General features: G+C 65.1%; 59 protein-coding genes, 1 tRNA gene and 1 pseudogene (2 of these 61 cut by a window edge). 38 read left to right on the forward strand and 23 right to left on the reverse strand.

Annotated features, from left to right (window positions below):
• Positions 1–122, forward strand: partial view of an isocitrate lyase/PEP mutase family protein gene (locus AC24YW_RS35005; protein WP_487486971.1) — the 3' portion only. 745 nt of this gene lie to the left of the window's left edge; the window shows 122 of its 867 coding nt (coding positions 746–867); the start codon falls outside the window, past its left edge; it ends in the stop codon at positions 120–122.
• Positions 119–418, forward strand: a complete 300-nt coding sequence (locus tag AC24YW_RS35010; protein ID WP_487486972.1) for an acylphosphatase — start codon at positions 119–121, stop codon at positions 416–418. The genes AC24YW_RS35005 and AC24YW_RS35010 overlap by 4 nt, the downstream gene beginning before the upstream one ends.
• Positions 419–600: 182 nt before the next feature.
• Here AC24YW_RS35010 and AC24YW_RS35015 read toward each other — a convergent pair whose 3' ends face one another.
• Complete coding sequence (locus AC24YW_RS35015; protein ID WP_487486973.1) at positions 601–2,118, reverse strand: ATP-binding protein; 1,518 nt, start codon at positions 2,116–2,118, stop codon at positions 601–603.
• A 139-nt stretch (positions 2,119–2,257) separates the two neighbouring features.
• Between AC24YW_RS35015 and AC24YW_RS35020 the strand changes: the two genes are divergently transcribed.
• From AC24YW_RS35020 to AC24YW_RS35030, 3 genes are read left to right on the forward strand one after another with little or no spacing between them, the layout of a single operon-like run.
• Complete coding sequence (locus AC24YW_RS35020) at positions 2,258–2,815, forward strand: GbsR/MarR family transcriptional regulator (RefSeq protein WP_487486974.1); 558 nt, start codon at positions 2,258–2,260, stop codon at positions 2,813–2,815.
• A 16-nt stretch (positions 2,816–2,831) separates the two neighbouring features.
• Positions 2,832–3,497 carry a DUF4166 domain-containing protein gene (locus AC24YW_RS35025; RefSeq protein WP_487486975.1) on the forward strand — a complete coding sequence of 222 codons (666 nt, stop codon included), beginning with the start codon at positions 2,832–2,834 and terminating at the stop codon, positions 3,495–3,497.
• Positions 3,494–4,930: a TIGR01777 family oxidoreductase gene (locus AC24YW_RS35030; protein WP_487486976.1), complete on the forward strand. Its 1,437-nt coding sequence runs from the start codon at positions 3,494–3,496 to the stop codon at positions 4,928–4,930. Before AC24YW_RS35025 ends, AC24YW_RS35030 begins: the two co-directional genes overlap by 4 nt.
• 38 nt (positions 4,931–4,968) lie before the next feature.
• Here the strand turns inward: AC24YW_RS35030 and AC24YW_RS35035 are convergent, their stop codons facing one another.
• The gene (locus AC24YW_RS35035; protein ID WP_487486977.1) at positions 4,969–5,820 is read right to left on the reverse strand and encodes a LysR family transcriptional regulator; all 852 of its coding nucleotides are present in this window, start codon (positions 5,818–5,820) and stop codon (positions 4,969–4,971) included.
• 111 nt (positions 5,821–5,931) lie between these two features.
• Between AC24YW_RS35035 and AC24YW_RS35040 the strand changes: the two genes are divergently transcribed.
• Complete coding sequence (locus AC24YW_RS35040) at positions 5,932–6,354, forward strand: tautomerase family protein (protein WP_487486978.1); 423 nt, start codon at positions 5,932–5,934, stop codon at positions 6,352–6,354.
• A 51-nt stretch (positions 6,355–6,405) separates the two neighbouring features.
• Here the strand turns inward: AC24YW_RS35040 and AC24YW_RS35045 are convergent.
• Together AC24YW_RS35045 and lipB are read right to left on the reverse strand one after the other, a co-directional pair.
• Positions 6,406–7,118 (reverse strand): annotated as a pseudogene (locus tag AC24YW_RS35045) (DNA helicase).
• Between the two features lie 196 nt (positions 7,119–7,314).
• The gene (lipB, locus tag AC24YW_RS35050) at positions 7,315–8,064 is read right to left on the reverse strand and encodes a lipoyl(octanoyl) transferase LipB (RefSeq protein ID WP_487486979.1); all 750 of its coding nucleotides are present in this window, start codon (positions 8,062–8,064) and stop codon (positions 7,315–7,317) included.
• 82 nt (positions 8,065–8,146) lie between these two features.
• On the opposite strand from lipB, the gene AC24YW_RS35055 reads away from it, so the two are divergent.
• A complete protein-coding gene (locus AC24YW_RS35055) occupies positions 8,147–8,389 on the forward strand; it encodes a FliM/FliN family flagellar motor switch protein (RefSeq protein ID WP_018647371.1) in 243 nt (80 codons plus the stop codon).
• Between the two features lie 175 nt (positions 8,390–8,564).
• Positions 8,565–8,649 (forward strand) — tRNA-Leu (locus AC24YW_RS35060).
• 29 nt (positions 8,650–8,678) lie between these two features.
• On the opposite strand, the gene AC24YW_RS35065 is transcribed toward AC24YW_RS35060, so the two are convergent.
• Positions 8,679–8,819, reverse strand: coding sequence for a hypothetical protein (locus AC24YW_RS35065; RefSeq protein WP_487486980.1), 141 nt, complete (start codon positions 8,817–8,819; stop codon positions 8,679–8,681).
• Positions 8,820–9,059: 240 nt separating this feature from the next.
• Here AC24YW_RS35065 and AC24YW_RS35070 point away from each other — a divergent pair, with 240 nt between their 5' ends.
• The gene (locus tag AC24YW_RS35070; protein ID WP_487486981.1) at positions 9,060–9,668 is read left to right on the forward strand and encodes a cysteine hydrolase family protein; all 609 of its coding nucleotides are present in this window, start codon (positions 9,060–9,062) and stop codon (positions 9,666–9,668) included.
• Between the two features lie 15 nt (positions 9,669–9,683).
• Here AC24YW_RS35070 and AC24YW_RS35075 read toward each other — a convergent pair whose 3' ends face one another.
• The 5 genes from AC24YW_RS35075 to AC24YW_RS35095 form a co-directional block, all read right to left on the reverse strand.
• Positions 9,684–10,838, reverse strand: a complete 1,155-nt coding sequence (locus AC24YW_RS35075) for a DUF305 domain-containing protein (protein ID WP_487486982.1) — start codon at positions 10,836–10,838, stop codon at positions 9,684–9,686.
• Entirely contained in the window at positions 10,835–11,014 is a 180-nt protein-coding gene (locus tag AC24YW_RS35080) for a CsbD family protein (protein ID WP_487486983.1), read from the reverse strand. The genes AC24YW_RS35075 and AC24YW_RS35080 overlap by 4 nt, the downstream gene beginning before the upstream one ends.
• A 165-nt stretch (positions 11,015–11,179) precedes the next feature.
• On the reverse strand, positions 11,180–12,784 hold the full coding sequence (locus tag AC24YW_RS35085) for an alpha-amylase family glycosyl hydrolase (RefSeq protein WP_487486984.1): 1,605 nt from the start codon (positions 12,782–12,784) through the stop codon (positions 11,180–11,182).
• The gene (locus tag AC24YW_RS35090) at positions 12,765–13,346 is read right to left on the reverse strand and encodes a hypothetical protein (RefSeq protein ID WP_487486985.1); all 582 of its coding nucleotides are present in this window, start codon (positions 13,344–13,346) and stop codon (positions 12,765–12,767) included. The genes AC24YW_RS35085 and AC24YW_RS35090 overlap by 20 nt, the downstream gene beginning before the upstream one ends.
• A gap of 11 nt (positions 13,347–13,357) precedes the next feature.
• Positions 13,358–14,533 carry a zinc-dependent alcohol dehydrogenase gene (locus AC24YW_RS35095; RefSeq protein ID WP_487486986.1) on the reverse strand — a complete coding sequence of 392 codons (1,176 nt, stop codon included), beginning with the start codon at positions 14,531–14,533 and terminating at the stop codon, positions 13,358–13,360.
• Positions 14,534–14,686: 153 nt separating this feature from the next.
• Here AC24YW_RS35095 and AC24YW_RS35100 point away from each other — a divergent pair, with 153 nt between their 5' ends.
• The 3 genes from AC24YW_RS35100 to AC24YW_RS35110 all read left to right on the forward strand — a co-directional run bounded on the left by AC24YW_RS35100 (position 14,687) and on the right by AC24YW_RS35110 (position 16,415).
• On the forward strand, positions 14,687–15,469 hold the full coding sequence (locus AC24YW_RS35100; protein ID WP_487486987.1) for an SDR family NAD(P)-dependent oxidoreductase: 783 nt from the start codon (positions 14,687–14,689) through the stop codon (positions 15,467–15,469).
• 25 nt (positions 15,470–15,494) lie between these two features.
• Positions 15,495–15,698, forward strand: coding sequence for a hypothetical protein (locus AC24YW_RS35105; RefSeq protein WP_487486988.1), 204 nt, complete (start codon positions 15,495–15,497; stop codon positions 15,696–15,698).
• Between the two features lie 516 nt (positions 15,699–16,214).
• Positions 16,215–16,415, forward strand: a complete 201-nt coding sequence (locus AC24YW_RS35110) for a hypothetical protein (RefSeq protein ID WP_487486989.1) — start codon at positions 16,215–16,217, stop codon at positions 16,413–16,415.
• A gap of 17 nt (positions 16,416–16,432) precedes the next feature.
• Here AC24YW_RS35110 and AC24YW_RS35115 read toward each other — a convergent pair whose 3' ends face one another.
• Positions 16,433–16,717, reverse strand: a complete 285-nt coding sequence (locus AC24YW_RS35115) for a hypothetical protein (protein ID WP_487486990.1) — start codon at positions 16,715–16,717, stop codon at positions 16,433–16,435.
• A gap of 271 nt (positions 16,718–16,988) precedes the next feature.
• Here AC24YW_RS35115 and AC24YW_RS35120 point away from each other — a divergent pair, with 271 nt between their 5' ends.
• The 5 genes from AC24YW_RS35120 (at position 16,989) to AC24YW_RS35140 (ending at position 19,677) form a co-directional block, all read left to right on the forward strand.
• Positions 16,989–17,198: a hypothetical protein gene (locus tag AC24YW_RS35120; RefSeq protein ID WP_487486991.1), complete on the forward strand. Its 210-nt coding sequence runs from the start codon at positions 16,989–16,991 to the stop codon at positions 17,196–17,198.
• Positions 17,198–17,398, forward strand: coding sequence for a hypothetical protein (locus AC24YW_RS35125; protein ID WP_487486992.1), 201 nt, complete (start codon positions 17,198–17,200; stop codon positions 17,396–17,398). Before AC24YW_RS35120 ends, AC24YW_RS35125 begins: the two co-directional genes overlap by 1 nt.
• Before the next feature lie 61 nt (positions 17,399–17,459).
• The gene (locus tag AC24YW_RS35130) at positions 17,460–18,536 is read left to right on the forward strand and encodes a flavodoxin family protein (RefSeq protein ID WP_487486993.1); all 1,077 of its coding nucleotides are present in this window, start codon (positions 17,460–17,462) and stop codon (positions 18,534–18,536) included.
• Complete coding sequence (locus tag AC24YW_RS35135) at positions 18,533–19,432, forward strand: NAD(P)/FAD-dependent oxidoreductase (RefSeq protein WP_487486994.1); 900 nt, start codon at positions 18,533–18,535, stop codon at positions 19,430–19,432. The genes AC24YW_RS35130 and AC24YW_RS35135 overlap by 4 nt, the downstream gene beginning before the upstream one ends.
• A gap of 56 nt (positions 19,433–19,488) precedes the next feature.
• On the forward strand, positions 19,489–19,677 hold the full coding sequence (locus tag AC24YW_RS35140; protein ID WP_487486995.1) for a hypothetical protein: 189 nt from the start codon (positions 19,489–19,491) through the stop codon (positions 19,675–19,677).
• A gap of 22 nt (positions 19,678–19,699) precedes the next feature.
• Here the strand turns inward: AC24YW_RS35140 and AC24YW_RS35145 are convergent, their stop codons facing one another.
• Positions 19,700–19,957: a hypothetical protein gene (locus tag AC24YW_RS35145; RefSeq protein ID WP_036013744.1), complete on the reverse strand. Its 258-nt coding sequence runs from the start codon at positions 19,955–19,957 to the stop codon at positions 19,700–19,702.
• A gap of 283 nt (positions 19,958–20,240) precedes the next feature.
• Here AC24YW_RS35145 and AC24YW_RS35150 point away from each other — a divergent pair, with 283 nt between their 5' ends.
• Positions 20,241–20,615 carry a hypothetical protein gene (locus AC24YW_RS35150; RefSeq protein WP_487486996.1) on the forward strand — a complete coding sequence of 125 codons (375 nt, stop codon included), beginning with the start codon at positions 20,241–20,243 and terminating at the stop codon, positions 20,613–20,615.
• A 103-nt stretch (positions 20,616–20,718) separates the two neighbouring features.
• Here AC24YW_RS35150 and AC24YW_RS35155 read toward each other — a convergent pair whose 3' ends face one another.
• Both AC24YW_RS35155 and AC24YW_RS35160 read right to left on the reverse strand, forming a co-directional pair.
• Positions 20,719–22,059, reverse strand: coding sequence for a polysaccharide deacetylase family protein (locus AC24YW_RS35155; protein WP_487486997.1), 1,341 nt, complete (start codon positions 22,057–22,059; stop codon positions 20,719–20,721).
• A gap of 155 nt (positions 22,060–22,214) precedes the next feature.
• Positions 22,215–23,042 (reverse strand): polysaccharide deacetylase family protein, encoded by an 828-nt coding sequence (locus tag AC24YW_RS35160; RefSeq protein ID WP_487486998.1) that lies wholly within the window; start codon positions 23,040–23,042, stop codon positions 22,215–22,217.
• Positions 23,043–23,125: 83 nt separating this feature from the next.
• Here AC24YW_RS35160 and mgtE point away from each other — a divergent pair, with 83 nt between their 5' ends.
• The 4 genes from mgtE to AC24YW_RS35180 all read left to right on the forward strand — a co-directional run bounded on the left by mgtE (position 23,126) and on the right by AC24YW_RS35180 (position 26,925).
• A complete protein-coding gene (gene mgtE, locus AC24YW_RS35165) occupies positions 23,126–24,547 on the forward strand; it encodes a magnesium transporter (RefSeq protein WP_487486999.1) in 1,422 nt (473 codons plus the stop codon).
• Positions 24,548–24,755: 208 nt separating this feature from the next.
• Entirely contained in the window at positions 24,756–25,073 is a 318-nt protein-coding gene (locus AC24YW_RS35170) for a helix-turn-helix domain-containing protein (RefSeq protein WP_487487000.1), read from the forward strand.
• Positions 25,074–25,194: 121 nt separating this feature from the next.
• Entirely contained in the window at positions 25,195–26,013 is an 819-nt protein-coding gene (locus tag AC24YW_RS35175) for an aldo/keto reductase (RefSeq protein ID WP_487487001.1), read from the forward strand.
• Positions 26,014–26,061: 48 nt separating this feature from the next.
• Complete coding sequence (locus AC24YW_RS35180; protein WP_487487002.1) at positions 26,062–26,925, forward strand: hypothetical protein; 864 nt, start codon at positions 26,062–26,064, stop codon at positions 26,923–26,925.
• Between the two features lie 1,094 nt (positions 26,926–28,019).
• Here the strand turns inward: AC24YW_RS35180 and AC24YW_RS35185 are convergent.
• Complete coding sequence (locus tag AC24YW_RS35185; RefSeq protein WP_487487003.1) at positions 28,020–28,736, reverse strand: DUF599 domain-containing protein; 717 nt, start codon at positions 28,734–28,736, stop codon at positions 28,020–28,022.
• 135 nt (positions 28,737–28,871) lie between these two features.
• Between AC24YW_RS35185 and AC24YW_RS35190 the strand changes: the two genes are divergently transcribed.
• From AC24YW_RS35190 to AC24YW_RS35205, 4 genes are all read left to right on the forward strand, one after another.
• A complete protein-coding gene (locus AC24YW_RS35190; protein WP_487487004.1) occupies positions 28,872–29,534 on the forward strand; it encodes a glutathione S-transferase family protein in 663 nt (220 codons plus the stop codon).
• Positions 29,535–29,816: 282 nt separating this feature from the next.
• Positions 29,817–30,020: a hypothetical protein gene (locus tag AC24YW_RS35195; protein ID WP_152033469.1), complete on the forward strand. Its 204-nt coding sequence runs from the start codon at positions 29,817–29,819 to the stop codon at positions 30,018–30,020.
• A gap of 156 nt (positions 30,021–30,176) precedes the next feature.
• Complete coding sequence (locus tag AC24YW_RS35200; RefSeq protein ID WP_487487005.1) at positions 30,177–31,175, forward strand: hypothetical protein; 999 nt, start codon at positions 30,177–30,179, stop codon at positions 31,173–31,175.
• A gap of 42 nt (positions 31,176–31,217) precedes the next feature.
• Positions 31,218–31,658, forward strand: coding sequence for a DUF1489 family protein (locus tag AC24YW_RS35205; RefSeq protein ID WP_091889570.1), 441 nt, complete (start codon positions 31,218–31,220; stop codon positions 31,656–31,658).
• On the opposite strand, the gene panC is transcribed toward AC24YW_RS35205, so the two are convergent.
• Positions 31,655–32,506 carry a pantoate--beta-alanine ligase gene (panC, locus tag AC24YW_RS35210; protein WP_487487006.1) on the reverse strand — a complete coding sequence of 284 codons (852 nt, stop codon included), beginning with the start codon at positions 32,504–32,506 and terminating at the stop codon, positions 31,655–31,657. The genes AC24YW_RS35205 and panC overlap by 4 nt on opposite strands.
• Before the next feature lie 283 nt (positions 32,507–32,789).
• On the opposite strand from panC, the gene AC24YW_RS35215 reads away from it, so the two are divergent.
• The 4 genes from AC24YW_RS35215 (at position 32,790) to AC24YW_RS35230 (ending at position 36,615) form a co-directional block, all read left to right on the forward strand.
• Positions 32,790–33,713 carry a division plane positioning ATPase MipZ gene (locus tag AC24YW_RS35215; RefSeq protein ID WP_487487007.1) on the forward strand — a complete coding sequence of 308 codons (924 nt, stop codon included), beginning with the start codon at positions 32,790–32,792 and terminating at the stop codon, positions 33,711–33,713.
• Between the two features lie 343 nt (positions 33,714–34,056).
• On the forward strand, positions 34,057–34,917 hold the full coding sequence (locus AC24YW_RS35220; RefSeq protein ID WP_487487008.1) for an alpha/beta fold hydrolase: 861 nt from the start codon (positions 34,057–34,059) through the stop codon (positions 34,915–34,917).
• Between the two features lie 151 nt (positions 34,918–35,068).
• Positions 35,069–35,818, forward strand: a complete 750-nt coding sequence (locus AC24YW_RS35225) for a vWA domain-containing protein (RefSeq protein WP_487487009.1) — start codon at positions 35,069–35,071, stop codon at positions 35,816–35,818.
• Between the two features lie 71 nt (positions 35,819–35,889).
• A complete protein-coding gene (locus tag AC24YW_RS35230; RefSeq protein ID WP_487487010.1) occupies positions 35,890–36,615 on the forward strand; it encodes a DnaJ domain-containing protein in 726 nt (241 codons plus the stop codon).
• Between the two features lie 231 nt (positions 36,616–36,846).
• Here the strand turns inward: AC24YW_RS35230 and AC24YW_RS35235 are convergent, their stop codons facing one another.
• Entirely contained in the window at positions 36,847–38,697 is a 1,851-nt protein-coding gene (locus AC24YW_RS35235; RefSeq protein WP_487487011.1) for a serine hydrolase, read from the reverse strand.
• Positions 38,698–39,083: 386 nt separating this feature from the next.
• Here AC24YW_RS35235 and AC24YW_RS35240 point away from each other — a divergent pair, with 386 nt between their 5' ends.
• Positions 39,084–39,422: a phasin family protein gene (locus tag AC24YW_RS35240; protein ID WP_028135884.1), complete on the forward strand. Its 339-nt coding sequence runs from the start codon at positions 39,084–39,086 to the stop codon at positions 39,420–39,422.
• Positions 39,423–39,494: 72 nt separating this feature from the next.
• On the opposite strand, the gene AC24YW_RS35245 is transcribed toward AC24YW_RS35240, so the two are convergent.
• Positions 39,495–40,856 carry a vWA domain-containing protein gene (locus AC24YW_RS35245; RefSeq protein WP_487487012.1) on the reverse strand — a complete coding sequence of 454 codons (1,362 nt, stop codon included), beginning with the start codon at positions 40,854–40,856 and terminating at the stop codon, positions 39,495–39,497.
• Positions 40,857–41,323: 467 nt separating this feature from the next.
• Between AC24YW_RS35245 and clpS the strand changes: the two genes are divergently transcribed.
• A complete protein-coding gene (gene clpS / locus AC24YW_RS35250; RefSeq protein ID WP_172783349.1) occupies positions 41,324–41,656 on the forward strand; it encodes an ATP-dependent Clp protease adapter ClpS in 333 nt (110 codons plus the stop codon).
• Positions 41,657–41,943: 287 nt separating this feature from the next.
• Positions 41,944–44,352, forward strand: a complete 2,409-nt coding sequence (gene clpA / locus AC24YW_RS35255) for an ATP-dependent Clp protease ATP-binding subunit ClpA (RefSeq protein ID WP_487487013.1) — start codon at positions 41,944–41,946, stop codon at positions 44,350–44,352.
• Between the two features lie 76 nt (positions 44,353–44,428).
• On the opposite strand, the gene AC24YW_RS35260 is transcribed toward clpA, so the two are convergent.
• From AC24YW_RS35260 to AC24YW_RS35275, 4 genes are all read right to left on the reverse strand, one after another.
• A complete protein-coding gene (locus AC24YW_RS35260; protein WP_487487034.1) occupies positions 44,429–44,878 on the reverse strand; it encodes a PEGA domain-containing protein in 450 nt (149 codons plus the stop codon).
• 130 nt (positions 44,879–45,008) lie between these two features.
• Positions 45,009–46,430: an MFS transporter gene (locus AC24YW_RS35265; protein WP_487487014.1), complete on the reverse strand. Its 1,422-nt coding sequence runs from the start codon at positions 46,428–46,430 to the stop codon at positions 45,009–45,011.
• Positions 46,431–46,568: 138 nt separating this feature from the next.
• Positions 46,569–47,594: an aldo/keto reductase gene (locus AC24YW_RS35270; protein WP_487487015.1), complete on the reverse strand. Its 1,026-nt coding sequence runs from the start codon at positions 47,592–47,594 to the stop codon at positions 46,569–46,571.
• A 149-nt stretch (positions 47,595–47,743) separates the two neighbouring features.
• Positions 47,744–48,700, reverse strand: coding sequence for an AraC-like ligand-binding domain-containing protein (locus AC24YW_RS35275; RefSeq protein ID WP_487487016.1), 957 nt, complete (start codon positions 48,698–48,700; stop codon positions 47,744–47,746).
• A 189-nt stretch (positions 48,701–48,889) separates the two neighbouring features.
• On the opposite strand from AC24YW_RS35275, the gene AC24YW_RS35280 reads away from it, so the two are divergent.
• Positions 48,890–49,906 carry a carbon-nitrogen hydrolase family protein gene (locus AC24YW_RS35280; protein WP_487487017.1) on the forward strand — a complete coding sequence of 339 codons (1,017 nt, stop codon included), beginning with the start codon at positions 48,890–48,892 and terminating at the stop codon, positions 49,904–49,906.
• 28 nt (positions 49,907–49,934) lie between these two features.
• Entirely contained in the window at positions 49,935–50,975 is a 1,041-nt protein-coding gene (locus tag AC24YW_RS35285) for a phenylacetaldoxime dehydratase family protein (RefSeq protein WP_487487018.1), read from the forward strand.
• Here AC24YW_RS35285 and AC24YW_RS35290 read toward each other — a convergent pair.
• A complete protein-coding gene (locus tag AC24YW_RS35290; protein ID WP_487487019.1) occupies positions 50,972–51,610 on the reverse strand; it encodes an HAD family hydrolase in 639 nt (212 codons plus the stop codon). The two genes, AC24YW_RS35285 and AC24YW_RS35290, sit on opposite strands and share 4 nt — an antisense overlap.
• Positions 51,611–51,698: 88 nt before the next feature.
• Between AC24YW_RS35290 and AC24YW_RS35295 the strand changes: the two genes are divergently transcribed.
• The 3 genes from AC24YW_RS35295 to AC24YW_RS35305 all read left to right on the forward strand — a co-directional run.
• A complete protein-coding gene (locus AC24YW_RS35295; protein ID WP_487487020.1) occupies positions 51,699–52,652 on the forward strand; it encodes a transglycosylase SLT domain-containing protein in 954 nt (317 codons plus the stop codon).
• Positions 52,653–52,870: 218 nt separating this feature from the next.
• On the forward strand, positions 52,871–53,611 hold the full coding sequence (locus AC24YW_RS35300) for an AzlC family ABC transporter permease (protein WP_487487021.1): 741 nt from the start codon (positions 52,871–52,873) through the stop codon (positions 53,609–53,611).
• Positions 53,608–53,839, forward strand: partial view of an AzlD domain-containing protein gene (locus AC24YW_RS35305; RefSeq protein ID WP_487487022.1) — the 5' portion only. It continues 119 nt past the right edge of the window; the window shows 232 of its 351 coding nt (coding positions 1–232); the start codon lies at positions 53,608–53,610; its stop codon lies beyond the right edge, outside the window. Before AC24YW_RS35300 ends, AC24YW_RS35305 begins: the two co-directional genes overlap by 4 nt.

Raw genomic sequence — 53,839 nt, forward strand, 5'->3', positions numbered from 1 at the left:
TGCGCGAGGGAATGGCGCCGAAAAGCCTCAAGGGCCTGGCATCATCGGAGCTGATGGCCCGCGTTACGCGCGAGGCCGCCGTCAAGGCGCGCAGCGCCGATTTGCTCGGATCGAAGACATGAGCCGGGCGATTCTCCAGGTCATGATCCGCGGCCGCGTGCAGGGCGTCGGTTATCGAGCCTGGGTGGAGTCGCAGGCCACCGCGTATGGCCTCGAAGGCTGGGTCCGCAACCGCCGCGATGGCGGCGTGGAAGCGCTGTTTGCTGGCGTGCCGACGCACGTCGCCGACATGGTCGCGCTGTGCCGCCACGGCCCGCCGTCCTCGCGTGTCGACAGTGTCACCAGCGAGACGGCAAGCGTGGATGAGCTGAATATGCGCAGGGCAGGGGAAGCCTTTTCGGTGCTGCCGACGGTGTGAGAGCCAAGCTCTTCGCCGAGCCAGCAGTGCGCTCCCTCGCCCCGTTCTTACGGAGAGGGTTGGGGTGAGGGGCCTCTCTCAACACGAGCGGTGGTCGAAGGACCTGTACCCCCTCACCCGAATTCGATCTGCGATCGAATTCGACCTCTCCCGCAAAGAGGAGAGAGGTGAAGAAGAAGCACTCACCTCGGCAGTTTCGCGATCGCCTCGCTCAGCTCGTGGATCTCGTAGGGCTTGCGCAGGATCGGGAAATCGCCGCGCACGCCGGCGGCGACCTCGCTGTAGCCGGTGGCGAGCAGGATCGGCAGCCCGGGACGGATCTGGCGGAGGCGATGGGCGAGGCTGAGGCCGTCCATCTTGCCGGGCATGACGATGTCCGAGAACACGAAGTCGACGCCGTCGCTCTCGATCTCGCGCAATGCCGCTTCGGCATCGGCGACACGGCGCACCTGGTAGCCGAGCTGCTCGAGAAGACCGATGCTGACCAGCGCGACGTCGGGATTGTCCTCGACCAGCAGCACCGTGCCGCTGCCGCGGAACGGCGTTCCCGGCGTCTCCTGCGACGGCACATCTTTGCCGCGCGGCAGGACGATGGTGAATGTCGTGCCCTTGCCGAGCTCGCTTGCGACCTTCACCGTGCCGCCGGCCTGGTGGGCGAAGCCGTGGACCTGCGAAAGGCCGAGGCCCGTCCCTTTTCCGATCGGCTTGGTCGTGAAGAACGGCTCGAAGATCTTGTCGAGAACGTCGGACGGAATTCCGAGCCCGGTATCGCGTACGTCGACTGCGACGAATTCGCCGACAAGGGGCGCCTCGTTCAGCACGACATTGCGCGCCCCAATCGTCACCGTGCCGCCGTCCGGCATCGCGTCGCGGGCATTGATGACGAGATTGAGCAGCGCGGTCTCGAGCTCGGAGACGTCGGCCTTGATCGGCCAGGTGTCGGAGTGGATGTCGAAGGCGAGGCGCACGGAGCTGCCGACGCCCGCGTCGAGCACCTCGCGGATCGCCGCGACGCGTTCGGTAAAATCGATCGCCTGCGGATTGACGCTCTGCCGCCGCGCGAAGGTGAGAAGCTGGTTGGTCAGCGCCGCGCCGCGCTTGGTCGCGGTGTCGATCGCCGAAATGGCGCGCTCGAGCTTGGGGTCGTCGGCGGCGCTCCTCTTCAGGATGTGAAGGCTGCCGCTGATGATCATCAGAAGATTGTTGAAGTCGTGGGCGACGCCGCCGGTGAGCTGCCCGAGCGCATCGAATTTCTGCGACTCGGCCAGCTGCTTGTGCATCGCCTCGAGCTTGAGCTGCGCATTGCGGCGCTCTGTGATGTCGCGCGTGATCTTGGCGAACCCGATCAGCCTGCCGTCCTCGTAGATCGGGTCGATCACGACGCTCGCCCAGAAGAACGTGCCGTCCTTTCGGACGCGCCAGCCTTCCTCCTCGTATCGGCCTTTTTCCCGCGCGATGCCGAGCGCCCGCGCCGGCTTGCCGTTGGCGCGGTCCGTCTCGGTGTAGAAACGGGAAAAATGCTGGCCGAGGATCTCCTCAGGGGAGTAACCCTTGATGCGCTCGCCGCCGATGTTCCAACTGGTGATCATCCCGTTGGGGTCGAGCATGTAGAGGGCGTAGTCGGCAACCCCCTCAACCAACAGCCGGAAACTGCGCTCGCTCTCGAACAGGTCTCTCTGTTGACTGAACTTTTCGGCCATTCCCGGACCCCGCCTCGACGGGAACAAACGCGGCAATCGCCGGATGGTTCCCGCCTTGTGGAACATTTCTAGGCAGGACTGACGGGCCGCATGCAAGCCATCTCTTGACAAGAAGGCGAATTCGTCAGAGATTTCTGTTATGACAGAAATGACCGAAAAAAAGAAACTCCCCGGAGCCGTCGAGCGCTTCATTCTGCACTGGGGCGACATGGGCGACGAGTGGGGAGTGAACCGCTCGGTAAGCCAGATTCATGGGCTGCTTTATCTCGCCGAGGCGCCGATGACGGCCGAGGACATCGCCGACACGCTCGGCATGGCACGGTCCAACGTCTCCAACTCGCTGAAGGAGTTGCTCGCCTGGAACCTGATCCGGCGGGTGCCGATCCTGGGCGACCGCCGCGACCATTACGAGGCCGAGACCGACATCTGGGAGATCGCCGCGAGGATCGCGGCGCGGCGCAAGGAGCGGGAGATCGACCCGGCCATCGCGGCGCTCCGCGCCTGCGTGTCCGATGCCACGGACGATCCGAGCATCAGTCCGGTCGCAGCCAAGCGGCTGAAGGAGATGCTGGCCTTCACCGAGCTCGCCGATCACTGGTTCATGCAGATGCTGAAAGTGCCGCGGCCGCGGCTCGTCGCGTTGATGCGGCTTGGTGAAAAGATCGCCAACCTGTTGCCGATCGGCAAGGTCAAATAGTGTCGAGGAGGATGCGATGACGTCGGCAAGACTATCGGGCTCCAACGCATCGGCCTCCGCTCACGTAAGACTGCTCGACGACCGGCGTTTCCGGACGCTGCTGTCGGACGAGGATTGGGGCCGCCTGCCGCTCGCGACCTGGCGCCGCTTCTCGAAACGCGTCGCCGATGGTGACAGTATCGTCTATGTCGGCGTGGTCGACGAGCTCGCCTTCAGCGATTTGGGCTGGTGGTTTGCGCAGGCCGCGCGCCTGATCGGCGGACCATTGCCGACCGGCCGCGATATCGGTGTCCCCATGATCGTCACGGTCACCGAGGACGGTGCGACCGGCGGCCAGACCTGGACGCGCATCTGCGCGCGCAAGCGTGGCTTTCCGCAGGTGATCCATTCCGCCAAGCGTTTTGCCGGACCGACCGGGCTCGAGGAATATGTCGGCTTCGGCGTCTCGATGGCGCTGCGCATCGCGGTCGAGGATCAGGTGTTGATCTTTCGCAGCGCCGGCTACGGCCTCCAGCTCGGACGCTTGTGGCTTCCGCTGCCGCGCTGGCTGACGCCGGGCGAGCTGATCGTTACGCATCGGGATCTCGGCGAGGGCGCTTTCCGCTTCACCCTCGATGTCACGCACCCGCGTCACGGTGCGCTGATCCATCAGTCCGTCCTGTTCAGGGAGGCCGTATCATGACGCCGCTGTTGTGGACACTCATCGCCATCCAGATCGTGATGGGTGTGTTCGACACCTTCTATCACCACGAATTCACCGAGCGCCTGGCCTGGCGGCCGTCACAGCGCTTCGAGCTGAAGCTGCACGGCGTCCGCAACATGCTCTATGCGCTGCTGTTCCTGGTGCTCGGCTGGCTCGAGGTTCACGGCGTGCTGGCGCTGTTGATCGTCGCGGTGCTGGTCGCGGAGATCGTCATCACCTTGATGGATTTCGTCGAGGAGGATCTGAGCCGCAAGCTGCCGCCGAGCGAGCGAATCAATCACACGCTGCTCGCGATCAATTACGGCGCCATCCTGGTGTTGTTGATGCCCGTCCTGATCGCCTGGGCGATGCAGCCCGTCGGCGTGATCGTCCTCTATCAGGGTCTGCTGAGCATCGCCGCGACCGCCTGCGCAGTCGGCGCGGCACTGTGCGGCCTCAGGGACTTTGCGGCGATGCGCCGGCTCGGCCGCATGCGAAGCGTTTCCGCAGCCGGGCTCGTCGAAAAGCTGCCCGGCCGCAAGACCGTGCTCATCACCGGCGCCACCGGCTTTATCGGCAGCCGTCTTGCGGCAAGCCTCAGCGGGACAGGGCACCACGTCATCGCGCTGATCCGCAATCCCGCGAAAGCCGAGATGCTGCCGCCGCCGGTGACCCTGATCGCCAGACTTGATCAGCTCCCCTCGGACACGCAGATCGACGCCATCGTCAACCTCGCCGGTGAGCCGATCGGCAACGGCCTGTGGACCAACGCGAAGTGCGCGAAGATCATCGGCTCGCGCATCGACATGACCGGCGAGGTCGTCAAACTGATCGCGCGACTCGCGCGCAAGCCCGAGGTACTGATCAGCGGCTCGGCGATCGGCTGGTACGGGTTGTGGGCCGACCAGGTGCTGACGGAATCGGCCAAATCTCACGCTTGCTTCAGCCACGAGCTGTGCGCGGCCTGGGAGACTGCGGCGCAGCCGGCGGAGGAGCTCGGCGTGCGCGTGGTGTATTTGCGCATCGGCCTCGTGCTCGGCACCGAAGGCGGCTTCGTCACGCGCATGCTGACGCCGTTCGAGTTCGGCCTCGGCGGACCGCTCGGCAGCGGGCGGCAATGGATGTCCTGGATCGAACGCGACGATCTGATCCGGCTGATCGCTTACCTGATCGCGACGCCTGATCTGTCGGGTCCCGTCAACGCCACGGCGCCGATCCCCGTCACCAATGCAAAGTTCACCGAGGAGCTCGGCCGCCGCCTGCACCGGCCCGCAATGTTCCGCATTCCCGGCGGCCTGCTCCGCCGGATCGGCGGCGCCTTTGCCGACGAGCTCCTGCTCGGCGGTCAGCGCGTGCTGCCGAACAAGGCGCTGAGCCGCGGCTTCGTGTTCCGCCACGAGACGCTGCGCAGCGCGTTCGAGGCGATATTGTGAGGTGATGTGATGGCGTGCGATGAGAGGCGCTGCAAACACTAGGCGACTTGGCTGCGGAACGCCGCCGCCACCGCGCGCAGCGCCGCGAGCTTGGCGGGATCGCTGACCTTCGAATGCAGCATCACCTTCGAGCTGCCGAGCTTCGGCAGCTTGTGCGCAGGGCCGACGTCGGTCAGCCCGGGAGGCGCGATCCGCCGTGCCAATGGCGCAATGGCAAGCCCGGCGAGTGCTGCGGCCACCACCGCGGTGACGCCGCCACCGACGAAGCGCTCACGCCAGGCGAGGCCGGCCTTGTCGAGCGCGCGCACGGCGACGGCGCGCACTCCGCAGGGCGGGGCGAGGGTTGCGAGCGGCAACGGCTCGCCTTTCGGCAGCGTGAATCGGCGTGCGGCGAACCAGCCGAACTCGTCCTCAGTCAGTTTCTCGCCGCCGCGGCGGCTGCCTTCCTGGCGGACGATCACCGCATCGAGCTCGCCGGCGTCGTAGGCATCCTGTATCTCGCGCGAGAAGCCGATGGTCACGGCGAGGGTGAGGTTGGACGACATGGCGTGCAGCCGTTCGAGTAGCGGCACCAATTCGGGGCCTGCGGCGTGATCGGAGATGCCGAGCGAGAGCGATTGCGCGGCCGGCGCGTCGCCCGACAGCGCGAGATCGTGTGCCGTCATCAGCGCGCGGGCGCGATCGAGGAACGCGGCGCCATCGGCGGTAAGGCGGACTGCGCGCGGCGAACGCTCGACGAGGCGCTTTTCCAGCAACGTCTCCAGCCGCTGCAGCTTCAGGCTAACCGCAGCCTGCGTCGTGCCGAGCGCTTCGGCGGCGCGGGTGAAGCTCTGGAGGTCGGCGACCAGAAGGAATGCCTGGACGGTGGCGATGTCGAGTGTAGCTGTCATTACAGATCATTATCACTAGTATCATGATAGATAAGATACCAAAATGACGGCGGCGGGTCTAGTTTCTTCCCGACGCCGCACGCATTGCGCGGCATATCGAGGAGAACGACAATGCCCCTGATCACCGTGTCCTACACCACCTCCCGTCAATCCCCCTCGCTGAAGGCCGATATCGCGAGCGCGGTGTCCGAGCTCACCGCAAAAATCCTGCACAAGGACCCCAAGGTCACCGCCATCATCGTGAAGTCGGTCGAAGCAGGCGACTGGTTCGCCGGCGGCAAGTCGCTCGCCGAGCAGAAACTCGCAAGCTACTGGATCGACATCCACGTCACCGAGGGCACCAACACCAAGGACGAGAAGGCAGCCTATCTCGCCGCCATGTTCAAGCGCATGGCCGAGATTTTGGGACCGCTGCATCCCGAGACCTACCTGCATGTCGACGAGGTCAAGGGCGACGCCTACGGCTTCGGCGGCCTGACCCAGGAACGGCGCTACATCGCCGGCAAGCTCGAAGTGTCGCTGCAGGCGTCGTGATGCGAGAGGCCGCGGGTGAGCCATCTCACCCGCGGAGGCTGCGAACGATCGTCAGCTTGCTGCGCGGAACTGAAGCTCGGAATTGCCGAGGAAGCACGTCTTGTCGAACAGCTTCAGGTCCAGCGGGTTCGGCAATCTGACATCGCTGAGATCAGGACAGGGCTTGGCTGCAGGATCATAGGATCGATCGATCTGCGAGATGAAGATGACGATCAGCCCCTTGTCGCGCGCGAATGACCTCAGCGCGCGCACCTGCACCGTCAGGTCGGGATTTTCCCGCCTCTGATCGAGCAGCTGCAGGTAGTCGATCACGACGAAGGTGCCGCGCGGCGCCGCGGCCATTTGCTTGACGACGTAATCGGCGCTGATCCCGTCGGAGCAATCCACCTCAAACAGCTTGTCGAACTGCGCCGGCTCCGCGCCGATCGCACGGAGGCGGTCCAACACATCTCGCTCGGTATATTCAAGCGAGAAGAACGCCGCGCGATGGCCAGACTTCATGCTTCGACGGCCAGTCCGAGGCTCATCAGCGTCTTGCCCTGGCCGGGACGTGCCCCGACCAGCACCAAATCGCCCGGCCGCAATTGCGGGAACAGTTTGCTCGCCGGCGTCAGTGCGGCTGCTTTCGCCGCGAGCATGCTCCAGGCGGAAAACCCTTCCGCCGCAGCGACGCGGTCAAGCGCGTCGTGGAGCGGAATGCCGGCCTCGCGAGACAGGCGCCTGGCCTTGCGCTTCAGATGGTAGACGGGTGCGGACAGTTTCATCAAAACCTCCCATTGCGAGCATGGATCGCAACCCCTCCTTATGCCTGGCGCTCGAACAGTCGGCCGATGCTCAACTCGCCCGGCATGAGGTCTGCTTTCCCGGCGGAGGGGGGAGGCGTGGGCGGCACCGGAATGGAGCGTAGCTGATTCCGCGACGGTCGGAGAGCGGGCCGCGGTCCGCTCAAACAGAAAAAGATCAGACGGCCGCTTCCGGCAGCAGCGCGCGGGTCGGTCCGAACAGCTCTTCGAACGCCAGCCTGAGCGCGATGTCGACATCGGCCATGGTCACGAGCTGGCCGAGATCGACCAGCGAGGTGACGCCGTAGCGGGGATCGACCACGCCGCAGGGCACGATGCCGGCGAAATGCGACAGCTCCGGCTCCACATTGATGGCGATGCCGTGAAACGAGACCCAGCGCTTCAGGCGGACGCCGATCGCCGCGATCTTGTCTTCGTGCTCAGGCCCCTTGTCGGGCCGCTTCACCCAGACGCCGACTCGGTCCTCGCGTCGCTCGCCGCGGACATTGAAGGCGGCGAGCGTCTTCAGAATCAGCTCCTCCAGGCTCGCGACATAGGCCCGGACGTCCGGCCGGCGGCGCTTGAGGTCCAGCATGATGTAGGCCACGCGCTGGCCGGGCCCGTGATAGGTGAGCTGCCCGCCGCGTCCCGTCGCAAACGTCGGGAATCGGGCATCGAGCAGATCCGAATCCTTGCCCGAGGTGCCGGAGGTGTAGAGCGGGGGATGTTCCAGCAGCCAGACCAGTTCAGGGGCCTCGCCCGCGGCGATCGCCGCGACGCGCGCCTCCATGGCGGCCACGGCCTCCGGATAGGGCACCGGTGCGTCCGAAATCCGCCATTCGACGGGCTTGCCGCCTGCGGCGGAAAACGACGTCAAATCGAGCTCTTGACGCTGGTTTCGGCTGGGGTTTTGCGGCGAATTAACCATTGGCTAACCATAACGTGGTGATCATCTCGGGAGCAAATGAAGAGTCCCAAGTCCGAAGTCTCAAGTTGCGGCGGTCCTGACAGTGCCCACACTCGATAAAGTCACCGTGGATCTCATGGTCGTCCTCGGGACGACCACCATGCCGATCCATCAGGTATTGCGTCTTTCCCGCGGCGCCATCATCGAGCTGGACGCAACCGAGGCCGACGAGGTCAAGGTGCTCGCCAATAATCTGCCGGTCGCCTCGGGAGTCGTGCTGGTCGACCGCAACCGAATCGCGGTCGAGGTCAAGCAGATGCTGCCGCGCTCGCCGGGGACGCGGTAGGGTCCCGGGGGCGAGTGGTGCCCAAGCACCCGATAGGGCCGATCCGGGCGGGTGAGGATTTCCTGCCAAGCTTGTGGAATTCAGGGTCTTTGCAGGCTTGTATCCCCCTGATGGATTTGTTAGATCGGCGGCCGCTGATCCGGCCAGCCTTCCGACCTCAGGCCGGCATCTCCTAGCGCTCGTGGCGGAACTGGTAGACGCGCTGCCTTGAGGTGGCAGTGGGTAACACCGTGGGGGTTCGAGTCCCTCCGAGCGCACCATAAATCGATTGAAATCGCTAAGCTTTTTGCTAGGCCGCCGCGGGCAGATCCGGATCGGCAATTGCACCTGCAACACGGACGCGTACGCGCAGCGCGTTGACGGGATAGGCGATCGGCATGTCCTCGACGTCGACGGCCTTGAGGCTGTCGCGCGCAGCGCCGGCGTGCACGGCGCGGTCGGCTGCGATGTCGCGCGCGGCTGGTGCCTTGCCGATCCACTCGCGGACGGACGAGCGTCACCTTGGCGTGCGATTGCCTCGATCCGCACTGGGGCGCCGCTTTCCACGCCATCTCAGCAAGGCTCCGAGCGCCTAGGAACCTGCGATGGCATTTGCGGTTTTGGATGGACGCGCGAGAGGCTCCGATCTCTGCGTCATGAACGAGTGCCACATGATCGGGGGGCGAGAACGATGAGGGACACTACGTCCGATGTTGCCGAGATCCGCGGCGCCGTTCACCTGTGCATCGACATGCAGAACATTTTCGCCCCCGACGGCCTTTGGGCGACGCCCTGGATGGAGCGCGTCCTGCCGACCGTCGTCTCGGTCGTTTCGCGCCATGCGGAGAGAACCATCTTCACACGCTTCATCACCCCGCAGGATCCGGAGGATCGCCCGGGGCAATGGCAGAGCTATTTCCGCCGCTGGCGCCAGGCGACGCGCAGGCATCTGCCGTCATCGGCTCTGGAGCTCGTGCCGGCCTTGGCACGGTTCGTTCCGCCGGCGGCCGTGATCGACAAGCCGGCCTATTCCGCGTTCAGCAATCCCGATCTTGCGAGTCTGCTGGTCGAGAAGAACGTCGGCACGGTCGTGATATCGGGCGCGGAGACGGACGTCTGCGTGCTCTCGACCGTCCTGAGCGCCGTCGATCTCGGCTTCAGGATCGTCATCATCGAGGACGCGCTGTGCAGCTCGTCCGATGTCGGCCACGACGCGCTCATGACGATGTACCGCACCCGCTTCCACGGCCAAGTCGACCTGGTGACAGCGGAAGAGCTGGCCGAGGTCTGGCGGGAATAGGGGGCTACGCTCCGTTCAATTGACGTTGTCGCCGAACATGTTGCGGACGCCTGTGGTGACGGCGGCGAGGCCGCGCGTGCCATGCATCAGCGCGATCTCGCCCTGCTGTTCGTGGCGGATGGCGTGCGCCATGATGCGCAGGCGCGGGTCGCCTCGGCTGTGCCACATCTGGTCCGCCATCCTGACCGCACCGCGGTGATGCCTGCTCATCGCCTCGACGAACATGGTATCGAACTGGTCCGGCGGCGCGGTCTTGACCTGGCGCATCTCGGCCTGCGTCAGAAAGCCCGGCATCGCCGCACGCTCTTCGGTGCTGCAATCGGGCATCTCCGTATCGAACCAGCTCAGCCACCAATTCTCGAAGATGCGCTTCTCTCCGGTCTGGCTCGCGACCATCAGCATCGCGAGCTTGCGCAGATGTGGATCCTGCGCGCGCTCGGCAGCCGTCCGCGCCAGCTCGATGCCCTGGGCATGATGGGTGGTCATGTGACGGATGTAGGCTTGGTCTTCATCCCTGTCGCGGCCCATCCACGGCAGCTCGTAACCATGACCGCCGAACAACGCGACCGCCCCAAGCAGCGCAATCACGGCCAGCGCGCCGGTGATCCACATGCTGGTGAACCGCACGTCGCTATCGGGCGCAGTCCCGCGCCTCCAGCGCAGGCGCGCGAACAGGGGATACATCACGGCCGACGATCCATGAACCAGCAGTCCGATCCAGTAGGGTTGTTGCAGCGTGAACAGCGGCTGCCAGAATGGAAACAGCGGCACCAGCACGAACCATTCCATGCTTGAAGAGAACACGGCCCAGGGCAGCGCCAGCAGCAAAATCGTCGTCGGCCGCAAGTCGGCCGTCCAGCGTCCGAGCACACCGAAGAAAGCCAACGCCCAGGAAAAATCGGCCCATTGGTGAAAGGCGATCCCGGCCAGGATCGCGCACCAGGACGGCTCGGAGCTGATCGCCCAGTCGCGCGCAGGGATCGCGGCGACCGTCATCCAGTCGACAGCCGCATCGCGGCCGATGCGGGCGGCGAAGAGCTGACTGACGATGGTCGAGAAAGTGCTGCTGATCAGGCCGAGCGCGGCGGCGGCAATCCAGCGCGAACGCCGCCGCTCGCCGGTGGTGCGCCGCGCCCCACCCGCGAGTGCTGGTCGCGGCTCTGCGTTCACGTCAGCTGCTTGAGCTTCTTCAGCGGATTGAGCTCGCTCGGCTTGTCCTGTTCGGCGCGCCCGCGCTCGGCTTGCGCCTTGCCGTCATCGTGCAGATCCTGGTCGCCGATGATTTCGCCGACGGCCTGCTTGGTCTTGCCGGCGATCCGCCGCTGCAGGCCTTTGGTCTTGCCCATGAGCTGCCTCCGATATGTCTTGCCGAGGACCTCACGCCGCTACCCCGGCGCCTAAAGGGGGCGTGGGCGCCGGGGCTGCGGTCTTGCAGATTGCTTCCGACGGCGGGGGGGGGACGCCGGACGCGTTGATCAGACTCTTTGCGACGCGGATGGTTCCTCCAGACATCACCGAGGCTCGAGCGCGATGATCACGCCTTCGTTGCCCCGGAGCAGAATGGACGCATCCGGCATCGGCTCGGGCGGCCGATCCAAATGCGTCGATATCAAGAGACGGCCGCGACCTTGCCAGTGGAATTTCCGCGGTTCGGCCGCGATATTGAGCGCGACCAAAATCTCGTTACGGTCCTCCGTCCGTCTGAAGGCCAGGACATCGTTCTGCGAGCGCAGCGGCTCGTAGCCGCCTCGTCGCAGCCCGGGATGCTCGCGCCGCAGCGCCATTAGCGCGCGAAACAGAGCGAGGATCGAGCGCTCGTCGCGCTGTTGTGCGGCGATGTTGGCCGCACCATCGGGTGGCTCCAGCGGCAGCCATGGGTGGCCCGTGGTGAAGTCGCCATCGGGGCTGTCATCCCAGCGCATCGGTGCACGCTCGGGGTCGCGGCACAGACCGTAGCCGGGCACGAGCTTCTCGAAGGGATCGCGGACGCGGTCGGCAGGTATTGGCACGCGCTTGCGGCCGATCTCGTCGCCCATGAAGAAGAACGGCGTTCCCCGCAGCGTCATCAGCAGCATCGCCAGCGCGCGCATCTGCGCCTCGCCGATCTTGCTCGCGATCCGCTGCTTGTCGTGGCCGCCGATGACCCAGACCGGCCAGCCATCGTCAGGGATGGCGTTGAGATAGGCGTCGATCGTCGCCTGCAGCGAGAGGGCGTCCCATTTGGAATCGAGCAGGGCGAAATTGAGCGGCAAGTGCAGGCGCGGCCGGTCGTTGCCGTAGAAGTGGCCGATGCGGTCGGTCTTGCCCTGGACCTCGCCGCACAGCATCCGCCCGGGATAGGCGTCGATCACCTCGCGAATGAACTCGATGCAATCCATCGTTTCGGGCCGGTCGTCGGTGAACACCGGCGTCTGCCGCTGCGGCGGCGGCTTGCCCTCCGCGTTCGGGTTCGGCGGATTGTCGCGCAACAGCCGGTCCTTGATCAGGACCGCGCTGGCGTCGACGCGAAAGCCGTCGACGCCGCGGTCGAGCCAGAACCGCATGGAATCGGCGATCGCCTCGCGCACTTGCGGGTTGCACCAGTTGAGGTCGGGCTGCTCCACCAGGAAAGAATGATAGTAATATTGCCGACGCGCCTCGCACCATTCCCAGCCGCTGCCGCCGAACCGGCTCAGCCAGTTGTTGGGCGGCCCGCCGTTCTCGGCCGGATCGGCCCAGATGTACCAGTCGGCCTTGGCGCTGTTGCGCGAGCTCGCGCTCTCGACGAACCATGCATGATCGTTCGCGGTGTGATTGGGGACGAGGTCGAGGATGAGCCGGATGCCCGCGGCATGCAGCGCTTCGAGCAGTCGATCGAACTGCTCGAGACTGCCGAAGGCGGGATCGATCGAACAATAGTCGGAGATATCATAGCCGAGGTCCCGGAACGGGCTCCTGTAGATCGGCGTCAGCCACACCGCGTCGACGCCGAGCCACTTCAGATAGTCGATGCGCGACAGCAGCCCGGCAAGGTCGCCCTTGCCGTCGCCGTTCGAGTCCTGAAAGGAGATCAGCGCGATCTCGTAGATGACGGCGGATTGCCACCACGCAGTTTCATCACGGGACGCGGCGCTCATCACCCTGCTTCACCTCGTTTGTCTTTTCGTGTGTCGTGGCATGCGTCGCGATCTGCCTTGCCGCAGTCCGGATGCTCTCGATGCCCTTGGGGAAACCGCTGCGGTTCGGATAGAGCTTGCGCCGTGCATCGCGCGGCGGGCGTCGCGGCTTGGTGTCCTGGGCGGCGCGGTAGTCGAGCACGGCGATGCCGCCGACCATCAGCAGCGCCAGCGCGATATTGCCCTTCTTGGGATTGTCCGCCGTCAGCCCGGACAGCAGCGCAGCGGCATCGAGGCCGTCGCCGCCGACGCGGGCCCACAGGCCGGCGTTCTTGTCGACCGAGAGCGACATGATCCCGGACATGATCTCGCGCACGCCGAAGGCGCGCACCATCGTCTCGCGGCCTTCCATGCCCAGCGTTTCCGTGACGCGCCTCGGTGCGAACAGTTCGACCACGCCAAGTCCGATGCTGAACCAGCCGAGCGCGCGCGCGAGCTGGTCCGCAGGCCGCTTCAGGCTCGGTCCGCCCGCGACGATCTTGGGGTCGCCCTTGGTGCGCACGATGTTGGAGAAATGAAACATGGCTTGCTCCTTCAGGGCTTCAGCACGACCTTGACGCAGGAATCGCGCTTGTCGCGAAACACCTGGTACATCTCCGGTCCCTGGGTGAGCGGGACGGTGTGGGTGATGACGAAGGACGGATCGATCTCGCCTTCTTCGATGCGGCGGAGCAGATCGTCGGTCCAGCGGTTGACGTGGGTCTGGCCGGTCCGCATCGTCAGGCCCTTGTTCATGAAGGCGCCCATCGGGAGCATGTCGGACAGGCCGCTGTACACGCCCGGCACCGAGATGATGCCGCCGGGACGGCAGACATAGATCATCTCGCGCAGCACGTGGGGCCGGTCGCTCTCGGCCATCACCATCTGCTTGGCACGGTCGAGCAGGGTGTCGGGCTGAGACGGCATCACATGCGCCTCCATGCCGACGCAATCGATGCATTTTTCCGGGCCCTTGCCGTCGGTCAATTCCTGGAGCCGCTCCACCACGCTCTCGGTCTCGAAGTTGATCGTGGTGGCGCCGCCGGCCTCGGCCATGCTGAGCCGCTCCGGCAGGCAGTCGATCGCGATGACCTGGTTGGCGCCAAGCAGGATGGCGCTGCGGATCGCCATCTGTCCGACCGGGCCGCAGCCCCAGATCGCGACCGTGTCGGTCGGCTCGATGTCGCATTGCACCGCCGCTTGCCAGCCGGTTGGGAAGATGTCGCTGAGGAACAGCAATTGCTCGTCGGGAATGCCCGGGGGCACCTTGATGTGGGTGGCGTCGGCAAAGGGCACGCGCAGATATTCGGCCTGGCCGCCGGGATAGCCGCCGGTCAGATGCGTGTAGCCGAACAGGCCGGCGGTGGTGTGTCCGAATACCTTGTCGGCCAGATGGCGCTTGCGGTTGGTGGTCTCGCACACCGAGAAATTGCCGCGCTTGCACTGGTCGCATTCACCGCAAATGATAGTGAAGGGCACGACGATGCGGTCGCCTTTCTTCAGCTTGCCGTTGACGCCCGAGCCGACCTCGACCACTTCGCCCATGGTCTCGTGGCCCATGATGTCGCCGGGCAACATGCCCGGAATGAAACTGTGAAAAAGGTGCAGGTCTGAGCCGCAGATGGCGCAGCTCGTGACCTTGATGATGGCGTCGCGCGGGTCCTGGATCTCGGGGTCGGTGACCGTGTCGCAGCGAATATCTTCCTTGCCGTGCCAAACCAGCGCCTTCATCTTCCGTCCTCTCGGCTGAACCAGTTGGCACTTAAGTCCAGGAATGAACGATGGTTGCTAATCGACGTGCATTTCTTCGCGAGCGCACCCGATAGGAACGAGATGGTGGCGGCGCGATTGGGCGTCATCATCCTCCTGTCAAGGACCTATGACATGCCCGCCAATCAGCTCGCCGTCGTCACCGGCGCCTCCACCGGCATCGGCCTGGAACTCGCGCGCTGCTGCGCCCAGGCCGGGTTCAACCTCGTCATCGCCGCGGATGAACCTCAAATCGAACGGGTTGCCGTCGATCTGCGCCGGCTCGGCGGCAGCGTGGAGCCGGTCGAGGCCGATCTCGCGACCACCGAGGGCGTCGACAAGCTCTGCGACGCCATCAGTGACCGGCCGGTGGATGCGTTGCTGGCCAATGCCGGAATCGGCCTCGGCAAGGCTTTCCTCGACCAGGACTTCGCCAGGGTGAAACACCTCATCGACACCAACATCACCGGCACGCTGTATCTGATCCACCGGGTCGGCAACGAGATGCTCCGCCGCAAGGCCGGTCGCATCCTGATCACCGGCTCGATCGCCGGCTTCATGCCCGGCAGTTTCCAGGCCGCCTATAACGCCAGCAAGGCGTTCCTCGATTCATTCTCCTTCGCGTTGCGCGAGGAATTGCGCGACAGCGGCGTCACGGTGACATGCCTGATGCCGGGCGCCACCGAAACCGAGTTCTTCCGCCGCGCCGACATGATGGACACCAAGGTCGGCACCGAGAAAAAGGACGGCGCCTACGATGTCGCCAAGGCCGGTTTCGATGCGATGATGCGCGGGGAGGCCGATATCGTCACCGGGCTGAAGAACAAGATCCAGACCACGGTCGCGAACGTCACGCCGAACGAGATGTTGGCCAAGCAGCACCGCAAGATGGCCGAGCCGGGCACGGCAAGGTCGTAGAGCGACGCGCAGGCAATGTCGCGGAGTGCGCGAACCGCTCTGCGGAGCGAAAGAAGACCCCAATTCACATAGCCCAACGCGCCGCGGCCCTCAAACCGTCAAATTGTACGGGCTGAAACAAGAGGGGGCCGCGATGGCAATGGATTACATCGAACAGGCCTTTGTCGCGACTGCGGTTACGGGTTTTCTCGTGATGATGGTCGCAATCGTCTGGATGATGATGAGCTGAAGGTGGGGAGCTTGCCGTCTTGCGCATCGCGCTGCCTTACGCCGCGGTTATCCTGTGCCTGGCCGTGACTGCCTGGCTTGCCTTCGCGCATCTCTTCTGATCGCCCATCAGCCATCATCAAGTCAGCGGTCTTGACCGGATTTCCGCCGGTCTGGCCGGGCGGGATGCTTTGTGCCTCCCGAACTCATCGCGCAGGCGTTGCTCACTAACGAGATGATCGCTCGCGCGCAGCAGTGCCGTCGCTTTGCGAACCATATCGCGGGAATGGTTCACGCTGCTTGTCGGCGGTGGAATTGGAGGCGCAAATCATCGAGCATTCCTCGAGTCTTGCGAAGAAGCCGAAGGAACACGCTTCGTTGGTGGGCAAGAAGGACCGTAACTCCAGTCTTTTTGCCGCGACAGGCAACCGTTCCCTTTCTGGAACGTTAGATCGTCTGCCAGGCTAGTGCTGCGGGCATCCACCAACCCGTCCGAACGCAACGGCGCGCTCGACCTCATGCACCAGGAGGACGCCTGATGAGGACGCGACATCAGTTCAAGCAAGTCGAAACTCTGGAAGCGCGGCTCGCCGCCGAGGCGGAGCGGCTGCGCGAGCAGGCCAGCTTGCTTCCGCCCGGCGCGGCGCGCGACGAGATCCTGCGCAAGGCGCGTCAGGCGGAAACGGGGTCTCAGATGAGTGAGTGGCTGAGGTCGCCGGGATTGCAGCCGCCGAATTAGCCCGGCGATGCCAGTCGTCAGCGCCGCTTCGCGGCTTTGGCTCGCCGGTTGTAGGGCGAGCGGTTGGCGGGCCGCAGCGAAATGCCTTCGCGCTGCGCCTTGCTGCGGATGGCCGCGACGGGGCGCTGCAGCTTGATGCTCATCACGCCGGTCGGCGTGTTGCCCTTGGCAAGCTGCTTCAGCTTGCTCACGTCCGCCGCCGTCCACGGCTCGCGCGCGCGGCGCTTGTAGGCGGGATTTGCCTTGCGCGGTCCTTTGCGACCGATCGGCGAGCCCGGTCGTTTCCATGCTGCTTTTGCCATGATGATCCTCCTTCAAGTCGTTCTTGAACATACGAATCAGCATTTCGGTTCCGGCCCCGCCCGGATCGATCGATCCTGCGTTGCGCTTTGCGCAAAATCGCGCAGCGTTAACTTATTGAAATGCTGGAACCGCGAATTGCGGCGGAAGCTACGAGCATTGCCGGGCTGGGCCGCCCGTCCGGCAAGTGACTTGAGACATTCGAAAACTTGGGCGCCGGCGCCTAATCCCCCGCCGGGGCCAATTTCCCCAACCGCATCATGCGTGAGTCCCATGACCGCCAAACGTAACCGCAGGAAACAGACTCAGTCGCTCCAGGAGCGGCTTGTCGCCTTCGCCGAGAAGGCCCGCGAGCGCGCAAGCAGCCTGCCGCCCGGCAGGGAGCGCGAGATGCTGCTGCAGCGCGCCAAGCAGAACGAACTAACCTCGAACCTGACGGACTGGCTGAGCGCCCCCGTGTTGCCGCGACGAGGACCGTCCTGATGGGAAGCTTCAAGCACTACCGCGCGTTCCAGATCGATCCCGACGGCCAGTTGTTCGGATGCATCAACCTGGTCTGCGACGACGACGAGCAGGCCAAGCGCAAGGCCGCTTCGCTCGCCCAGGTGCATCGCATCGAGCTGTGGCGGCTCGATCAACGGATCGCCAAATTCGATGCGCCGCAGGAGCTTGTTCGTCAATAGGTGATTGGAACCGCGTGCTGGACGCCGGGTTGGTCGGTGAGCGACCTCGCCAGGAGCCAGCATGACGGATGCCGACATTCGCAAGGGGATGCCGCCCGTCGAGCTGTCGCGCCAGGAGTTCGAGCGGCGCTACAGGCGCCAGTTCGTCGATCCCGCCTTTGCTCCGGTCGGGCGTGAGCTCGATGCCGTCATCGCGGCGGCCTGGGACGCCTACAGCCATTCGCGCAAGGCACCATTGACGCGGAAGGCCGGCGCAGGCTTCGCCGACCCCGACTATGATCTCGCGGTCGACTGGCTCGATGCGCGCGCAAAAATCCTGGAGGCGCAGCGGCGCCACGACGATGCCGACGCGACGCCGCGCATCCTGATCATCAACGGCTCAGCCCGCAACGAGCATACCTGCCCCGGCGAGATGTCCAAGAGCTGGCGTATGGTCGAGCTGGCCGAGCCCGTCTTCATCGAGATGGGATTTGCCGTCGACATCCTCGATCTGTCGCGCCTCACCTCGGAGTTCGGCAAGACCATTCATCCCTGCAAGTCCTGCGTCAGCACCGCCATGCCGCTGTGTCACTGGCCGTGCAGTTGCTATCCGAACCACTCGCTGGGCCAGACCCACGACTGGATGAACGATATCTATCCGCTCTGGGTCGCGGCCCACGGCATCCTGATCGTGACGCCCGTGAACTGGTATCACGTGCCCGCCGGTCTCAAGGCGATGATGGACCGCATGGTCTGCGCCGACGGCGGCAATCCGGATCCGACCTCGACCCACGGCAAGAACGCCGCGGAAGCCAAGGCGATCGAGCTGAAGGGCTGGCCCTATCCGCGCCATCTCGCCGGCCGCCATTTCGGTATCGTCGTTCACGGCGATGCGGTCGGCGCCGAGGGCGTACGCCGGGCCCTGTCGGACTGGCTGACCGACATGCAGCTGATCTCGGCGGGCCGCTTCGCCGAGCTCGACGGCTATGTCGGCTATATGGAGTCCTACGCCACCTCGCACCGCGCGCTCGATGAAGACCGCGAATTCCAGCAGGAGGTGCAGAATGTGGCGCGCGCGCTCGGCAATGCGGTCCGGCTCGCGCGCAGCGGACGCTTCGAGGAGCCCGGCGCCGGCCTTGCGGACCCGAACCCCAAATGACGCCCACGCAGTTTGATTGCCTCATCATTGGCGGTGGCCCCGCGGGACTGATGGCCGCGATCTATCTGGCGCGCTTCCGCCGCAGCGTCTGCGTCGTCGATGCCGGCGCCAGCCGCGCTGCGCTGATCCCGCGCAGCCACAATGTGCCCGGCTTCGTCCACGGGCTCTCGGGCGCGGAGCTGATCGCCCGCATGTCGGCGCAACTGGGCGAACTCGCCGTCACGCGCGTGGAAGCCGAGGTCACCTCCTTGCAGCGCCACGACGAGGGTTTTTCGGTGGGCTGGAATGGCGAGGTGCAGACTGCCGCAACCGTCGTTCTAGCCGGCGGCATCATCGACATCCATCCGCCCTTCGCGGAATGGCGCCAAGCGGTCGCCGATGGGCTGCTGCGCTATTGTCCGGTCTGCGACGCCTTCGAGGCGATCGGTCGCCGCATCGGAATCATCGGTCCGCTTCGGAGTGCCGCGAGCAAGGCGCTGTTCATGCGCGGCTATTCACGCGACGTGACGCTGCTCGCAACCGGACAGGATGACGACCAGGGCGCAACCTCGGAGCTGCTGGATGCCGGCGTCGACATCGTGTTCGCGCCGGACCTGCATCTGCGGCGGAGGGTGGGAGGCATCGAAGCGGTCTTCGCCGATGGCCGCACGATGCAATTCGACACGGTCTATCCTGCGATGGGCGCGGAGGTGCGTGCGCAGCTCGCGATCTCTCTGGGCGCCGAGCACAACGCCGACGGTTATCTGAAGGTCGACGACCATCAGCGCACGTCGATCAAGGGGCTGTATGGCATCGGCGACGTCGTGACCGATCTGCACCAGATCGCCGTCGCGTTCGGTCACGCCGCGATCGCAGCCTGCAACATCCATCACAGCCTGCCGCCGCGCTTTGCGTGAGGGGAACGAAGCGAGGGCTCGCGTCTTGACTGGGCGGATCCGCGAAGGAAGAGCCCATGCTGGAAGAGAAGCTCAAGGAAGCGATCGTCGGCGAATTGCAGCGTCAGGCCGCCGACCGGCCGCAATCGCTGAAGGTGCAGGGAGCCCGAGAGGCGACGGGCTCGGAGGAGCTGACCGTCAACGGCAAGATCGACCTCGGCGCGCTGGTCATGGTGATCGCAGGATCGGTCGCCGGCGGGCCTTGAGCTCGATCTTCGACCGGCGGCCTCAGCCATACTCCTCGCCGATGCCGTATTCCCGGTAGATCTGCAGCGGGTCGAGCTCGGGAAACAGGCGGCATTTGGCCTGGGCGAGATGCAGGCTCACCGCTGCCGGCTCCTTGCCGTTCGCGAGCAGCTTGCGGATGTCTTCCATATGCGCATTCGGCTGGTGCTTCGGCTCGAGCTGCTCCAGCGCGACCAGGGCGGTCGCGAGGGCCTCGGTCAGAACCCAGTCGTCGTGGCCCGTGATTCCCTTCTTCGACATCGGAAGAACCCCACATCTGGCGGCGGCTGCAGTTTACCGCGCCTCCGACCAAATCGCCATTGACCATCGCGGGCGCTTTGCGCGGGCAGGGCCAAGAGGCCATGCTCCGGCTTGCCTTATGGCCGCGTCCGGCTAAAAGGCGGCAAGTTGCGGGCCGGCAGTATCTTTGTTGCAACAAACTTGGCGTAGACGGGCCACATCCAGGCTCGCCGTTCCGGTCTGGGTCCCGATCCCGCACTTCGCAACACCATAGGGTTGCGACCCCCTCAAGGTTCGAGCCAGCATGGTCTTTCTCAGCTTCGTCTACCGCTTCCTCACCAATTTCGCCTTCATGGCGGTGGTCTATTTCAGCCTGAACTTCATGGAGAAGTATCCGAACCGGGCGATCCTGGCGATCCTGGTGCTGGTCTATGCCGCCATGCGCGCGGCCTCGACGCTGCGGGCGTTCTACTTCTTCCAGAAGATCGAGAAGCTGGAGGCCGAGACCAAGCGCCTTCAGGCTCCGATCAACGACGGTTCGGGTGGCACCACAGCGCGCAAGCAGGTGATCGCCGACGTCGCGCGGCTGCGGCGGGACGGCGAGCTCAAGTCCTACATGGACCTGTTCTTTCTGGCGCTGATCGTGCTGCTCTGCGTCGCGGCCATCACGCGGCAATAGCAGCTAAAGCATGATCCGGAAAAGTGCGAAGCGGTTTTCCGAAAAGATCATGCATAAACAACAACTAAAGCGCGATGATGATTCATCCTAATCGTATCGCGCTTTAGACTCGCTTTTTCAGGCTGGCGACGCGGGTCGGACGGGACGCTACGCCCTTGGAGGCAGCGCCCTTGGCCGCGCTGCTCTTCGCTGCGGTGCTCTTGGGTACGATGTCGACGGGCTGCGCGGCATGATCCGGTGCGGCCGGCGCCGCCTGGGCGGTACGTCGCCCCTGCAGCTTGGCCGTCTTGCCCTTCGCGCCTCTGCCCTGTGCCGCCTTGTCCTTGGCCGGATGCGGTCTCTCGGCCGCCATGGCGAGCCGGCTCGCGGCGCGCCGCGATGAGGTCGTCGACATCAGCACCTCGACCGAGCCTTCCGGAATCGCGAACAGATCGCGACCCGGGACGGGCAGGGTGGATGCGAGGTCGATCTGTCCCTTGCTCCGGCGCGGCAGCAGCGACTGATGCTCGGCCTGCGCATTGAGGTCCGCGAGCGCGGGGGCCGGCAGCGTCCTGGTCTGCGTGAACACGAAATGCGGCACGCGCGGCCAGCGCGCGATCGGCGTCGTCTCGGATGGCGGGTGCAGCAGCCATTCGACCGGCGTGGTCGGCGTCGCCGGCCGCTCGGCAGTGGCGGGCACCACATGGACGATGCGATAGCCGCGTGCCTTGAGGTCGCGGATGATCTTGGGCAGCGCCGCCACGGTGCGGGCCTGGATGTCGTGCAGCAGCAGGATGCCCTTGCCCTTGGCCTCCAGCCGCTGGATCGCGAGCTGGTAGACGCGGTCGGACGAGACGTGCTTCCAATCGTCGGCCGGGAAGTCGGCGCTCCAGACCTGGAGGCCGCGCGAGATCAGATGATTCTCGATGCCCTCGGCGCGCATCAGTCCGGGAATGCGGAAGAACGGGGCGAGCTGCGACGGATCGGTCATCGCGGCCGCGGTCCATTCGATGCCGCCATTGATCTCCGCCTCGGCCTTCTCGATCGGCATCCGGTCGAAGGTCAGCGGATGGTCCATGCTGTGCGTGCCGACGGTATGGCCCGCAGCGACCAGCTTGCGCACGCCGTCCGGATTGGCCTTGGCCTGGTTGCCGACGATGAAGAAGGTTGCCTTGATGCATTCGTCGGCGAGGATCTTGAGCACCTGGTTGGAATATTTCGGGATCGGACCGTCGTCGAAGGTCAGGACGACCTCATGGTCCTTCAGCGGCAGCGTCTCCCGGTATTGCATGGTGCCGATCAGCGGATGCTCGCGCGGATCGACAACGAGGGTGCGGGAGGTGCCGAGGGCGTCGGGGTGGCCGGGACAGTCGGCCGCGAGCGCGGCCGGCGAACCGGCTGTGAGCATTCCCAGACAGAGGACGATCCACGATCGCGTCCGCAAAACAACGCTACTTCCGATCATGAACCTCGTCTGCCCCCATGCAATTCGCGCCTAGATAGGTCGGAGATGGCTCAAAACGGTTCAGCCGCAGCCGCTCTCATCTTCACGGGGTAGCATGAACAGAGTGTTAATTGGCCCCAAATCACCCCATTTTGCCCCGGCGTGACATTCCGGCATCAGCGCGTATCGGCGCTCTTCTGTGATGTGCCAACCGGTACGATGTGGACCACCCGATAGTCGTTCTCCCTCAGATACCGCAGAAAGGCCGGCATCATTGCGGCCGTGCGCGCCTTGTTGTCGTGGAAGAGGATAATGCCCTTGCCGCTCGCGGCGAGGCGCTCGGTGACCAGCTTCAATTGCTGCTCCGGCGTCATCTCCTCCCAGTCGCTGGCCCATAAATCGGCCCCGAACACAATGATGCCGCGCGACTGCAGCAGGTCGAGCTGCGCTTGGGTCGACTCGAAATAGGGAAAGCGGAAGAACGGCGTCGAGGGTGTCGTCGTCGAGGCCCCGTGCAGCGCCATTTCGTCTGCGGCGATGCCTCGGTCGATGTCGGCCATGGCCTTCTCGAACGGAATGCGTCCCATGAACGGATGCGAGTAGGAATGATGGCCGACAGTATGGCCCTCGCGGGCGATGCGCTTGACCATGTCGGGATGCTCGGAGGCGTGCTGGCCGATCAGGAAAAAGGTCGCGCGCACGCATTCCTGTGCCAGCGCCGCCAGCACCTTCGACGTCGTCGGCAGGTGCGGCCCGTCGTCGAAGGTCAGCACGACCTCGCGATCGGCCAGCGGCAGCGTCTGCGGAAAGCTCTTCACGCCAACGCGCGGATAGGTCTTGGGATCGACGCTGAGGACGCGCGAGGTGCCGAGCGCGTCCTTGCGCGGGCACTCGGCGGCCTCCGTCTCGGCGGCGCCGATGACGGTCGCGGCATTGCCGATGACGGTTGCGACGAGCGCGCCCGCCATGGTCGAGGTCCACCTCAGTCGCAGCATCTTTGCCATTGCGCTCGGCTTTGCCTTGTGGGTATTGCCTGAACCATCAGCTCACACCACCGGTTCCAACCTGTCAAACGGCGAGGCGCGCCATGGATGAACATCTGGACGTTGCCCCATCCGCTGCGGATTCGGTACTGGACCACGTGCCGATGCGCAATGAAGACGGTGATATCAGGCACGAATTCGTCGAGGAAGTCGCCCGTGCGATCGAGGCCGGGGACAGTGCGGCGCTGCGCGCCTGCGTCGCGGAGCTGCACGAGGCCGATCTCGGCGATCTGATCGGCGCCCTCGAGCCCGACGACCGCGTCCGCCTGGTCGAGCTCACCGGCCGCGATTTCGATTTCTCGGCGTTGAACGAGGTCGACGAGACCGTCCGCGAGGAGATTCTCGAAGAGCTGCCGCCGGAGACGGTCGCCGAGGGCGTCCGCGAGCTCGAATCCGACGATGCGGTCGAGCTCCTGGAAACGCTCGATGCCGAGGATCAGGAAGAGATCCTGGAGAAGCTGCCGCTCAAGGAGCGCGTCGCACTCGAGCGCAGCCTGTTATACCCGGAAAACTCCGCCGGCCGCCGCATGCAGACCGAGTTCATCGCCGTGCCCCAGGATTTCACGGTCGGCCAGGCGATCGACTACATGCGCGAGACGCCGGATCTGCCCGACCGCTTCTACGAGATCTACGTCGTCGACAAGGAGCAGCACTGGCAGGGCGCGGTGCCGCTCGACGTGCTCCTGCGCACGCGCCGGCCGGTGGCGCTGACCGAGCTCACCGACGAGGACCGTCGCCGCGTCTCCGTCCTGGAGGACCAGGAGGAGGTGGCGCGTATGTTCGGCAAATACAATCTCGTCGCCGCACCCGTGCTCGACACCCAGGACCGCCTCGTCGGCGTCATCACCGTCGACGACGTCGTCGACGTCATCGAGGAGGAGGCGGACGAGGACCTCAAGGCGCTCGGCGGCGTCACCAGCGACGAAGAGCTGTCGGATACGTTCCTCACCATCGCCCGCGGCCGCTTCAACTGGCTGCTGGTGAACCTCGCCACCGCCTTCCTGGCGTCCTCGGTGCTCGGCCTGTTCGAGGGCCAGCTGGAGAAGATGGTCGCGCTCGCGGTGCTGGCGCCGATCGTGGCGAGCCAGGGCGGCAATGCCGCGACCCAGACCATGACGGTGGCGGTGCGGGCGCTGGCGACGCGCGAGCTCGGCTCCTCCAACGCCTGGCGCGTGGTGATGCGCGAGGCTCTGGTCGGCCTCGTCAACGGTGTCGCCTTCGCCGTGATCACGGGCATCGCCGCGGTGGCCTGGTTCAAGATCCCGGGCCTCGGCATCGTCATCGGGCTCGCCATCATCTGCAACCTCGTCGCCGGCGCGCTCGGCGGCATCCTGATCCCGATGGCGCTGGACCGGGTGCGGGCCGACCCGGCGGTGGCGTCGGGCACATTCGTGACCACCGTGACCGACGTCGTCGGCTTCTTCTCCTTCCTCGGGATTGCAACGCTCTGGTTCGGGTTGAAGTAGCGAACGGCGCACGCTCTCTCCACGTCATTGCGAGCGCAGCGAAGCAACCCAGAATCCCTCCGCGGAAAGATCCTGGATTTGCTTCGTCGCAAGGGCTCCTCGCAATGACGGGGGAGGCGGCGGGCACTCTAACCCTCGTGCCGCGACTGCGCTGCGTTTTTAATCCGACCTTAAGCGACCTGCCGCATCATCGCCTCTGCTTGGGGGAATGGGCATGCGGTTGCGGCTGAAGGCGGACGGACGGATCGTCGAATTGCGGGATGGACAGGAATTTCCGGTCCAGCCGCTTTCGGTTCCGCCGACGGCCAATGCGGCGCCGGCTGAGACCGGCCCGCTCGCGGTGCGAGATCTGCGCCGGCGCGCCTGCCTGACCCAGATGGAGTTCGCCGCCAGGCTCGGCGTTCCCGTCGAGACCATCCGCAACTGGGAGCAGGGCAAGCGCGCCCCGCGCGGCCCGGCCCGCGCACTGCTCGCGGTGATCGCGCATGCACCGGACACGGTGTTCCAGGCGCTGGCCAAGGCCTGACGCACACCTCCCGTTAGCCCAGCATCGAATATCCGGTCAGGCTGCCGCGGCTTCCGTTGGCAGCATCATCGACCGGGTCCATAATGACGTCCGGGGCTGCCGCAACGGAAGAGGATTCCTCATGCTGTTCGTCGAGGCCAATGGCGCAAGGATTCCGGCAATCGGTCTTGGGACCTGGGAGCTGAGCGGAAGGCTGGCCGCGCGCGTGGTCGAGCAGGCGCTACGGTTCGGTTATCGCCATATCGACACCGCGCAGGTCTACGACAATGAGCGCGAGGTCGGCGACGGCTTGCGCGCCTCCGGCGTGCGCCGCGACGACGTCTTCCTCACCACCAAGGTCTGGACCAACCATTTCGCCCCCAATGATCTCGAGCGCTCGGTGAAGGAGAGCCTCGCTCGCCTGCGGCTTCCCTCGGTCGATCTGTTGCTGCTGCACTGGCCCAATCCGCAAGTTCCGCTCGCGGAGACGCTGGGCGCGCTGTCGCATGCGAAGACGATGGGCCTGACCCGCCACATCGGCGTCTCCAATTTCACCGTGGCGCTGATCGAGCAGGCGGTCGCGCTCTCGGCGGAGCCGCTGGTCTGCAACCAGGTCGAGTATCACCCCTATCTCGATCAAGCGAAGGTGAGGGCGGCCTGCGACCAGCATGGCCTTGCCCTCGTCGCCTACAGCCCGATCGCCAAGGGCCGCATCAAGTCCGACCAGACGCTGGCCGAAATCGGTCGCGTCCACCGCAAGACGCCGGCGCAGGTCTGCCTGCGCTGGCTGGTGCAGCAGAGCGTCGCAGCGATCCCGCGCACCTCGCGCATCGAGCGCCTGTCGGAAAACATCGAGATCTTCGATTTCGAGCTGTCGGAAGACGAGATGAGCCGCATCGCCGCGCTCGCCAATCCGAAGGGGCGCCTCACCGACTTTGGCTTCGCCCCGAAATGGGATTGAGAGGGACCTGGGGTATGCTAGGACCGCGGCGGCAACCCAGATCGATCGATGGAACTGCGGAAGATCATACGGACGGACATTGCCGCCTCGGCGATCGCCCATCTGACGCTGGTGGCGCTGATCGTCGTGATCAGCGAGGTCCGTCCGTTTCGCAGCCAGCCGACCGAAACCGTCATGGTCGACATCGTCACGCCGGAGCAGGTGAAGCAGGAGGAAGCCAAGGCCGAGGAGAAGGAAGAGGCGAAGCCGCCGGAGCCGCTCCCCGATCTGAAGCTGCCGAAGCCGGATGTCACTGAGAAGCTGGAGGCATCGAAGCCTGCGGCCAGGCCGCAGGCGGAAGCACCACCGCCATCGCAGCAGGCTGCGCCGGAGCCGCAACAGAAGCAGCCGCAACCCTCGCAGGCCTCGAAGCAGCGTGAAGCCAACGCGCAACCGCAAGCCCAGCCTCAGCCCATGCCGCAGGCCGCGCCGCCGCCGGCCTATCGGACGCCGCAGCCGGACGTCACGATCAAGTACGGGGTCATGCTGGGCCTGCCGCCCGAATTGCCGGTCGAGCCGAAAGGGGCCAAGGACGACGGCGGCGATGCCAACGATTCAATCGCTGCGAAGCTTCCGCCCGAGGTCATCGCGGAGCTTCGCCGTCATTTGCGCGGCTGCGCCAAGCTGCCGCCCGGCGTCGCCCCGACCGACAACGTCCACGTCAAGCTGCGCACCGTGTTCGCCACCGACGGCACGCTGGCGCGCGAGCCCATCCTGATCCAGGCGCCGCCGTCCGCCAAGGGCGTGGCCATCGTCAAGTCCGCGACGAGCGCGCTGCAGAACTGCCAGCCCTACAAGATGCTGCCGGCCAATTTGTACGAGGAATGGAAGGTGCTGGACCTGCCGTTCAGCCCGAACGATTTCGGCGGATAGCGCGTCATCGTTTAGTCGTGTAGCCCGGATGGAGCAAAGCGTAGTCCGGGGCTGCTCGCCCGGCATCTCGAATTGTCCCGGATTACGCTCGCGCTCCATCCGGGCCACGAGAGCAGGGTGTTTCGTTTCTCTGTCAATCGGTCCGCATGAAAATATTCCGCTTTACCGAAATTCGGAAATGACGTATGTCTCGCCCATCCCGGCTCAGTCTTGAGGGGCGATCATGCGGTCGTCATCGTCGCGAGCCGGGCTTGCGGTGGACGCGGCAGCGTCGGCATGAGAGGTGCGGGCAGGGCGGGTAGTCCCTGTGAGCTCGCGGCCGCGTGCGGACGAACGGCGCTGCTAGGCTTCGTCTCGTTTGTAAGTTTCCGGCTCCGTCGACAGGGCCGGGAATACTGCGGCGAAATGGCGGGCCGTGCGTACGGCAAAACCGTGTGGTCCTGGCCGTCGTTGCTACGGTCAAGCCCCTTCGCGGAGGTGCGAGCGAGCCCAACCGGGCAGACTGCATCGTTAATTCGCGGGGCGAGGGAGGCCAGAAGGAAAGTTCGGCTCCCGGGAGAGCGCGGCATAAGCCGTCCGACCATCGCGCAGGGAAGGCCGAGTGATCGGCACCACCTGTATGCTGCTGTGCGGTTTTCCTGCGTGTGCATTTTGCGCAGCAGACCGCGGGTGCGATGTCAGCACCCGGCCTTCCCTGTGCCCTCTTGGCTTTCAGAGGGTGGAGTGACCAGGCAAAGCTCGGGCGAAATCAGCCGCGAGAATGAATATGCACGTCTGCGACCACACATTCGCTGTCATCGCCCGCGAAGGCTGGCGATCCAGTACGCCGAGACGCCAGTGATTGAATCGAGAGGCCGCGGCGTACTGGATTCCCCGCCTTCGCGGGGAATGACAGCCGTCACTGGGAGAGCGAGCTATCGCCTCATACTCCGTCATTGCGAGCGCTACACTCACACGTGCCCCGGACGCAGCGCAGCGTCACTTCGACGGTGCGCTGCAGAGCCGGGGCCCATGTCTCCGAGCGATCCGTGTGGCGCTGGGTCCCGGCTCGGCGAAGCAGGGCTTCGCGCTGCATCGCGTCCGGGACACATGACTCAGTGCCCGCGCTTGATTCCCTCATCACCATTCACCACCTCGGGCGCCATCGCGGCCCAGGCGCTGGACGCGAACTGCCGCCGCCAGGTCACGACCACGACCGCTGCCGTGGTCACGAACAGCACCCAGGGGCTGACGAACCAGCCGAGATAGCCGAGCGCGAAGAAGAAGGCGCGCTGGCCGCGGTTGAAGTGACGGCCGGCGGATTCGAACAGGCGCGAGGTGCGGATGACGTGGGCTTCGGCCTCGGGGGTGTCGCGCTGCGCGGCCGGCGGCATGCCGCCAAACAGGATCGCGACATAGTTGAACAGGCGATAGGCCCAGGCGAACTTGAAGAAGGCGTAGACGCAGATCAGCACGAGGCCGACGCATTTCAGCTCCCACAAAGCGGGCGAGGTGCTGAGGTCGATCGGCAGCTTGCCTAGGATCATGATCGCGTCGTTGGTGGCGTGCAGCAGCGCCAGCGCGCCGCCGAGCGCGAACAGGCTGGTGGAGGCGAAGAAGGCGGTGCCGCTCTGCAGCGAAGCCATGATCTGCATGTCAACCATCCGCGTCTCGCGCTCGAGCAGCTGGCGCACCCAGACCTCGCGATAGCGGTTCATGCGCGCCGACAGGCTGTCGCGGCCATAGGCCGAGTGCTCCAGCGTCAGGGCATAGGCCAGCCACTCAATGATGAAGAAGCCGACGGCGGTGATGTCGACCCAATGCCTGCTCATGTCCGTCTCACGTCTGTCTCTTGGCAAGGATCGCAACGATTGCCACGCATGACGGGACGCAGCAACGATTGATTGGCGGCAGGCGATGGCGCTAAAAGCGGCTGCAACCGCAAGACTTAACGAAGGACCAGTGACATGGCTGCGCTGAAACTCGCGATCGGCAACAAGAACTACTCGTCATGGTCGATGCGGCCCTGGCTCGCGCTTCGCGCCAACGACATCCCGTTCGTGGAGACGCTGATCCCGCTCTACACCGACGATCCCGCCGACAAGGAGCAGATCCTGTCCTTCAGCCGCGCCGGCAAGGTGCCCGTGCTGGTCGACGGCGACGTCACGGTTTGGGATTCGCTCGCCATCATCGAGTACGTCGCCGAGCGCTACCCTGAGAAGAAGCTGTGGCCTGACGACGTCGCCGCGCGCGCGCATGCCCGTTCGGTGTGCGCCGAAATGCATTCCGGCTTTGTGGCGCTGCGCAACGAATGCGGCATGAACCTGCATCGGCTGATCCGCCCCGTGGCGCTGTCGGCGGACGCCAAGGCCAACATCGCGCGCATCGAGGAGATCTGGCGCGAGTGCCGTACCCGCTACGGCGCGAACGGACCGTTCCTGTTCGGCAGCTTCGGTGCCGCGGACGCCATGTACGCCCCGGTCGTGCACCGCTTCCGCACCTATGCGATCGAGGTGGCGCCGGACACCAGGGCCTACATGGAGACGATGATGGCGCTGCCGGCGTTCCAGGAATGGACGCGTGACGGGCTGGCCGAAACGCTCGTCATCGCCAAGTTCGAGGACGCCTGAACGCAGGGTCTGACGGGGACGGCCGGCAGCCTTCGGTCGCAGGGGACGGTGGGGGGTGGGGCTGCGACACCGCCTGCGACATGCCTAAGGGAATGAGCTGCTCCGGCGGTATCATCGGCCCGCCAGCTGTCGCCCTATCATTCTGAAATAACTGCAATATTCGAGCGCGTGCCATGCCCGCATGGCGCTGGCCAAATCGGCGCGGCGCGTGCTATACAACCACCCGGGTTTCCGGCCGGCCATCGCTGTGGGACACTGGGCGAGGCCGGCGCTGTTTGAGTAATGGAGAGGGTGTTGAAGCACAAATTCCCCGTGGGAACGCGCGTCCTATTCACGGCCAGCAATGTCGCGCGTCCGGCTGCGAGCGGCGCGTATGAGGTCATCCGTCTGCTTCCGACCGATGGCGACGACTGCCAGTACCGGATCAAAAGCTCGACCGAAGCCTTCGAGCGCGTTGCCAAGGAAAGCCAGCTCGCGCTCTCCTGAACGCTGACGCCGTCAGTGCATAGGCGCCTCCCGGGAATTGTACTCTGCCGCCGTCAAAAGGCCCGCTTCACCTTCACAAGGGTGGGCGGGGGCAGTTGCCGACTCGCGGTGCTCGCTTGACCATCCGCTCTTTGCTCGCGTGAGGGGACGTCGCGCATGAACTGGGCATGGGCCACTTCGCTCGACCAAATCTGGCTCTCGCCGGCCTTCCCGATGTGGATGACGCTGGCGGCTGCCGGATGCTTCGGAGCGATCCTCCTGATCACGCTGTTGCGCGCCGACCGATCGGTCGCGAACGGGGCGTTGACCGTCATTACCCTGCTATCCATCGCGATCGCCGGCGCAGCCACGATGCGTCTCTACGGACCGGACGCGCCGTCCGCTCCGGCCGAGGCGCGCGCGCAAGCTGTGGTGAGCGCGAGCCTGCCTGCGCTGTCCTGTCTCGACGATCTCGCCGGCGAAGCCGTTGGCGCCGGGTGCGAGAAGGCGCTGTTCGGCGCGCCTGATGCTGCGGCTGCGGCGGTTTCCTACACGGCGGCCAGGATCGACCGCCTGACCGCGCTCGGCGATGTCGCCACGGCCGAGAAGAGCCTGACCCTCGACATGAAGGTGCTGCGCAAGTCGCTCGAGCGCGATCGCTACGGCCTCGTTGCGCATGTGCTGGTGGCACGCGACGGCTGCACGCAGTTCGAGTGCGCTGCGTTCCGTTCGCTGTCCGACCAGCAGCAGGTCGCCGCCAACATGGACTCCCATCTCTACGAGACCCTGGTTGCGCGCTATGCGCCGACCTGGAACGCACCCGCCGCCGCGCCGGCGATGCCGGCCAGCGCCGCGCTCGCCGGACTGCCGCCGTCGATGCCGACGGGCAAGCCGACCAATGCCGAGTTCCCGAGTGCGTCCTCGACGCCGCCGGTGAGCATCATGAATCCGGAGCCCACGGCAACGACGCGCCAGGCGGCGCCGGCCGCGAATGCGGCGGCAGCACCGCGTGCGTCCGCCCCGGCCTCCGCACAGGCCACAGCGCCTCCGGCATCGAGCCCGCCGGCTGCGAAGAAGCCGCCGCCCCAAAAGGCTGCGCGTGCGCCTGCTGCGCCGGTTCCGCTCGCGCCGCCGCCGGCCTCGACCGCTGCTCCCGCGGCTGCGGATAACGAGTAGATCGGCATTCCAAATGCTGGGTCGCCCGGCTAATGCTTGGGCATGCCACTCCATCTGATCAAGCTTGCCGTAGGCTGCGACTCCGTCAAGGAATTGAAGGAGTGGGTGGCCGAACGGATGCAGACCGCCAAGAAGAAGGGTCTGCCGCAACGTCACATCCACATCACCCGCATGGTGCCCAAGCGCGACGCCGAGATCCTCGCCGGCGGCTCGCTCTACTGGGTGATCAAGGGCGAGATCGCCGCGCGCGAAAAGATCATCGGCATCGAGCCGTTCCGCGACAAGGACGGCATCGGGCGCTGCCGGATCGTGATGCAGCCGAAAGTGATCTCGGTCTCGCCGCGGCCGATGCGACCGTTCCAGGGCTGGCGCTATCTGACCGACGATTCCGTGCCGGCCGATCTCGGCAAGTCCGCCGCCGGCTCGATTGCGGCGATGCCGGAGCCGATGCGGCGCGAGCTGCGTGACCTCGGACTGCTCTAAACAGCCATATTGTCGATCAGCCGGGTGGTGCCGAGCTTGGCCGCGACCAGGATCCGCAAGGGGCCGTCCTTGCGGGATGTGACCGCTGCCAAGGTCTCGGCGTGGCGCAGCTCGAAATAGTCGAGCGCAAAGCCGGCGGCCTTGATCGTCGCGGCGCCGCCCGCCATCGCCGGCGCGATCGCATCGCCCGCACGGATGCGCCCGGCGCTTTCCTTCATGGCGCGGTAGAGGACAATGGCGGTCTGGCGCTCCTCGGGCGAGAGGTAGACGTTGCGCGAGGACATCGCGAGTCCGTCGCGCTCGCGCACGGTGCGGGAGCCGATCACCTTGACGCCGAGGTCGAGGTCGCGCGCCATCTGCGTCACCACCCGCAATTGCTGGAAATCCTTTTCGCCGAAGATCGCGACATCCGGCCGGACTTGCGTGAACAGCTTGCCGACGACCGTGGCGACGCCGCCGAAGAAATGCGGGCGGAAGCGGTCCTCGAGGCCGGCGAGCGCCGGCCCCTCCGGCACGATGCGGGTGGCAAAGCCCTCCGGATACATGGCCGCGACGCCGGGGTGCCAGACGATATCGACGTCCTCGGCGGCGAGCCTGGCGATGTCGGCCTTCCAGGTGCGCGGATAGGCACCGAAATCCTCGGTCGGGGCGAACTGGGTCGGGTTGACGAAGATCGACACCACGACGCGCCTGGCGCGCCGCTTGGCGAGGCGAACCAGCGACACATGCCCGTCATGGAGCGCCCCCATGGTCGGGACCAGCGCGATCGTGGCCTTTCGCTTGCGGAGATTGTCGACGGCGCGTCGCAAGGCGGGGACCGTGCGGGCGATCAATGGGCTTGCTGACATCGGGACTCGACGATTGGGAAGCGGCGCAGGTGCGGGCGTCGCGCCCGGCCAGCTAACCTTAACAAGCGGAGATCGTGGACGCCATGCATCCGGATGCGGCACAGCATCCCGCGCAAGGCGGCGTAGAACGTCGCGGCATTTGTGGGCTGGATCACAGACGAAAGACGGCCCCGCGATACATCGTGAGAACGGCGCATTGCAATTTGCATTACCTGTCACGCATTTCACTTGACCGCTGACGCGGTCAACTCGAAGATATTCGCAAGGGGTGTTGAGGATCGCCATGCTTGTGCAGGCTAGCCAAGGCCAATCCGGCTCGGCGCACGTGGTCGTGCTCGGCAACGAGAAAGGTGGCTCCGGCAAATCGACCACCGCCCTGCACATCGCCGTTGCGCTTTTGAAGGCCGGCCAGCGCGTCGCCACCATCGACCTCGACTGCCGCCAGCAGAGCTTCACGCGCTACATCGGCAACCGGGCCGCCTGGGCGCAGCGTACCAAGCTCGACCTCGAGCTTCCGGTGCATCGCTGCATCAAGCTCGGCGAGACCATGCAGATTGCCGAGAACGAGAATTCCGAGTTCCAGCAGTTCATGGAAGCCGTCTCCGCGGTCGAGAGCAGCTTCGACTTCATCGTCATCGATACGCCCGGCACCGACAGCTATTTGATGCGGCTCGCGCATTCGATGGCCGACACCCTGGTCACGCCGATCAACGACAGCTTCCTCGATTTCGACGTGCTCGGCACCGTCGATCCCGCGACTTATGCGGTGACGGGCGAGAGCCACTACGCGGAGATGGTGCGCGACGTCAGGCGCAAGCGACGCCAGCTCGACGGCGCGACCACCGACTGGATCGTCGTGCGCAACCGCCTCTCCATGCTCGGTTCGCGCAACAAGCAGCTCGTCGCCGAGGGCCTGAAGGATCTGTCGCTGCGGCTCGGCTTCCGCTACGTCGACGGCTTTGCCGAGCGCGTCGTGTACCGCGAATTCTTCCCACGCGGCCTGACCGCCCTCGACGATATCGACGAGGCCACGCTCGGCATGCGCCCCAATCTCGGCCATCTCACTGCGCGGGAGGAGGTGACGAGCCTGCTCCGCCAGCTCAAGCTCCCGCTCGACGAGCGCGGCCGCCGCCGCGCGGCCAACCGGGCCGAGTGGTTCAGCCAGATCGACAAGCCGCTCGAGGTCCACGATATCCTCGGCGCCTGACCTCGCGGTATAGCGCTACCCCCGGGCCAACCGGACCCTCCGCTGGCACGGGAACCCGGCGTGTGCTGTGCGCGTTTTCACCCTGCATTTTCTGTGAGCCGAACCCGATCGCGACCGGTTGCGTCGAATAGGGACCTGCACCCTGACGTGGCGGTATGAGAATGGGGTGCTCACGGAACGAGTGCAACGCACAATGAAAGGGCTGCCGGTTCACAACATTTAGCCTTCCTGTCACGCTGCTGTGACATATATTAGGGAATAGGCGACAAGGGGACGAAGAGCCCCGGAGAACACGATTTTCAACAGGGATTCAGGCCGCTTAGGCCTGAGGCTGAGGACGAAAATGAAGCGTGGAATTGCCGTTCTGGTTTCGGTCAGTGCCCTCTGCGGCATCGCCTATTTCACGGCGAGCAAGTGGGCGATCAGGCACGAGACCATCACATTCTACGATGCCTCACGCGACAACCGTCCGGTGCCCGTTTCGATCGCGGTGCGCCGCGACAAGGAAATGCAGGCGAATGCCGGCATGATCAAGCTGCCCGTCGCGGTGATCAATCACGGCAACACCGTCAAAAACACCGAGTACGGTTTCCTCGCCAACATCTTCGCTGCGCGCGGCTACATGGTGATGAGCCCGCAGCACGATCTGCCGACCGATCCTCCGATGGTCACCAAGCCCGGCGAGCTCTATGTCGGCCGGCTGCCGCAGATCCTTCGCGGTGTCGCCAACATCCATCTCGCCGTGCAGGAGATGAAGAAGGTTCAGCCCAACGCCGACTACGACAAGGTGACGATGGTCGGCCATTCCATGGGCGGCGACATCACCATGTACTTCGCCAAGCAGTATCCGGACGAGGTCAAGAAGGTCGTCACCCTCGACAATCTGCGCGTGCCCTTCGTCACCGCCGGCAAGTTCAAGATCCTGTCGTTCCGCTCCCAGGATCCGCAGTTCAAGGCCGACGCCGGCGTGATTCCGACCGACGAGGAATGCGAGAAGGCGGGCATTCAGGTCGTGAAGACCGAATTCCAGCACAACGACATGCGCGATACCGGTCCGGATGTGGCGAAAAACTCGATCCAGAGCATGCTCGACAAGTTCCTGAGCGCGACCGACAGCGAGGTGGCGCCGGTCGACACGCAGTCGTCCCCGCCCAAGATCCTCGAGCCGGGCCCGGTTGCCCTGATGGCTCCTGCCAAGAGCTGACTTCCAAGAGCTAATTCTCCAAGAGCTGACGTCACCGCTCGACTGCACCAATCCTCGAAGCCTCCGCCGGTGCCCGCCCGCGGAGGCTTTGCGCATTGACGGGGCCGCATGCGCTGACCACATTAGCTGCTGACGCAAGGTGCAAGCAGCGATGTCGGGCGAACCCATCAAACCGCGCGGCCGCGATGCCGTCCCGGCGCGAGCAGACGGCGTGTTGCCGCAAGCGCAAACCTCGACCCCGGAAGACATTGCTGCGTTCGTTACCAAGGCGCGGGCGCTCTCGCCGCATGCGCCGGGCGCGAGGGGGCGGCTGATCTTCGCGCTGGATGCGACCCTGAGCCGGCAGCCAACCTGGGACATGGCGTGCGCGCTCCAGGCCGACATGTTTCGCGAGACCGCAGCGCTCGGCAGTCTCGACATCCGGCTGGTCTATTATCGCGGCTTCAACGAGTGCCGCGCCACGGCTTGGATTTCCGACAGCGCCAAGCTGGCGACCTTGATGAGCAAGATCGATTGCCGCGGCGGCGATACGCAGATCGGCAAGGTCCTGAGCGAGGCCAGGCGCGAGGCAGTCGCGTCCGGCGTGCGTGCCGTGGTCTTCGTCGGCGATGCCATGGAGGAAGACATCGACGATCTCTCTGCCAAGGCCGGCGAGCTCGGCATGCTCAAGGTGCCGGTATTCGTCTTTCAGGAGGGCCATGATGCGGTCGCCGAGCAGGCCTTCCGCGAGATCGCCCGCCTGACTGGCGGTGCCTGGTGCCGGTTCGATCCCGGTGCGGCGGCGCAGCTGCGGGAGCTGTTGCGGGCAGCTGCGGCCTATGCCGCGGGTGGACGTGAGGCGCTACTGAAGCTGGCTGGAAGCGTGGGTGGCGCGGCGAAGTTGATCAGCCAGATGAAATAGCGGTCAGGCCCGCGCGGCTTGCGGCGCGCGGACGCCATGCTTTTTGACCACAGCACGACTATATTGCGGCCATGACCCTGATCGCCGGCGCCGTCGCCGTTATCACGCTTTACCTGCTGCTCCAGATGTTCCGCTCCGCCAATCCAGCGGTGTTGGCGCGCACCCTCAAGTTCGGCGGCGGTGTGCTGGCGCTGGCGGTTGCGGCCTTCACTGGCTTGCGCGGCGAGCTGGCGGTTGCGATCCCGCTCGGAATTTTCGGCGCGGGCCTGCTCGGCTGGACGCCATTGGCGAATGCCGGCTTCGGCAATGTCGGCGGGCTGTTCGGCGGCGGTGCGACGCGCCCGTCGGGGCAGGCCTCGCGGGTGCGCTCGCAATTCCTGGACATGCGGCTCGACCACGATTCCGGCCAGCTTTCCGGCCAGATCGTTGCGGGGCCTCATGCCGGGCGCGATCTCGATGAGTTCGATCTCGCCGGCTTGCTCGCGATGGTCCCGACCTTCGACGCCGAGAGCGTGGCCCTACTTGAAAGCTATCTGGACCGCCGGTTTCCCGCTTGGCGTCAGAACGCGCAGGGCGATGCGGCAGGGCGGCAGCGCCGCACGGCGGCGAGCAGCAAAATGACGGCGGAGGAAGCCTATCAGATCCTTGGCTTGCAGCCGGGGGCGGGGCGCGACGAGATCAGCCGGGCCCACAAGTCCCTGATGAAGAAACTCCATCCCGACCAGGGGGGCTCGACGTATCTCGCTGCCCGGGTAAACGAGGCCAAGGATACTCTGCTTCGCACGCATAACGGCTAACTCCGGCACTAACGCTACAAACGCCCGTACCGCGTGAGCTCCGTTTGCTCTGTCTGCCGTTGCCCGCCCTTGTCGGCGTGGTCGATCCCTTGAGCAAAGTTTTAACCGTAAATCCTTGACGAGAGGTTGTCGTGGAACAGCCCTCGTGAACAGCCTCAGCCGTCGCCGCCTCATCAGAACGAAAATGCCCGCGCACGGCGCGGGCATTTTGGTCTGGAGCGGTGAAGGAGGTCAGTTGCGGACGGTGATGCAGGAGATCTCGGCCCGCTTCAAAGTGCGGCAGACGGCTTCGGCCTGATCGCGCTCGAGCCCGGCGAAGCGGGCGCGGTAAAGCCTGCGATTGTCCTTGGCGACGACGGGCTCGGTGAAGGGGTCCGCCTTGCTGAGCAGCCCGCGGGCCGAGTTGCGGGCCGCATCGATGCGCTGCTGGGCTTCGTTCTCGCTCTCGAGCGCGCCGACCTGGACGATCCAGCCGCTGTGGGTGACGGCGGGCTTGGTGGTGGCGCTCATCTGGATCGGCTGCGGCGCCGGGTCGGCCGATGCGAGCTTAGGAGCGGCGGGAGCCGGCGCGGCGGCGGTTGCCGCTGGCAGTACGCCGAGGATGCCGTTGCCGGTGCCGAAGCCCGCCGGCTGCCGCGGCAGCTCGCTGCGGGCCATCTCGGCCTTCGGCGCTTCCGGCTTGCTCACCGCCTCCGGCTTGTTGATGAGATCCGCCTTGGCGACGACGGCACCGGAGGTTTCCGCGACGTCGGAACGGTGCGGGACGGTGCTGGTGACGGGCGGCGCCACGACCTGGACACCAGCATCGGCCGGAGCCGCGGAGGCGACCTTCACGGCGCCGGCCTTGACCTGAACGGTCTTGACCCGAACCGGCTTCATCGGCTCGGACGAGCCGGGGATGATGGAGAGCGGCTGGCTCGAGATCACGCCATTCGTGAGCGGCGCCGGCTCCACCCTGGACTCCGTCGGCCGAGCTTCGGGTTTGGGGTGAGCGGGCGGCATCGCCGCAGTCGCTGCGGCCAGCGTCGACAGGCGCGCGGCAAGGCGCGAAGGGGCGGCTTCGGGAGCAGGGGCCGCAGCGGCCTGGACCGGCAGGGCGGGCCGTGCCGGCGTATCCGACGCATCTGCGACAGCGGTGTTGGCTTCGCTGCCGTTGCGCTCCGTGACCGCGGCGACGGTGCGGACGGTTGCACCCTTTTCGATGTTCTCCGCGAGCAAGTTGCGCATGATGGCATCGCGCGATCCACCGCTGCGGCCGCCGAGCACCACGCCGATCAGGTGGCGGTTGCCGCGGCGGATCGAGCTGACGAGATTGAAACCGGAGGCGCGGGTGTAGCCCGTCTTGATGCCGTCCACGCCTTCGACGCTGCCGAGCAGGCGATTGTGGTTGCGGATCGACTGTCCGCGCCAATTGAACGTCGAGGTCGCGAAATAGCGATAGTAGCGGGGGAAGCGCTCCTGGATGGCGCGCCCCAGCGTGGCCTGGTCGCGCGCGGTCGTGACCTGTTCGTCGTTGGGCAGGCCGTTGGCATTGCGGTAGACCGTCCTGGACATGCCGAGCGAGCGCGCTTTGCGCGTCATCATCTGGGCGAAGTCGTCCTCGTCACCGGCGATGGCCTCGGCGATCACCACGGATGCGTCGTTCGCGGAGCGGGTGACGAGACCCTTGATCGCGTCCTCGACGCGAATGGTCTGGCCGGCACGCAGGTTCAGCTTGGTCGGATCCTGGTCGGCGGCGTGCTTGGACACCGGCATCTCGGTGTCGAGCTTCATCTTGCCGGATTCCAGACGCTCGAACAGCAGATAGAGCGTCATGATTTTGGTCAGCGAGGCAGGATGGCGAATGGCGTCAGGGCTTGTCGCCTGGAGCACCGCGCCGGAATTGGCATCGACGATGATGGACGCGAATTTCGGGCTGGAGCTGTCCGACACGTCGCGCTGCACCTTGTGGTGCGCGTAGTGACGGCGATGGCGCCGCGCCTCGGCTGCGTCGGTGGTGAAGATGACTGCGGTGGTGACCGTAAGAAGCCCGAAAACGCCTACCCGCGCCCAACGCGAGGAAGACAAGTTGTTACGAAGCATGGAACCCCGTCCCCGTTTCTGACTTGATCACCGGCTCGTGAGGCGAAATTGTGCCCAACGGACCCGGGATCATTACCTGCTCAGGCTGTCCCTCCGCTGGTGTTCGCCGCGGGGGATGTTGAACCCGAGCCGCTGTTCTGGCTAAGGTGATGTTCTCAAACGGCTTTTGGCCGCTCGCGGAAGTGACCACGTCCAGGGAATCAAGGTAGGGTGGCCCGGTTTCCAAAAGCTTAAAGAACCCTTGCGGGAAACCCCGGGAATCGCTGCGATTTGCGCCGGATTTGTGCGACGCACAAGATTCTTGACTTTTTTGTGCGTTGCACTAATTTTGGGCGGAGTCAGGGAGCCGGGGCTTCCCGACGCGAGCCAGGGAAAAGGATTCCGAAATGTTCAAGGTTGAAGACTTCCAGAGCTACGGGAAAGAGCAGTTCGAGCAGTGCGTTGCCTCCGCGACTTCGGTGCAGCACGGCCTCCAGGCGATCGCCAGCGCCTATGGCGACTACACGAAGAAGTCGTTCGAAGACACCAAGTCCTTCGTCGAGAAGCTTTCCGGCGTGAAGTCGCTGGACAAGGCGATGGAAGCGCAGACCGATTTTGCCCGTTCCGCCTATGAGACCTTCGTCGCGGAATCGCAGAAGATCGCCGGCCTCTACAGCGACCTCGCCAAGCAGGCGTTCAAGCCGGTCGAGACCATCGTGTCGAAGTTCACCCCGGCCGCTCAGTAACGTCTCGATATATCCTGGAATCGAAAAGCCCGGCTGAACCAGCCGGGCTTTTTGTTGTGAGCGATGCGACCGTCAGCGTGCGACGCGCAGCTTCGACAGTGACGTGCCGATATCCTTGAAAACCGAGACGGTCTGGCTCGCCGAAGTGACCAGATAGAACTTGTCGCTGCCGCTGGCGCAATATTGCAGCACGCTCGAGGTCGGATCGCCGCCGGTGTTCACCTGCACCGTATAGATCGTGATGTTGTGGGGCTGGGCCTTGGCGTTGTCGCACAGGATCTTCTGCCGGGCGTCGATCTGCGAAGCACCGCTGTACCAGCGGTTCTGCGTGTTGAGACCGTCGGAGAGCAGGACGATCGCGTCCTTGTAGGTGTAGTTCGTGTCCTTGGCTGGGGCATTCATGGGCTCGCCCATCGATAGCGTCATCCAGCCCCAGGCGAGGCCGATGCCCTGGTTGGTGTTGCCGGTTGGAACCAGCTTGTCGATCAGCGACTTCAGCGCAGTCCAATCATAGCTGAGCGGCATGATCGGCTGGATGTACGCAGAATTGCCGGAGTTGCAGTAGGAATATTGCTCGGCCGGGAAAAGCGTGGCCGAATTGCTGCTCACTGGGGTCGTGTTCTTGGTGTCATAGTCCTGGTCACGGTCGGTGACGCACCCGTTCCAGGTGTTGTGGTTCCCCGGTGTCCAAGTCTTGCCGTTGTTAACGCAGCTCGACCGTCTCGTGTAGGACGTGTTGCTACAGGTCCCGTTCACGGCTTCCCAGTCGGACCAGTCGATCCAGCTCGTCGTGTAGTTGCTGCTGCCGACGTTGACGTCCTTGGCAAACGGCACGATCGAGATGTAGACGTCGCCGTTGGTCTTCGCGAGCGCGCTGAGCTGATCGACGAGGTTCTTCGCGGCAGTCTGCATCGCCGGCATCTTGTCGTCGGACGCCATCGATCCCGTGACGTCGAGCACCAGGGCCACGCGCATGCGCGTCAGGCCCCAGGCGCTGGTCGATGAGGTGCCGACGTCGAGCGTCGGGAAGCCGGCGATCTTCATGAAGCTGGTCGTATAGGTGCCGGTTCCGGTCAGCTGGATCGTCGAGCCGATGCTGGTGCTCGCGTTGTAGGTGGCGCCGACGTTGACCGAGGGCAGGGTCTTGGTGTCCGTGAACAGGGCGTTGAAATAGGTTTGCGCCTTGGTGGAGATCTGCGAGGTCGAGATGGTGCCGGCCGACAGGTCTCGTGACAGCATCAGCGCGGTGGAATCGAGGGCTGACTGCATCGCGGTGCGCGCCTGGGCCGCGCGGCTATAGTCGATCGCCGCGCCGACGAAGCTCAGCACCGGAACGAGCGCCACGGCGAAGATCACCGCGATATTGCCTTGCTCGGCCGCTGCAAAACGGGCGAACTGTCGACCAAGGCGGCTGACGAGGGGCAGACCAGACATGACGATCCCGGAAATCTGTGTTTTGCCCGATTTCGCGGCACGTCATTGAATGGCAGGTAAATTGGACCGTAGAAAACCGGAGCGTTTTGCGGAAAACCGTCGCAGGCGGGTTAACGGCCGGGTTCCTGGTCAACACGTTCTAAACGTGCCGGGCGGAAATTTTTGTCAAATCGCTCCGGATTGATTAACCTGACCAGGATCGCCCGGACCGGGAATCGGGACTGCTGCGACCGCATGGGCCGGACCTTCGCGTGCTTGCGGCCGACAGGGGGCAGGGCCATATTGCTGGCGAGCGATCCGGCCTGAACCGCATTTGCCGGGAGCGGCGCGCCAGCGCCAGGCTCCAAACGGCGGGGCCGCGCCGTGGCCGCCATTCGCTTCCGTGGGGAATTTTGAACGCCTGTGCCATGCTGCAATTGACTTCCAGCCTCGATCTGTCCGCGCCAGCCGCTGCCGACGCGCCTCGCATGAGCAATGACGACAACCGTCCGGGCACTCCCTCGGGTCCGAGCACGTCGGTCATCACCAAGGTCAAGCCCAAGACCAAGCGGCCGAACCTGTACCGCGTGCTGATCCTGAACGACGACTACACGCCGATGGAGTTCGTCGTTCACGTGCTGGAGAAGTTCTTCAACAAGGACGTCGAAGCCGCAACCAAGATCATGCTGCACGTCCATCATCACGGGATCGGGGAGTGCGGGGTGTTCACCTACGAGATCGCCGAGACCAAGGTGACGCAGGTAATGGATTTTGCCCGCAAGCACCAGCACCCGCTGCAATGCGTGATGGAAAAGAAGTAGACGGCTTGCGGCGCGCTTGAAGCCGTCTCCTGTGCAAGCCGCAGTGTGATTGTCGCGTGACGGCTGCGCGCGATGGTGCTCGCAGCCAGCAAAATTACGGAATTCCGCGCCGGCGCCGATCCCGCCCAAATCGGAACGGGTTTTGCATCGAAAATACCGCAGGTGTGTCGCCGCCGAGTCGCGGAACCGGTCTTTCGCCGCGGTCTTGTATAACTATATGTGACAAAGGTTGTTGTTGCCTGACCGGGCGATGGCGATCATGATGGTGGGGGCCATAGAGGACGCGAATGCCGACTTTTTCCCAAAGCCTTGAACAATCCCTGCATCGTGCGCTGGCGATCGCAAATGAGCGTCATCACCAATACGCGACGCTCGAGCATCTCTTGCTCTCCTTGATCGACGACTCCGATGCAGCCGCGGTCATGCGCGCCTGTAGCGTCGATCTCGACAAGCTCCGTACGAGCCTCGTCAACTACCTTGAGACCGAATTCGAGAACCTGGTGACGGATGGCGCAGACGATGCCAAGCCGACCGCCGGTTTCCAGCGCGTGATCCAGCGCGCTGTGATCCATGTGCAGTCGTCCGGTCGCGAAGAGGTGACCGGCGCCAACGTGCTGATCGCGATCTTTGCCGAACGCGAGAGCCATGCCGCGTATTTCCTGCAGGAGCAGGACATGACGCGTTACGACGCGGTCAACTACATCAGCCACGGCATTGCCAAGCGGCCGGGCGTCTCCGAGGCGCGGCCCGTCCGCGGCGTCGACGAGGAGACCGAGACCAAGGGTAACGAGGACGCCAAGAAGAAGGGCGAGGCGCTCGAAACCTATTGCGTCAACCTCAACAAGAAGGCCCGCGACGGCAAGATCGATCCGGTGATCGGACGCAATTCCGAAATCAACCGCGCGATCCAGGTGCTGTGCCGCCGGCAGAAGAACAACCCGCTGTTCGTCGGTGAAGCCGGCGTCGGCAAGACCGCGATCGCAGAGGGCCTCGCCAAGCGCATCGTCGACAGCGAGGTGCCGGAGGTGCTGGCGGCCGCGACCGTGTTCTCGCTGGACATGGGCACGCTGCTTGCCGGCACGCGCTATCGGGGCGACTTCGAGGAGCGCCTGAAGCAGGTGCTCAAGGAGCTCGAGGCGCATCCCAACGCCATCCTGTTCATCGACGAGATCCACACCGTGATCGGGGCGGGCGCGACCTCGGGCGGGGCGATGGATGCCTCGAACCTGCTCAAGCCGGCGCTGGCCTCCGGCACGATCCGCTGCATGGGCTCCACCACCTACAAGGAATATCGGCAGCATTTCGAGAAGGACCGCGCGCTGGTGCGGCGCTTCCAGAAGATCGACATCAACGAGCCGACGGTGGAGGACGCCATCGCTATCCTCAAGGGCCTCAAGCCGTACTTCGAGGACTACCACCGGCTGAAGTACACCAATGAAGCGATCGAGGCGGCGGTGCAGCTCTCATCGCGCTACATCCACGACCGCAAGCTGCCCGACAAGGCGATCGACGTGATCGACGAGTCCGGCGCGGCGCAGATGCTCGTCGCCGAGAACAAGCGCAAGAAGACCATCGGCATCAAGGAGATCGAGACCACGATCGCCTCGATGGCGCGGATCCCGCCGAAGAGCGTGTCCAAGGATGATGCCGAGGTGCTCAAGCATCTCGAGCAGACCCTCAAGCGCACAGTGTTCGGCCAGGACAAGGCGATCGAATCGCTCGCCGCCTCGATCAAGCTGGCGCGCGCCGGCTTACGCGAGCCGGAGAAGCCGATCGGCTGCTACCTGTTCTCTGGCCCCACCGGCGTCGGCAAGACGGAAGTGGCAAAACAGCTCGCTGCGACGCTCGGCGTCGAGCTGCTGCGCTTCGACATGTCCGAGTACATGGAGCGGCACACCGTGTCGCGCCTGATCGGCGCGCCTCCCGGCTATGTCGGCTTCGACCAGGGCGGCCTGCTCACCGACGGCGTCGACCAGCATCCGCATTGCGTCGTGCTGCTCGACGAAATCGAGAAGGCGCATCCCGATCTCTACAACGTGCTGCTCCAGATCATGGACCACGGCCGGCTCACCGACCACAACGGCAAGCAGGTCAACTTCCGCAACGTGATCCTGATCATGACCACGAATGCCGGCGCGGCGGATCTCGCCAAGCAGGCGTTCGGCTTCACCCGGTCGAAGCGGGAAGGCGACGACCACGAGGCGATCAACCGGCAGTTCGCGCCGGAATTCCGCAACCGTCTCGATGCCATCGTCTCGTTCGGCCATCTCAGCGTCGAGGTGATCGGCACCGTGGTCGAGAAGTTCGTGCTTCAGCTCGAGGCGCAGCTCGGCGACCGCGACGTCACTATCGAGCTGTCCGAGCCGGCCAAGGCCTGGCTGGTCCAGCACGGCTACGACGAGCAGATGGGCGCGCGTCCCATGGCCCGCGTGATCCAGGAGCACATCAAGAAGCCGCTGGCCGACGAGGTGCTGTTCGGCAAGCTGAAGGGCGGCGGCCACGTTCGCGTCGTGCTCGTCAAGGACGAGGCCGACGAGACCAAGGAGAAGATCGGCTTCGAGTTCGTCGAGGGTCCGGTCACGCCGAAGCAGGAGAAGCTGCCCGGCGCCCGCAAGCGTCCGCCGGGCAAGTCCAAGCCGGGCGGCCCCGGTGGCTCGAAGGGGCCAACCTCGAAGGGGCCGCTGGTCAAGGTTTGATCGGCAGGTGATAATTTGAAAAGGCCGGCTGAACAGCCGGCCTTTTTATTTGTAGAGATGTGGTTGCGAGGAGGCGTTACGTTCCAGCCTCCGGGGCGCGCGGTGACCGCGGCTTCTTCGGAGCGCGCGCCACTGCGTGCGGCATCGACGGCTGCATCGTCACGATGACCGGATTCGGCTTGTGATCGGTCGCCGCGCCCGTCGCGGCATCGACGCCCATGCCGATCAGGCCGCCGGCCAGAAGATTGCCGGCGAAGCCGGCAGCGCCGGTGCCTGAAACCTCTTTGGTGAGCTGAACCGTCTGCGACTGGTAGCCTTCCTTCTCGAACGTGATGGAGATGTCGGCGCTGCGTTTGGCGACAATGGCACATGGCGTGGTGCAGGTGGTAGGCACTTCCAACCCGCTGACCACGGCTTCCACGCCCGAGGGCGTCGATGAGATGCTGATATTCTCGGTCGTGCCGCGCGTGACAGACGCGCAGCCGCCCAGCATGACGCTGAGCGCCACAATTCCAAATGAACGCATGAAAAATGCCCCTTGTCCCGCCGCCACTGAAGCGCAACCGGAGCGGGATATCAATAGGTCATAGGTCGGGATAGTTAAGCCACGCAGGAGTTGTGCACGACAACAGCGAAGACCTGAGCGTGGGCGTGCGCTAATCCCCCCGCAGCCTCTGATCGTCCTGCACGCGGACCTGCTCGGCACCGCGCGCGCCCGCCGGCGAAAGCCGCAGCATGCTCAGCACCGCACCGCACAGCGCAAATCCGACGCCGACAAGGAGCGCCAGCCTAGTCCCCTCAACGGGATACCGTCCGAGCAGCAGTGCTACCAGCGCGGCGCCCGTGGTCTGGCCGAGCAGGCGCGCCGTCCCCAGCATGCCGCTGGCGCCGCCGGCGCGCTCGCGCGGGGCGGCTGCGATCATGGTGCGGTTATTGGGGGTCTGGAACAGGCCGAAGCCGGCGCCGGCGAGCGCCATCCGCCAGATCACGTCGAACGGGGTTGGCGTCGCCGGCAGAAAGGCCAGTGCGGCAAGACCGCAGGCGAACAGCGTGAGCCCAATACCGCCGAGCAGGCCGGCCGGATAGTGCTCGACCAGGCGGCCGGCGAGGGGGGCCGCAAACGCCAATGCGATCGGCCATGGCGTGATCAACAGTCCCATATGTACGGCCGAATAGCCGAAGCGGCTCTGGAGATAGAACGGGATCGCGACGAAGGCCAGCATCTGCCCGCAGAATGATGCGATCGAGGTGGCAATCGACAGCGCGAATACGGGGATGCGCATCAGATCGATCGGCAAGAGCGGCGAGGTCATGTGAGTCTCGCGATAGATCAGCAGCGCACCCGCAACGATCGCGACGGCGAACTGCACGAGGCAGGTGATCGCGGCCCCGCCATGACCGACGCTGTCGACCGCGGCGATGCCGACGCCGAACGTGATCGCCGACAGACCTGCACTTTGCCAGTCGAAGGAGCGGCTCGCGGGCTTGGTGTGCGGCAGGCTGCGCAGACCCAGCACCAGCGTCACCGCGCCGAGCGGCACGTTGATCGCGAACAACCAGGGCCAGCTTCCCACCGCGAGGATACCGGCGGCGAGCGTCGGGCCGATCGCGGCCGAGAAGGCGACGACGAGCGCGTTGAGCCCGATGCCGCGACCGAGCAGGCTGCGCGGATAGGTGAAGCGCACAAGCGCCGCGTTGACGCTCATGATGCCGGCTGCGCCAAAGCCCTGGAGGATGCGCGCGATCGTCAGCATCGGCAGCGTGTGGGCCAGCGCACAGAAGGCCGATGCCAGTGTGAACAGCGCCAACCCGACCAGATAGACGCGTCGATAGCCGACGATCTCGCCGAGCGAAGCCAGCGGCAGCAGCGAGATCGTGATCGCGAGTTGGTAGCCGCTGACGATCCAGATCGACAAGGCCGGCGTCGCCCCGAGATCGGCCGCGATCGTCGGCAGCGCCACATTGACGATGGTGCTGTCGACGACCGCCATGACGATGCCGAGGGCGATCGTCAGCACCGCTTGGTTGCGTTGCGGCTGCGGCAGGCCGTCGGCATGCTCGATGGTGACTGTCGACATCGTGAGCGGCGTATCATTGGCGAATCGGACTCGGCCACATGCCGAATATTGCGCCAACAGGGCAGGGCCGCGATAGTTCCGGAACCGCGTTGCCAGCGCGCCCCGTCGCCATAGCCCGCCGCGCCCAATGCAGCTGTCTTACACCGCCGGCGGATTGCGGTCGCTGAAGGTCACGCGCTGGTGCCAATAGGGATAGGGCAGCGTCACCGTGCTCGCGGCATCGAGCTTTGCGACCTGGTCCTTGGTCAAGGACCAGCCGACCGCGCCGAGATTTTCGCGCAGCTGGGTCTCGTTGCGCGCGCCGATGATCAGCGTCGAGACCGTCGGACGCTGCAGCAGCCAGTTCAGCGCGATCTGCGAGACGCTCTTGCCGGTCTCCTTCGCGATCTCGTCGATCGCATCGACGACACGGTAGACATGCTCGTCCGAGACGGGCGGTCCGAATTCGGCCGTCTTGGGCAGGCGGCTGACGTCCGGTTTCGGCTGACCGCGGCGGATCTTCCCGGTGAGGCGTCCCCAGCCCAGCGGCGACCAGACCACGGCGCCCAGCCCCTGGTCGAGGCCGAGCGGCATCAACTCCCATTCGTAGTCGCGCCCGATCAATGAATAGTAGGTCTGGTTGGCGACGTAACGCGGAAAACCGTGCTTGTCGGCGACGCCGAGCGACTTCATCAGGTGCCAGCCCGAGAAATTCGAGACGCCGACATAGCGGATCTTGCCGGCGCGCACGAGCACGTCGAGAGTCGAGAGCACCTCTTCGGGCGGCGTGAAGGCGTCGAAGCCGTGGAGCTGGAACAGGTCGATATAATCGGTGCCGAGCCGGCTCAACGAGCCGTCGATCGCCGTGAGCAGATGCTGGCGCGATGAGCCGATGTCGTTGGGCCCGTCGCCGAAGCGAAACGTCGCCTTGGTCGAGATCAGGACCTTGTCGCGGCGACCCTTGATGGCTTGCCCGAGCACCCGCTCGGACTCGCCGACCGAGTAGACATTCGCCGTATCGAACATCGACACGCCGGCCTCGAGGCAGATGTCCAGAAGGCGCCGCGCCTCGGTCGCGTCCGTCGTGCCCCACGCCGCAAGGCGGCCGACGCCGCCGAACGTGCCCGTTCCCAGGCTCAAGGCAGGCACCATGAGGCCTGACCGGCCCAAGCGTCGGTATTCCATCGATGTGCTCCCTGGCTGGCCGCTGATGATTGTGGCGGCCTTGGCGGCGGAAGATACTGCAAGCAGGCGCCGTGTCCTATCACCTGCTCACATACCGGCCCTGCTCGGCATGACCTGATCGTGCAGATGACAGCCTGCTGGAATGCATCTCAATGCCGCACCTGACCCTGCCGGAAGTCGCGGGGCGACGTGCCGAAATGCTCGCGGAAGACGCGGCCGAAATGCGAGAGGTCGTTGAAGCCCCAGGCAAACGCAATCTCGCTGATGTGGCGATGGGCGAGCAGCGGCGAGGCAAGATCTCTCCGACACCGGGCGAGGCGTTCGGCAAGGACATGGCGCTGGAAGGAGGTGTCCTCGTCTGCGAGAAGATCGTTGACATAGCGCGGCGAGATGCCGAGCGCAGCTGCGGTTTCAGCCAGCGAGAGATCGGGATCGGCGAGGTGCGCGCGGATGTGCGCCTTCAATCTGTAGAGCAGGGCCGAGCGGTGGGTCGAGGACGGCAGCGATGACTTGCCGAGCCGCTCGCTCAATGCCATCGCAAGCAGATCAACGGCCTGCTCCGATAGCGCTGTGGCCATATCCGGAGCCAAGCTATCCGCATTCTGGCAGAGCCGGATAATGAAATCATTGGCGAGCCGCTCGAGCGGTGCGTCGGCGCCAAATGACATTGCGGTCAGCGTCTCGGTGCCGCCGAGCCGCCGCTGCAGCATCTCACGTGGCACCTTGAAAATGGTCTGCGTAAAACTGTCGTTGAACTTCAGCTCGTAAGGGCGCGTGGTGTCGTAGAGCGCGAACTCGCCGGGCCGGATCACGGTCTCGCGCCCGTCCTGCACAACGCCACCGTTGCCGCGATTGCCGAGTGCTACGAGAACAAAATCCTGGTTTGAACGCGCGATCCGCGATGGCGTGCGGAAGACGTGCTGACGGTCCGAGCAGACTTCGGAGCAGACGGCTTTGCCGAGCGAAGCCTGGGTGACCGAGCCGCGAAAGGCGCTGCCGAGGTCGGATTTGCAGTCGAGCCCGACAAAGACGTCGCAGACGATATCCTGCCACAGGGCGAGCCGCCGATAGCCGGGACTGCCGTCCGTCGTGAACTGGATTGGCATTTGAACAGCCTCCCTTTCACACCCCGCAAAACCACCTGGGATCCAGTCTGACCGGAGGCAAATCCCGTACCGGTCGGTCGCGCGCCCAGTCGAGTTTTTGTTCCGCCGCGGTCGAGCGGCCGGCCGCCGGGCTTGGCCAAATAGACTGCATCGGACGTGGCTTGCGATCAACCGGCAATGGAGGCAGGAATGGGCATCGAGCATCCGAAATACAGGGTTGCGGTGGTTCAGGCGGCGCCGGCCTGGCTCGACCTCGACGCCTCGATCGACAAATCGATCGCGCTGATCGGGGAGGCCGCGGAAAAGGGCGCCAAGCTGATCGCCTTTCCCGAAGCTTTCATCCCCGGCTACCCCTGGCACATCTGGCTGGACTCGCCGGCCTGGGCGATCGGGCGGGGCTTCGTGCAGCGCTATTTCGACAATTCGCTGGCTTACGACAGCCCGCAGGCCGAGCGCCTGCGCGAGGCCGTGCGCAAGGCAAAGCTCACCGCCGTGATCGGCCTGTCCGAGCGCGACGGCGGCAGCCTTTACCTCGCGCAATGGCTGATCGGCCCTGATGGCGAGACCATCGCAAAGCGCCGCAAGCTGCGGCCGACCCATGCCGAGCGCACGGTCTATGGTGAAGGCGACGGCAGCGACCTCGCCGTGCATGCGCGGCCCGACATCGGCCGGCTCGGCGCGCTGTGCTGCTGGGAGCATCTGCAGCCGCTGTCGAAATATGCAATGTACGCTCAGAACGAGCAGGTCCATGTCGCGGCCTGGCCGAGCTTCTCGCTCTACGATCCCTTCGCGCCGGCGTTAGGAGCCGAGGTCAACAACGCGGCTTCGCGCGTCTATGCGGTGGAAGGCTCCTGCTTCGTGCTCGCGCCCTGCGCCACCGTCTCGCAGGCCATGATCGACGAGCTCTGCGACCGGCCGGACAAGAATGCGCTGCTGCATGTCGGCGGCGGCTTTGCCGCCATCTACGGCCCCGACGGCAGTCAGATCGGTGAGAAGCTGGCGCCCGATCAGGAGGGCCTGCTGATCGCGGAGATCGATCTCGGCGCCATCGGCGTTGCCAAGAATGCCGCCGATCCCGCCGGCCATTATTCGCGGCCCGACGTCACGCGGCTGCTGCTCAACAAGAAGCGGTACCAGCGGGTCGAGCAGTTCGCGCTGCCGGTCGACACCGTCGAGCCCATGGACATCGCGGCGGCGGCAAGCTGATCGCGGCGATCAAGGGGAGGGCATGCCCATGGAATCCGCAATTCCTGCACATCTGGAAGCCCCACGCACGCGCCATAAGCGCGTGCCGGACGATTACCAGCCGCCATATCCGTCCTTCGTGGCGCGCTACAAGCCGTCGGTCAGCCGCGTCGTGATGGCCTATTTCGGTGTCCAGCATGGCGGTGCGGCACCCGCGGCAGCAACGGACGCGTTGAAAGACCTCGCAGGACTGTTCGCAATGGATGGCGGTCCGTCGCATTGGGACCGGGCAAGTTATACAGATCAGTTTGGCTCTGAGAATGTTGTCACGGTCGCTTATTGGGACGATCTCGCGCGCTTCGATGCTTGGTTCGCGCGGGCTCGCGAGATGTGGACCGGGCGGCTACGCGAAGGCATCGGTACCTTCATCGAGGTGTTGCGTCCCATCGTGGCCCGTCACGAGACGCTGTTCTCCTCGCCAGATCGGCCGGAAGGTGTCGCCGTCGTTGCGGAGGGCATGAGCGGCGAGGTGCAGGAGCACGCCTATTGGGGCGGCATGCGCGATCGTATCCCGCTGTCGCAGACCGACGCCATGGCGCCTGGCGGCGCGCCTGAGCTGGTCCGCGACGGGGCGAGGCTGCGCGTGAAGGCTCATGACAATCTCTGTCTGATCCGCTCCGGGCAGGACTGGAGCGATACCGCAGCGTCCGAGCGAAAGCTCTATCTCGACGACGTCGAACCGGTGCTACGCGAGGGCATGGATTTTCTGCGCGATGATGGCCTCGCGATTGGCTGCTATGCCAACCGCTATATGCGGGTGCTGGCGGCCGACGGAAGCGCGAGCGAAAAATCCTACGGGCAGAGCTGGTGGAAGAGCCTCGCCGCGCTGGAACGCTGGGCGGAATCGCATCCGACCCATGTCAGGATATTCGGCGCGGCAATGAAATATCTGTCGACGCTCGGGCCGTCAGCCAAGCTGCGGCTCTATCACGAGGTGACGGTGGCGGCCGCCGACGAACAGTTCTTCGAATATCTGAACTGTCACCCGAAGACAGGCATGCTGGCGGCGGTCGAAACCGTCGGCACCTAAGCGACACAATGGCCGAGCAGCTCGGGATGCGCCGCGCAGATGTGGTGCGCGCCGGCGTCTCTTAGCTCGGCCTCGCTGCCATAGCCGTAGAGCACGCCGATAGCGGTCATGCCGTTGGTGCGGGCGCCGACCACGTCGTGGCTGCGGTCGCCGATCATGATTGCGCTGTTCGCATCGACCCTGGCCTCGTCGAGCGCGTAGCGGAGCAGGTCGCGCTTGTCGACACGCGTGCCGTCGAGCTCGGAGCCGAACACGCGCTCGAAATACGGCTTCAGGCCGAAATGATCGACGATGCGGCTGGCGTAGACGGCGGGCTTGCTGGTCGCCACGAACATGCGCTGACGTGTCGCGGCGAGCGACGATAGCGTGTCCGCAATTCCGCTGTAAGCCTCGTTCTCGAACAGGCCGATATCGCTGAAGCGCTCGCGATAGAGCAACAGTGCGCGGTCCGCGAGCTCATCGGCTCCGGTGAGCTTGCGAAGGCTGGCCAGCAGCGGAGGGCCGATGCACCAGGTCAGTTCGTCCTCGCTCGGCACGGGAACGCCGAGCCGTTCCAGCGCATATTGGATCGAGCGGGTGATTCCGGGCTTCGGGTTCGTCAGCGTGCCGTCGAGATCAAAAAAGATTGTCACCATCGGGTGGGACCGGTGTTGATACTGCCGTCTGTTGCTAGTTGGCTCTGGTTCCAAGTCAAGGTCCGATTTGTCCGATCGCGTCAATGCCATGGGAATAGCACGGGTCGTCGCTGTCTTCTTCCAGGCCGTCCTGTTGGCGCCGGCGCTTGCAGAGGAGGCGCCGCCTGCCGATGCGCCTCCGAAGGCCGAGGAACCCGAGAGGCCGGCGGAGAAACCAAAAGACGCCCGCGAGAGTGACACGCGTGATTCGATCTGCCTGATCGTGGAGGCCGCCGCGCGCGACAATAACCTGCCGCTGGAATTCTTCGCACGCGTGATCTGGCAGGAGAGCCGCTTCCAGGCCGATGCGGTCGGGCCGGTGACGCGCAGCGGCCAACATGCGCAGGGGATCGCGCAGTTCATGCCGGGGACGGCCACCGAGCGCGGGCTGCTCGATCCCTTCAATCCGGTGCAGGCCCTGCCGAAGTCGGCGGAATTCCTGAGCGAGCTGCGCAACCAGTTCGGCAATCTCGGTCTTGCCGCGGCCGCCTACAATGCCGGTCCTCGGCGGGTGCAGGAATGGCTCGCCGGCACCGGGCCGATGCCGGAGCAGACCCGCAATTACGTCTATGCCATCACCGGCACCAGCGTCGATGCCTGGGCCAAGGCGGGGAGCTCCGGCAAGGAACCGCCGAGCTCGCCGCCGACCAGCTGCCGTGATCTGATGGCACTGCTCAAGCGTGCTCCCAATCCGTTCGTCGCCGAGCTCGAGCAGCATGTCGAGCTTGCTGCGGCAAAGATCTGGGGCGTGCAGCTCGCGGCCGGCTTCGACCGCAACAGGGCGCTGACGATGTATTCCCGAGCCGTGACGAAGCTGAGCACCGTGATCGGCGAGCGTGATCCGAGCCTGCTCTCCTCGGTGATGCGCAGCCGCGGCACGCGCGCGTTCTACCAGGTCCGCATCGGCACGGATACGCGCGCCGAGGCGGATGATCTGTGCAACCGCATCCGCAAGGCGGGCGGCGCGTGCTTCGTGTTGAGGAACAGGGGTGTGGCGGGGTAGGATGAGCTGTCATTCCGGAGCGCGACGAAGTCGCGAACCCGGAATCCATCGTGCAGTGATTTCTGTAGCCTGATGGATTCCGGGTTCGCGCCAAGTGGCGCGCCCCGCAATGACGGCGGTGGGTGTGTCACGCATGCCAGCCCCGCCGCGCCTTTCCTTGACGCGCGCCCCCGTCTCGCCCGTTATGCCGGCACGATTCCTCACCGGCCAAAGCTCCCGTGGCGCTTCCTCCGCTCGATTCACCGCAATGGCAAAGTCCCTGGCGCGCCTTCGCGTGGGGGCTGCGCTCGATCACGCAGACGATCCTCACCATCGTGCTGTTCGTGACCTATCTCGGCATCGGGGCGCTCGCTCACGACACCCATTTCAGCCTGCTCTGGGCGTTGTGCTCGACGCTGTTCGTCTGGGCAGGTCCGGCGCAGATCATCCTGATCACCACGCTCGGCTCGGGTGCCACCATCATCCAGTCGGCGGTCGCGGTGACCGTCAGCGCCATCCGCCTGTTTCCGATGGTGGTCTCGGTGTTGCCGCTGATGCGTACACCCACGACCAAGCGGCGCGAGCTGATTTTCGCCGCGCATCTCACCGCGGTGACGCTGTGGGTCGAATGCCACCGATTCCTGCCGCAGGTTCCGCGCGAACGGCGGATCGCCTTCGTCCACGGGCTTGGCTGCGGGCTCGTCTCGGTGTGCCTCGTCGCCAACACGGTCGGCTATTTCCTCGCCGCCAATCTGACGCAGACGCTTGGTGCGGCGATCCTGCTGCTGACGCCGCTGTCGTTCCTGTTCTCGACGGCGCGCAACAGCCGCGAGGTTGCCGACGTCGTCGCGCTCGTGCTGGGCATCGTGCTCTATCCGCTGGCGGCGAAGATGAACTCCGGTCTCGACATCCTCGTCAGCGGCGTGGTCGCCGGGACGATCGCTTATGGCGTGCATTGGTGGCGGGAGGTGCGCGCATGAGCTACGCCCAACTCATCGGCGACTGGCAGGCACTCGTCGTGCTGTTCGTCGCCGGCGTCGTTCCCAACCAGATCTGGCGCATGCTGGGCCTGTGGTTCGGCGGCGGCATCGACGAGGGCTCGGAGCTGCTGGTCTGGGTCAGGGCGGTCGCCACCGCGATCCTGGCCGGCGTCATCGCCCAGATCGTGGTCCAGCCGCCTCGGGCGCTGGCCAGCGTGCCAGATGTCC

Source organism: Bradyrhizobium sp. USDA3516, assembly GCF_057651995.1.

Coding starts and splice junctions, on each gene's coding strand:
- AC24YW_RS35235 (WP_487487011.1), bottom strand. CDS start 38,697: ATGCTTCGTAACAACTTGTCTTCCTCGCGTTGGGCGCGGGTAGGCGTT.
- AC24YW_RS35220 (WP_487487008.1), top strand. CDS start 34,057: ATGAAGCGTGGAATTGCCGTTCTGGTTTCGGTCAGTGCCCTCTGCGGC.
- AC24YW_RS35010 (WP_487486972.1), top strand. CDS start 119: ATGAGCCGGGCGATTCTCCAGGTCATGATCCGCGGCCGCGTGCAGGGC.
- panC (WP_487487006.1), bottom strand. CDS start 32,506: ATGTCAGCAAGCCCATTGATCGCCCGCACGGTCCCCGCCTTGCGACGC.
- clpA (WP_487487013.1), top strand. CDS start 41,944: ATGCCGACTTTTTCCCAAAGCCTTGAACAATCCCTGCATCGTGCGCTG.
- AC24YW_RS35025 (WP_487486975.1), top strand. CDS start 2,832: ATGACGTCGGCAAGACTATCGGGCTCCAACGCATCGGCCTCCGCTCAC.
- AC24YW_RS35230 (WP_487487010.1), top strand. CDS start 35,890: ATGACCCTGATCGCCGGCGCCGTCGCCGTTATCACGCTTTACCTGCTG.
- AC24YW_RS35190 (WP_487487004.1), top strand. CDS start 28,872: ATGGCTGCGCTGAAACTCGCGATCGGCAACAAGAACTACTCGTCATGG.
- AC24YW_RS35155 (WP_487486997.1), bottom strand. CDS start 22,059: ATGATCGGAAGTAGCGTTGTTTTGCGGACGCGATCGTGGATCGTCCTC.
- AC24YW_RS35035 (WP_487486977.1), bottom strand. CDS start 5,820: ATGACAGCTACACTCGACATCGCCACCGTCCAGGCATTCCTTCTGGTC.
- AC24YW_RS35145 (WP_036013744.1), bottom strand. CDS start 19,957: ATGTCGAAGAAGGGAATCACGGGCCACGACGACTGGGTTCTGACCGAG.
- AC24YW_RS35245 (WP_487487012.1), bottom strand. CDS start 40,856: ATGTCTGGTCTGCCCCTCGTCAGCCGCCTTGGTCGACAGTTCGCCCGT.
- AC24YW_RS35270 (WP_487487015.1), bottom strand. CDS start 47,594: ATGGAATACCGACGCTTGGGCCGGTCAGGCCTCATGGTGCCTGCCTTG.
- AC24YW_RS35185 (WP_487487003.1), bottom strand. CDS start 28,736: ATGAGCAGGCATTGGGTCGACATCACCGCCGTCGGCTTCTTCATCATT.
- AC24YW_RS35275 (WP_487487016.1), bottom strand. CDS start 48,700: ATGCCAATCCAGTTCACGACGGACGGCAGTCCCGGCTATCGGCGGCTC.
- AC24YW_RS35135 (WP_487486994.1), top strand. CDS start 18,533: ATGACGCCCACGCAGTTTGATTGCCTCATCATTGGCGGTGGCCCCGCG.
- AC24YW_RS35070 (WP_487486981.1), top strand. CDS start 9,060: ATGAGGGACACTACGTCCGATGTTGCCGAGATCCGCGGCGCCGTTCAC.
- AC24YW_RS35140 (WP_487486995.1), top strand. CDS start 19,489: ATGCTGGAAGAGAAGCTCAAGGAAGCGATCGTCGGCGAATTGCAGCGT.
- AC24YW_RS35290 (WP_487487019.1), bottom strand. CDS start 51,610: ATGGTGACAATCTTTTTTGATCTCGACGGCACGCTGACGAACCCGAAG.
- AC24YW_RS35260 (WP_487487034.1), bottom strand. CDS start 44,878: ATGCGTTCATTTGGAATTGTGGCGCTCAGCGTCATGCTGGGCGGCTGC.
- AC24YW_RS35040 (WP_487486978.1), top strand. CDS start 5,932: ATGCCCCTGATCACCGTGTCCTACACCACCTCCCGTCAATCCCCCTCG.
- AC24YW_RS35170 (WP_487487000.1), top strand. CDS start 24,756: ATGGGCATGCGGTTGCGGCTGAAGGCGGACGGACGGATCGTCGAATTG.
- AC24YW_RS35090 (WP_487486985.1), bottom strand. CDS start 13,346: ATGTTTCATTTCTCCAACATCGTGCGCACCAAGGGCGACCCCAAGATC.
- AC24YW_RS35110 (WP_487486989.1), top strand. CDS start 16,215: ATGAGGACGCGACATCAGTTCAAGCAAGTCGAAACTCTGGAAGCGCGG.
- AC24YW_RS35150 (WP_487486996.1), top strand. CDS start 20,241: ATGGTCTTTCTCAGCTTCGTCTACCGCTTCCTCACCAATTTCGCCTTC.
- AC24YW_RS35215 (WP_487487007.1), top strand. CDS start 32,790: ATGCTTGTGCAGGCTAGCCAAGGCCAATCCGGCTCGGCGCACGTGGTC.
- AC24YW_RS35265 (WP_487487014.1), bottom strand. CDS start 46,430: ATGTCGACAGTCACCATCGAGCATGCCGACGGCCTGCCGCAGCCGCAA.
- AC24YW_RS35080 (WP_487486983.1), bottom strand. CDS start 11,014: ATGGGCAAGACCAAAGGCCTGCAGCGGCGGATCGCCGGCAAGACCAAG.
- AC24YW_RS35225 (WP_487487009.1), top strand. CDS start 35,069: ATGTCGGGCGAACCCATCAAACCGCGCGGCCGCGATGCCGTCCCGGCG.
- AC24YW_RS35115 (WP_487486990.1), bottom strand. CDS start 16,717: ATGGCAAAAGCAGCATGGAAACGACCGGGCTCGCCGATCGGTCGCAAA.
- AC24YW_RS35240 (WP_028135884.1), top strand. CDS start 39,084: ATGTTCAAGGTTGAAGACTTCCAGAGCTACGGGAAAGAGCAGTTCGAG.
- AC24YW_RS35015 (WP_487486973.1), bottom strand. CDS start 2,118: ATGGCCGAAAAGTTCAGTCAACAGAGAGACCTGTTCGAGAGCGAGCGC.
- AC24YW_RS35160 (WP_487486998.1), bottom strand. CDS start 23,042: ATGGCAAAGATGCTGCGACTGAGGTGGACCTCGACCATGGCGGGCGCG.
- AC24YW_RS35085 (WP_487486984.1), bottom strand. CDS start 12,784: ATGAGCGCCGCGTCCCGTGATGAAACTGCGTGGTGGCAATCCGCCGTC.
- AC24YW_RS35285 (WP_487487018.1), top strand. CDS start 49,935: ATGGAATCCGCAATTCCTGCACATCTGGAAGCCCCACGCACGCGCCAT.
- AC24YW_RS35295 (WP_487487020.1), top strand. CDS start 51,699: ATGGGAATAGCACGGGTCGTCGCTGTCTTCTTCCAGGCCGTCCTGTTG.
- AC24YW_RS35125 (WP_487486992.1), top strand. CDS start 17,198: ATGGGAAGCTTCAAGCACTACCGCGCGTTCCAGATCGATCCCGACGGC.
- AC24YW_RS35175 (WP_487487001.1), top strand. CDS start 25,195: ATGCTGTTCGTCGAGGCCAATGGCGCAAGGATTCCGGCAATCGGTCTT.
- clpS (WP_172783349.1), top strand. CDS start 41,324: ATGAGCAATGACGACAACCGTCCGGGCACTCCCTCGGGTCCGAGCACG.
- AC24YW_RS35095 (WP_487486986.1), bottom strand. CDS start 14,533: ATGAAGGCGCTGGTTTGGCACGGCAAGGAAGATATTCGCTGCGACACG.
- lipB (WP_487486979.1), bottom strand. CDS start 8,064: ATGGTTAATTCGCCGCAAAACCCCAGCCGAAACCAGCGTCAAGAGCTC.
- AC24YW_RS35030 (WP_487486976.1), top strand. CDS start 3,494: ATGACGCCGCTGTTGTGGACACTCATCGCCATCCAGATCGTGATGGGT.
- AC24YW_RS35100 (WP_487486987.1), top strand. CDS start 14,687: ATGCCCGCCAATCAGCTCGCCGTCGTCACCGGCGCCTCCACCGGCATC.
- AC24YW_RS35120 (WP_487486991.1), top strand. CDS start 16,989: ATGACCGCCAAACGTAACCGCAGGAAACAGACTCAGTCGCTCCAGGAG.
- AC24YW_RS35195 (WP_152033469.1), top strand. CDS start 29,817: ATGGAGAGGGTGTTGAAGCACAAATTCCCCGTGGGAACGCGCGTCCTA.
- AC24YW_RS35280 (WP_487487017.1), top strand. CDS start 48,890: ATGGGCATCGAGCATCCGAAATACAGGGTTGCGGTGGTTCAGGCGGCG.
- AC24YW_RS35205 (WP_091889570.1), top strand. CDS start 31,218: ATGCCACTCCATCTGATCAAGCTTGCCGTAGGCTGCGACTCCGTCAAG.
- mgtE (WP_487486999.1), top strand. CDS start 23,126: ATGGATGAACATCTGGACGTTGCCCCATCCGCTGCGGATTCGGTACTG.
- AC24YW_RS35130 (WP_487486993.1), top strand. CDS start 17,460: ATGACGGATGCCGACATTCGCAAGGGGATGCCGCCCGTCGAGCTGTCG.
- AC24YW_RS35200 (WP_487487005.1), top strand. CDS start 30,177: ATGAACTGGGCATGGGCCACTTCGCTCGACCAAATCTGGCTCTCGCCG.
- AC24YW_RS35180 (WP_487487002.1), top strand. CDS start 26,062: ATGGAACTGCGGAAGATCATACGGACGGACATTGCCGCCTCGGCGATC.
- AC24YW_RS35020 (WP_487486974.1), top strand. CDS start 2,258: ATGACAGAAATGACCGAAAAAAAGAAACTCCCCGGAGCCGTCGAGCGC.